The sequence below is a fragment of the Clostridium punense genome (genome assembly GCF_017874425.1).
In the GTDB taxonomy this organism is placed as follows: domain Bacteria; phylum Bacillota; class Clostridia; order Clostridiales; family Clostridiaceae; genus Clostridium_J; species Clostridium_J punense.
In genome coordinates this window covers 1-57671 of record NZ_JAGGLL010000015.1, presented here as the reverse complement: position 1 = coordinate 57671, position 57671 = coordinate 1, and the positions used below count along the sequence as shown (strand labels likewise).

At 31.9% G+C, this 57671-nt stretch carries 47 protein-coding genes and 1 pseudogene (1 of these 48 running past the window's edge); 8 read left to right on the top strand and 40 right to left on the bottom strand.

Annotated features, from left to right (window positions below; genetic code table 11):
• Positions 1-405, top strand: the 3' portion of a protein-coding gene (locus tag J2Z44_RS10660) for a TetR/AcrR family transcriptional regulator (protein ID WP_021283978.1). It extends 288 nt beyond the left edge of the window; the window shows 405 of its 693 coding nt (coding positions 289-693); its start codon lies off the left edge, out of view; the stop codon is at positions 403-405.
• 415 nt (positions 406-820) lie between these two features.
• Here the strand turns inward: J2Z44_RS10660 and hypE are convergent, their stop codons facing one another.
• The 10 genes from hypE to J2Z44_RS10615 form a co-directional block, all read right to left on the bottom strand.
• Complete coding sequence (gene hypE, locus J2Z44_RS10655) at positions 821-1813, bottom strand: hydrogenase expression/formation protein HypE (protein ID WP_209649559.1); 993 nt, start codon at positions 1811-1813, stop codon at positions 821-823.
• Between the two features lie 193 nt (positions 1814-2006).
• On the bottom strand, positions 2007-2138 hold the full coding sequence (locus tag J2Z44_RS21820) for a hypothetical protein (RefSeq protein WP_278245297.1): 132 nt from the start codon (positions 2136-2138) through the stop codon (positions 2007-2009).
• 6 nt (positions 2139-2144) lie between these two features.
• Positions 2145-3233, bottom strand: coding sequence for a hydrogenase formation protein HypD (gene hypD, locus J2Z44_RS10650; RefSeq protein ID WP_021283731.1), 1089 nt, complete (start codon positions 3231-3233; stop codon positions 2145-2147).
• On the bottom strand, positions 3226-3462 hold the full coding sequence (locus J2Z44_RS10645; protein WP_021283730.1) for a HypC/HybG/HupF family hydrogenase formation chaperone: 237 nt from the start codon (positions 3460-3462) through the stop codon (positions 3226-3228). The genes hypD and J2Z44_RS10645 overlap by 8 nt, the downstream gene beginning before the upstream one ends.
• A 4-nt stretch (positions 3463-3466) precedes the next feature.
• Positions 3467-5773, bottom strand: coding sequence for a carbamoyltransferase HypF (gene hypF, locus J2Z44_RS10640; RefSeq protein ID WP_021283729.1), 2307 nt, complete (start codon positions 5771-5773; stop codon positions 3467-3469).
• Positions 5774-6028, bottom strand: coding sequence for a hypothetical protein (locus J2Z44_RS10635; RefSeq protein ID WP_021283728.1), 255 nt, complete (start codon positions 6026-6028; stop codon positions 5774-5776).
• A complete protein-coding gene (locus tag J2Z44_RS10630) occupies positions 6029-6487 on the bottom strand; it encodes a hydrogenase maturation protease (RefSeq protein ID WP_021283727.1) in 459 nt (152 codons plus the stop codon).
• Complete coding sequence (locus J2Z44_RS10625; protein WP_021283726.1) at positions 6487-7893, bottom strand: nickel-dependent hydrogenase large subunit; 1407 nt, start codon at positions 7891-7893, stop codon at positions 6487-6489. The genes J2Z44_RS10630 and J2Z44_RS10625 overlap by 1 nt, the downstream gene beginning before the upstream one ends.
• Before the next feature lie 12 nt (positions 7894-7905).
• Positions 7906-8784, bottom strand: coding sequence for a hydrogenase small subunit (locus tag J2Z44_RS10620; protein ID WP_378109387.1), 879 nt, complete (start codon positions 8782-8784; stop codon positions 7906-7908).
• Positions 8781-9158, bottom strand: coding sequence for a cytochrome b5 domain-containing protein (locus J2Z44_RS10615; protein WP_021283724.1), 378 nt, complete (start codon positions 9156-9158; stop codon positions 8781-8783). The genes J2Z44_RS10620 and J2Z44_RS10615 overlap by 4 nt, the downstream gene beginning before the upstream one ends.
• A 594-nt stretch (positions 9159-9752) precedes the next feature.
• On the opposite strand from J2Z44_RS10615, the gene J2Z44_RS10610 reads away from it, so the two are divergent.
• Positions 9753-10076, top strand: coding sequence for a rhodanese-like domain-containing protein (locus J2Z44_RS10610; protein WP_031271533.1), 324 nt, complete (start codon positions 9753-9755; stop codon positions 10074-10076).
• Between the two features lie 137 nt (positions 10077-10213).
• On the opposite strand, the gene yjeM is transcribed toward J2Z44_RS10610, so the two are convergent.
• Together yjeM and J2Z44_RS10600 are read right to left on the bottom strand one after the other, a co-directional pair.
• Positions 10214-11722 (bottom strand): glutamate/gamma-aminobutyrate family transporter YjeM, encoded by a 1509-nt coding sequence (gene yjeM / locus J2Z44_RS10605; RefSeq protein WP_209649558.1) that lies wholly within the window; start codon positions 11720-11722, stop codon positions 10214-10216.
• A 597-nt stretch (positions 11723-12319) separates the two neighbouring features.
• A complete protein-coding gene (locus tag J2Z44_RS10600) occupies positions 12320-14098 on the bottom strand; it encodes an aminopeptidase P family protein (protein WP_021283721.1) in 1779 nt (592 codons plus the stop codon).
• Positions 14099-14683: 585 nt separating this feature from the next.
• Here J2Z44_RS10600 and J2Z44_RS10595 point away from each other — a divergent pair.
• Positions 14684-15403, top strand: a complete 720-nt coding sequence (locus J2Z44_RS10595) for a DL-endopeptidase inhibitor IseA family protein (RefSeq protein WP_209649557.1) — start codon at positions 14684-14686, stop codon at positions 15401-15403.
• Positions 15404-15559: 156 nt separating this feature from the next.
• On the opposite strand, the gene J2Z44_RS10590 is transcribed toward J2Z44_RS10595, so the two are convergent.
• From J2Z44_RS10590 to dsdA, 4 genes are all read right to left on the bottom strand, one after another.
• The gene (locus J2Z44_RS10590) at positions 15560-16456 is read right to left on the bottom strand and encodes an acetamidase/formamidase family protein (protein ID WP_021283718.1); all 897 of its coding nucleotides are present in this window, start codon (positions 16454-16456) and stop codon (positions 15560-15562) included.
• Between the two features lie 647 nt (positions 16457-17103).
• Positions 17104-18534 (bottom strand): type I glutamate--ammonia ligase, encoded by a 1431-nt coding sequence (gene glnA, locus J2Z44_RS10585; protein ID WP_021283717.1) that lies wholly within the window; start codon positions 18532-18534, stop codon positions 17104-17106.
• Between the two features lie 443 nt (positions 18535-18977).
• Positions 18978-19832: a CPBP family intramembrane glutamic endopeptidase gene (locus J2Z44_RS10580; RefSeq protein ID WP_021283716.1), complete on the bottom strand. Its 855-nt coding sequence runs from the start codon at positions 19830-19832 to the stop codon at positions 18978-18980.
• 499 nt (positions 19833-20331) lie between these two features.
• A complete protein-coding gene (dsdA, locus tag J2Z44_RS10575; protein ID WP_209649556.1) occupies positions 20332-21708 on the bottom strand; it encodes a D-serine ammonia-lyase in 1377 nt (458 codons plus the stop codon).
• 157 nt (positions 21709-21865) lie between these two features.
• On the opposite strand from dsdA, the gene J2Z44_RS10570 reads away from it, so the two are divergent.
• Positions 21866-22279 (top strand): GtrA family protein, encoded by a 414-nt coding sequence (locus J2Z44_RS10570; protein WP_209649555.1) that lies wholly within the window; start codon positions 21866-21868, stop codon positions 22277-22279.
• A gap of 207 nt (positions 22280-22486) precedes the next feature.
• On the opposite strand, the gene J2Z44_RS10565 is transcribed toward J2Z44_RS10570, so the two are convergent.
• The 4 genes from J2Z44_RS10565 to J2Z44_RS10550 all read right to left on the bottom strand — a co-directional run bounded on the left by J2Z44_RS10565 (position 22487) and on the right by J2Z44_RS10550 (position 28537).
• The gene (locus J2Z44_RS10565; protein WP_021283712.1) at positions 22487-25210 is read right to left on the bottom strand and encodes a YfhO family protein; all 2724 of its coding nucleotides are present in this window, start codon (positions 25208-25210) and stop codon (positions 22487-22489) included.
• 26 nt (positions 25211-25236) lie between these two features.
• Complete coding sequence (locus tag J2Z44_RS10560) at positions 25237-26172, bottom strand: glycosyltransferase family 2 protein (RefSeq protein ID WP_021283711.1); 936 nt, start codon at positions 26170-26172, stop codon at positions 25237-25239.
• 289 nt (positions 26173-26461) lie between these two features.
• On the bottom strand, positions 26462-27922 hold the full coding sequence (locus J2Z44_RS10555; RefSeq protein WP_021283710.1) for an MFS transporter: 1461 nt from the start codon (positions 27920-27922) through the stop codon (positions 26462-26464).
• Positions 27923-28105: 183 nt separating this feature from the next.
• The gene (locus J2Z44_RS10550; RefSeq protein ID WP_021283709.1) at positions 28106-28537 is read right to left on the bottom strand and encodes a MarR family winged helix-turn-helix transcriptional regulator; all 432 of its coding nucleotides are present in this window, start codon (positions 28535-28537) and stop codon (positions 28106-28108) included.
• Positions 28538-28978: 441 nt separating this feature from the next.
• Between J2Z44_RS10550 and J2Z44_RS10545 the strand changes: the two genes are divergently transcribed.
• Positions 28979-29170: a hypothetical protein gene (locus J2Z44_RS10545; RefSeq protein WP_021283708.1), complete on the top strand. Its 192-nt coding sequence runs from the start codon at positions 28979-28981 to the stop codon at positions 29168-29170.
• Between the two features lie 172 nt (positions 29171-29342).
• Here the strand turns inward: J2Z44_RS10545 and J2Z44_RS10540 are convergent, their stop codons facing one another.
• From J2Z44_RS10540 to J2Z44_RS10520, 5 genes are all read right to left on the bottom strand, one after another.
• Positions 29343-29864: a DsrE/DsrF/DrsH-like family protein gene (locus J2Z44_RS10540; protein ID WP_021283707.1), complete on the bottom strand. Its 522-nt coding sequence runs from the start codon at positions 29862-29864 to the stop codon at positions 29343-29345.
• A gap of 451 nt (positions 29865-30315) precedes the next feature.
• On the bottom strand, positions 30316-31122 hold the full coding sequence (locus tag J2Z44_RS10535; protein ID WP_021283706.1) for a DUF368 domain-containing protein: 807 nt from the start codon (positions 31120-31122) through the stop codon (positions 30316-30318).
• Between the two features lie 439 nt (positions 31123-31561).
• The gene (locus J2Z44_RS10530) at positions 31562-34696 is read right to left on the bottom strand and encodes an AAA family ATPase (protein WP_209649554.1); all 3135 of its coding nucleotides are present in this window, start codon (positions 34694-34696) and stop codon (positions 31562-31564) included.
• Positions 34696-35877 (bottom strand): exonuclease SbcCD subunit D, encoded by a 1182-nt coding sequence (locus J2Z44_RS10525; RefSeq protein ID WP_021283702.1) that lies wholly within the window; start codon positions 35875-35877, stop codon positions 34696-34698. The genes J2Z44_RS10530 and J2Z44_RS10525 overlap by 1 nt, the downstream gene beginning before the upstream one ends.
• 726 nt (positions 35878-36603) lie before the next feature.
• Positions 36604-36837 carry a TIGR04540 family protein gene (locus J2Z44_RS10520; RefSeq protein WP_021283701.1) on the bottom strand — a complete coding sequence of 78 codons (234 nt, stop codon included), beginning with the start codon at positions 36835-36837 and terminating at the stop codon, positions 36604-36606.
• Between the two features lie 200 nt (positions 36838-37037).
• Here J2Z44_RS10520 and J2Z44_RS10515 point away from each other — a divergent pair, with 200 nt between their 5' ends.
• Complete coding sequence (locus J2Z44_RS10515) at positions 37038-38282, top strand: Y-family DNA polymerase (protein ID WP_342591512.1); 1245 nt, start codon at positions 37038-37040, stop codon at positions 38280-38282.
• Between the two features lie 14 nt (positions 38283-38296).
• Complete coding sequence (locus tag J2Z44_RS10510) at positions 38297-38560, top strand: hypothetical protein (protein WP_021283699.1); 264 nt, start codon at positions 38297-38299, stop codon at positions 38558-38560.
• Positions 38561-38894: 334 nt separating this feature from the next.
• On the opposite strand, the gene J2Z44_RS10505 is transcribed toward J2Z44_RS10510, so the two are convergent.
• The 12 genes and pseudogenes from J2Z44_RS10505 to J2Z44_RS10450 form a co-directional block, all read right to left on the bottom strand.
• Positions 38895-39992: an XdhC/CoxI family protein gene (locus J2Z44_RS10505; protein ID WP_021283698.1), complete on the bottom strand. Its 1098-nt coding sequence runs from the start codon at positions 39990-39992 to the stop codon at positions 38895-38897.
• Between the two features lie 293 nt (positions 39993-40285).
• Positions 40286-40876, bottom strand: a complete 591-nt coding sequence (gene clpP, locus J2Z44_RS10500) for an ATP-dependent Clp endopeptidase proteolytic subunit ClpP (RefSeq protein ID WP_021283697.1) — start codon at positions 40874-40876, stop codon at positions 40286-40288.
• A gap of 27 nt (positions 40877-40903) precedes the next feature.
• Positions 40904-41314 carry a helix-turn-helix transcriptional regulator gene (locus J2Z44_RS10495; protein ID WP_021283696.1) on the bottom strand — a complete coding sequence of 137 codons (411 nt, stop codon included), beginning with the start codon at positions 41312-41314 and terminating at the stop codon, positions 40904-40906.
• A gap of 160 nt (positions 41315-41474) precedes the next feature.
• The gene (locus J2Z44_RS10490; protein ID WP_021283695.1) at positions 41475-41681 is read right to left on the bottom strand and encodes a hypothetical protein; all 207 of its coding nucleotides are present in this window, start codon (positions 41679-41681) and stop codon (positions 41475-41477) included.
• A 395-nt stretch (positions 41682-42076) separates the two neighbouring features.
• Positions 42077-43816: a L,D-transpeptidase family protein gene (locus tag J2Z44_RS10485; RefSeq protein WP_021283694.1), complete on the bottom strand. Its 1740-nt coding sequence runs from the start codon at positions 43814-43816 to the stop codon at positions 42077-42079.
• A gap of 346 nt (positions 43817-44162) precedes the next feature.
• Positions 44163-47705 carry an InlB B-repeat-containing protein gene (locus tag J2Z44_RS10480; RefSeq protein WP_021283693.1) on the bottom strand — a complete coding sequence of 1181 codons (3543 nt, stop codon included), beginning with the start codon at positions 47703-47705 and terminating at the stop codon, positions 44163-44165.
• 27 nt (positions 47706-47732) lie between these two features.
• On the bottom strand, positions 47733-48128 hold the full coding sequence (locus J2Z44_RS10475) for a hypothetical protein (protein ID WP_245353233.1): 396 nt from the start codon (positions 48126-48128) through the stop codon (positions 47733-47735).
• A 105-nt stretch (positions 48129-48233) separates the two neighbouring features.
• Positions 48234-48407: pseudogene (locus J2Z44_RS10470) on the bottom strand (phage tail protein); the annotation flags it as partial.
• 818 nt (positions 48408-49225) lie between these two features.
• Positions 49226-50212 carry a glycosyltransferase family 2 protein gene (locus tag J2Z44_RS10465; RefSeq protein WP_021283689.1) on the bottom strand — a complete coding sequence of 329 codons (987 nt, stop codon included), beginning with the start codon at positions 50210-50212 and terminating at the stop codon, positions 49226-49228.
• 114 nt (positions 50213-50326) lie between these two features.
• A complete protein-coding gene (locus tag J2Z44_RS10460; protein ID WP_031271526.1) occupies positions 50327-50554 on the bottom strand; it encodes a hypothetical protein in 228 nt (75 codons plus the stop codon).
• A gap of 93 nt (positions 50555-50647) precedes the next feature.
• A complete protein-coding gene (locus J2Z44_RS10455) occupies positions 50648-51910 on the bottom strand; it encodes an MFS transporter (protein WP_021283687.1) in 1263 nt (420 codons plus the stop codon).
• 91 nt (positions 51911-52001) lie between these two features.
• Positions 52002-53198 (bottom strand): 4Fe-4S binding protein, encoded by a 1197-nt coding sequence (locus J2Z44_RS10450; protein ID WP_209649553.1) that lies wholly within the window; start codon positions 53196-53198, stop codon positions 52002-52004.
• 335 nt (positions 53199-53533) lie between these two features.
• Here J2Z44_RS10450 and J2Z44_RS10445 point away from each other — a divergent pair, with 335 nt between their 5' ends.
• A complete protein-coding gene (locus J2Z44_RS10445) occupies positions 53534-54880 on the top strand; it encodes a DUF4317 domain-containing protein (protein WP_021283684.1) in 1347 nt (448 codons plus the stop codon).
• A gap of 311 nt (positions 54881-55191) precedes the next feature.
• Here J2Z44_RS10445 and J2Z44_RS10440 read toward each other — a convergent pair whose 3' ends face one another.
• The 3 genes from J2Z44_RS10440 to panC all read right to left on the bottom strand — a co-directional run bounded on the left by J2Z44_RS10440 (position 55192) and on the right by panC (position 57569).
• A complete protein-coding gene (locus J2Z44_RS10440) occupies positions 55192-56037 on the bottom strand; it encodes a class I SAM-dependent methyltransferase (RefSeq protein ID WP_021283683.1) in 846 nt (281 codons plus the stop codon).
• Positions 56038-56327: 290 nt separating this feature from the next.
• Positions 56328-56711 carry an aspartate 1-decarboxylase gene (gene panD, locus J2Z44_RS10435; protein ID WP_021283682.1) on the bottom strand — a complete coding sequence of 128 codons (384 nt, stop codon included), beginning with the start codon at positions 56709-56711 and terminating at the stop codon, positions 56328-56330.
• Between the two features lie 12 nt (positions 56712-56723).
• A complete protein-coding gene (gene panC / locus J2Z44_RS10430) occupies positions 56724-57569 on the bottom strand; it encodes a pantoate--beta-alanine ligase (protein ID WP_021283681.1) in 846 nt (281 codons plus the stop codon).
• Positions 57570-57671: the final 102 nt, after the last annotated feature.

Below are 57671 nucleotides of genomic sequence, written 5' to 3'. Positions count from 1 at the left end.
CATGCCTTTAACAATCCAAAAATATTTAAATCTTTATTTCTTGACCAAAACCCTCATAGTGTACAGGATACAATGAAACAATACTATGAGCTTTATCCTGATGATTTTAGAGAATTGCCACAGGTGCTTCTTCCAATGTTAAGTAAGGATTGTATCGTAGACCGTGATATTGCTATTCTTAAAGTTTGTGTGGACGATGGTTATATAAGAAAAGAGGATTTAGAGATATTAAGTAAATCCATAGTTATTTTCTTTGAAGGTTTATTAATGAAGGTTACAAATAATATTGATGGTTATAATAAAGACCATGCTCTTGAAATTATTCTTACTTATATAAAAAATAACCTGCATTATTATAACTTAAAAGCTAAAAATATGCTTCCTGAGTTTGCAGAATTACAATAAAATTTACTCTTTGTATAATAGTTAATATTTACTTTATAAATAAACTATACCCTGTAATAAGATGTATTTAAAAATACACTTTATCACAGGGTATAGTATTTTATTTCTTCAATCTTTATTTTCTATTTAGGCATCTTCAAAAAATAATTAAGTCAATCTGCTCGTCTATTTTCTGCTATACTGCGTCAACAGAACCCTTTGATAGCCCCACTATCTGCGGAACCTGTTTCCTTGCCTGCACAAGCTTGCTTGTGAACACAAAATAGCCTTCACATCTTCGACTTATTATTTATTTTCAGATGCCTTACATTTTTATTATTGGTTGCTTCATTAATAATCTCTCCTACTTAATTTAGTAAATATGGCTTTAAAGTTCTCAGTGTATTCTTGAAATTTTAAACCTATCTATAAGTTCTTAACATATTCTTGGTAGCATTACTCCTTCTAACTCTCTAAGTACGTGCTTTCCACCATGACTATTTTCTAAAACAACCTTTTTATGCCCTTCTGTAACCTCTCCAATAATAGCAGCATTTTTGTATTTTTCATCCTTATTCAACTGCTGTACTATATCAATAGCCATAGGCCCATCTGCTATCAAAACCATTACTCCTTCTGATGCTAAATAATATGGATCTAATCCAATAATTCCATTTAAAGCTTTTACTTCCTTTCTAATAGGAATTTTATACTCTAAAATATTTAATCCTACACTATACTTTGAGGCAATTTCATTAAAACATTGTGCAACGCCTCCCCTAGTAGGATCCTTTAACAGTCTTATATATTCCCTGTAGTCCCAAAGCACAGAAATTAAGTCATTTAATGGTGCTACATCACTTTTTATATCACCAATAACTTCTAATCCATATCTACTACTTGCAATTGCTGTTCCATGTTCTGCAATATTTGAGGTTATAATTATTTTATCCCCTGATTTAATAATATCCTTCAAACTATGGGCAATGATTCCTATTCCTGAAGTATTAATGAAAACACCATCCACTTTATCCTTTTCTACTACTTTAGTGTCTCCTGTTACAATTGTAACCCCTGCTTCTTCTGAAGTTTTTTTAATTGAAGCAACTATTTCCTTTAAAGCTTTAAATGAAAAACCCTCTTCAATAATTAAACTTAAACTAATATACTTAGGAATTGAAAAGGAAGTGACTAGATCATTTACAGTACCAGAAATACAAAGTCTTCCTATATCTCCCCCGGGAAAAAACAGAGGATTTACTACAAAAGAATCAGTTGTGAAGGCTATACTTTGAGTTTCAAGGCTTAAAACTGCTGCATCCTTATCCTTAAGTAGGTTGTCATTAGAAAACTCCTTATAAAATAGTTCTTTTATCAACTGCTGAGTATGTTTTCCACCTTCACCATGGACTAAACTTATAGTATCCATACTTATCCGTTGCCAAACCCTTATAAAGCTTGTTTAATTCTCTGTTCAATGTATCCGATTTTACTAAAGCCAGCTTTTCATTTGATATAACACTCCGAGAACTTAAATTCCCATACAACGCATGGGACATATATAAGGTTACTATAACGTTGGCAACTTCCCCCCTTCTTATTTGTAAATTCTTATTATATTTTTATAAACTTGTACATTTTTTGTTATCTGCTAAAATCTCCTCATAACTAAATAACAAAACAAATACTGCTGAAAAGCCATTTTTAAAATGTCGTTGATTCCTAACTAAAATTATTGTAGAATTTTTTCTCAAAAACTTCTAACCCCCAAATTTATAAGCGCAATAACAAGCACCCTCCATAGATACCATACAAGGACCAATAGGATTTTCGCTATTACATGCCTTTCTAAAAAGACTGCATCCATAAGGTGTAGTCTTGCCCATGATTACTTCAGAACACTTGCAACCTAAAATATTATTACTATTATCCAAACTATTTTCACTTAATCCAAACTTACCTATAGCATTAAGCTCTCTGTACTTATCTTTTATAACTAATGCTGACGCCGGAATACTTCCCATACCTCTCCATAATCCAGTTTCTAGTTGGAAAGTTTCTTTTAAAGTCTCTTTTGCCCTTTCATTACCTTGAAATGAGACAAAGGACTTGTAAACATTATAAAGATTTATATCTTTCTTTTTTTCCTTATCCATATCTATACATTGCTTAGTAATGTAATATATGGATATTAAAATATCTTCTAGAGTAAAACCAGCTATAACTCCCGGTATTTTTGTATTAGTAAATAAGCCTCTAAACTCACTCTCCCCTAGTATAACTGCCACATTACCCGGAAGAATAAGTCCATTAATAGAAGTTGTTTTTATAAGTTTTTCTATAATTGGAGGCATAACCTTAATAGAAGTATAAAAATAAAGATTTTTTATTCCTTCTTCATAAGCTCGTTTAATTATGGTTGCAATTAAAGGTGCCGTAGTCTCAAAGCCTATGCCTAAGAACACAAATAACTTATGTGTATTTTCCTTGCAAATTTCTATAATGCTACTAACAGAATAAATTAGTTTTAAATCTACTCCATTCTTTCTTTCCTCCCAAAGGGAAGTGCTACTACCTTTAACTTTTGCAATATCTCCAAAGGTTATTATAGTAGCTCCAAGCCTTGTCATAGCTATAGCATTATCTATAAAACTTATGTCTGTAACACATATAGGACACCCCGGTCCTGATAATAACCTTATATTTTTAGGAAGGATTTCTTTTATTCCATTTTCATATATGATATGAGTGTGGGTGCCACAAACCTCCATTATACTTATTTCTTTACTTTCCATTTCTCTGCTTAGATTATTTATCTTATCTATTAAAAAGTTTATGCTATCACGCATTAGGACCTCCCTCAAACTCATAGTATATTTGGTCTATGGTTTCTTGAAGAAAGCTATGATATTCCTCATCAACCTTTTGTATCCCAAAGCCTCCATGTATTAAAATATAATCTCCCTCTTTAGCTTCATCTATTAAGCTTATATCTACTTTCATCTTTATATTTCCTATATCCACCACGGCGCTACTTTCTTTAAGTTCTAATATTTTTCCTGATACTGCTAAACACATAAAATCACCCTTCAAGTATTTCTTTAGCAACTGCTAGTTGCCCCACTGAAATTCCCCCATCATTAATAGGTACTTTTTCATTGAACCAGACCTTAAATCCATCCTCTTCTAAGCCATAACTTACTTTTTGTAGTAAATATCTATTTTCAAAAACTCCTCCACTTAAAACTACAGCGTCAAGTCCTGATTTCTCTCTTATTCTATTCACCATATCTACCGTTATATTAACTAATGTATTGTGAAATTTGGTTGATATCTCAGCTGAGGGAATTTCTCTTTGTATATCTATAATGATGTCTTCAAAAGTTGGTATAATATCTACCTTCCTATACCAATCATCATTAGAAATCTCATACCTATACCCAGCTTCTATTCCTTCAACAACTAGAGCCTCTAGTTCTATAGCACCTTGTCCATCATAACTTATGTCCTGTCTAACACCTAGTAGAGAAGCTACTGCATCAAAAATTCTTCCTACACTAGAGGTTTCATAACAATTAATAGCCTTATCTAGAGCCCTGTAGTGGTTACTTACATAGATTTCTGCTTCCCGCTTACTTAGGATTTTTTCTAAATGCTTTTTTATTTCTTTTACAGCATAATCTCTTATACTCTCATTATTTATTTTAGTTAGGAAGCTCAAAGCTATTTTATATATGTTTTTCGTAGAACTATCTCCGCCTTGAATCTTTATATAACTATATTGGCCAACCCTTTTAAAGCTTTTTCTATCTCCTATTAGAAATTCTCCTCCCCATAGGTTTCCATCTTCTCCATAGCCTACTCCATCATAAATAACTCCAATGACCTTTTGGTTTATGTTATGCTCTACCATAGCACTTACCATATGGGCAAAGTGATGCTGTACTTCTATTTCCTTTAAACAGCTTTCTTTTATATAATCTCTTACAGCAAAGTCTGGATGCTTATCAAGTACTATATAACTAGGTTTATAGTTAAGAAGTTTCTTTAAATGGTCTATATTATGAACATATTCCTTGTAAACTTCTAAATTCTTTAAATCTCCCCCATATTGACTCATTAAAGCTATACCATCAACACTTAGAGCGAAAGTATTTTTCATTTCACTCCCTGTGGCTAAAATATTTCCCTTTGCCGATAAATCTATGTAATAAGGTGCATAACCTCTTCCCATCCTGCTGATGATTAATTTATTGTTTACTACCTTTGTAACTGAGTCATCAATAGGCATATTTATAGCTCTATCATTAATTAGAAAATAGTCCGCCACCTGTCCTAATTTTTTAAAAGCGCTCTCATTGTCATATTCAACAGTTCCTCCACTAAGATTTCCACTAGTCATAACTAAAGCTTGTAACTCTTCTCCAAAGATTAAATGATGTAGTGGTGTATAAGGGAGCATTATTCCTAAATAATTCATCTTCGGTGCAACATTCTCAGCAATAGGCCTTAAACTTTTATTCTCTTTTATTTTCAATAGAACAATAGGAGCAGCAGGAGATTTTAAAACTTCTTCATCTTTAACGCTAACCTGTACATATCTTTTTATGGTTTCCATATCCCTCATCATCAAAGCTAAAGGTTTATCAGGTCTATTCTTTCTTTTTCTTAGGTTATCCACTGCAATAGCATTGAATCCATCACAACATAAGTGAAATCCCCCTATACCCTTTATTGCAATTATATTTCCAGCTTTTATTAGAGCTCTTACATATTCAAGCTCATTATCACACTTTATAACTTCTCCCCTATTATCAATAAGGGTAAGCACAGGTCCACAATGAGGGCATGAGATTGTTTGAGCGTGAAACCTCCTATTCTCAGGACTTTCATACTTATCTCTACACTCCTTGCACATCTCAAAAACATCCATATTTGTAGTTTCTCTATCATAAGGAATATTGTTAATAATTGAGTATCTAGGTCCACAATTGGTACAACTAGTAAAAGGATACTCATACCAAATAGATTTCTTATCCTTTATTTCTTTAATGCAATCCCCACATATTGCAATATCACTTAATAAGTACTTTTTTCCTGTCTCTCCTTTATTACTACTTTTTCTTATAGTGAAATCCCTATAGTTAACTACACTTTCCCTTACACTTGTTATATTTCTTATTCTACTCATTGGTGGAGGATTTTTTGCTACTTCTGTAAGGAAGTTTTTTATATTTCTCCTTTTTCCCTCTACATCGAAAATAAGGGATGAGCCATCGTTACTCACCCATCCCCTTAAGTTATTCTTTATTGCTAGGTTATAAACATAAGGCCTAAAACCAACCCCTTGAACTATTCCATATATTTTTACAACATATCTGAATAACAACTAAGCTTCTTCCCCCTCTATATAGTCTATTTTAGCTGTAAGCTCTGGAACATCTCCGCAAACTACTATAACAGTAGTATCGCTATCTATATACTCTTCACATAATTCTACTAAATGTTCTCTTAAATGAGGCTGAGTTATGTGGCTATTTTCATTAACCATAAATGCTACAGTTTGTATCCTATTAAAATTATTATCCCTACATATGTCTTTAAGAGTTTTTATTATATTTTGCATAAGAAATGAGTCATGCATTTAGCTTACCTCCTCAACCTTCAATTTAATTTCATCTAAAACCTTCATCTTAATCTGCTGAAAGTCCTTACTTAACTCCTCACTTAGCTCTAGTCCAAAATCGATTTCCCCTGCCTCCACAGTAATAAGCGATCCTTTTATATTATCAGTAGGAAAACAGCTTAATATTTTTACTAAGCTCATCTGGTGCATAGAATAACCCTTATGATTAAATTCTTTCAACTTTCCTAAATCAAAGGTACAAACCTCCCCTGGATTTATCCCAAGAAAGCTAGAATCTACAATAATAACATAGTCCCCTGGGTTTATACAATTTAAGGTATATTCTATATCTGTTTCCCCAATAATAACCTGTGTTTTTAAATTATTTAAATCTTCTTGAAGCTCTTCTAAAACCTTTATACCAATAGAATCATCTTTCATAATCCTATTTCCAATGCCAACAACCTTAATATCCATTACACCACCCTTATTTCTACTAAAGAAATTTTATTTGATACTACATGAGTTCCACAGGACACACATGGATCAAAGCTTCTTACTATCCTGCCTATTTCAACAGGATCATTTGGATTATCTATAAAGGTTCCAATTAAAGCTTGCTCAACAGTCCCTTTTACCCCCGCAGAGTCAGTTGGTGATAAATTCCATCCACTTGGAGTTATGATTGTATACTTGTCAATCACCTTATCTCTTATTCCAACAAAGTGGGCTAAAGCACCTCTTGTAGTGTCATGAAGATCGAATCCTAGTGCTTCTCTAGGCATAACAAATCTCTTAAAACTTAAAGGTTCAACCTTCACCCTTCCAAGGAGTTTCCTAATCCCTTCTGCTACTTCTTTTGCTTCAAGAACTCTTGCCACAAGTCTATTCATAGTTGAACTTTTTTGCCTATATAAACCTGAAATATACATTCTAGCTAAAGGCCCTACTTCCATGGGCATTCCATCATATCTTGGTGCCTTAATCCAACTATACCCTGTAGGTTTTTGTGGATTAGCTTGCCAGTTATCATTTTCCACCCCAAACTGTTCTCCTTCAGCTGAGTACCAGCTATTATAAATATTTTGTGTTATTTTACTTGGATCAATTTCCAATTCTTCACCATTATTTAAAATTATTCTTCTTGGTACATACCTTATATCAGCATAACTATCAAAAAGACCATAGGACATAAAATTTCCACTACTTGCTCCAATTTCATAATACTCTTCATAATATTTTCCTATAGTATTAACATCATCAATCATTCTGTTCTCTATAAAATCTATCATATCTGCTACTATGCCTTGTGCTTCTAATACCTTCTCAGCATTTACAGTTGAAGTTACCCCTCCTACAAAAACACCATGGGTATGTGGAGCCTTTCCCCCTAGAATGGCTAGCAGCTGATGAGCCTTTTTACTTACTTCAATAGATAAAAAGTAATCCTCTCTTAGTCTTTGACTTTCCTTTTCTGGAATTCTATAATCCTTATTTTCCACCGTAAATACTGGATCTACTCCTATATTCCCTACATAGTCAGGAAGTACAAATTGATAAAAGTGCCTCAGATGATTTTGAATAAATTCACTGCTATGCATTATATCCCTTAGTATTCTTTCATTTAGCGTTGGGATAACATTTAAAGCATTTTCTAATGCTCTAGCAGATACTAATCCGTGAGCTGTAGAACATATTCCACAGATTCTTTCTGTAAAATAAATTGCATCAGTGGGAACTCTCCCCTTTAGCATTTTTTCAAATCCCCTAAACATCATTCCTTGACTCTTGGCATCTACCACCACATTATTCTCAATTTCCACTTCAATTTGTAAATAACCACTTATTCTAGTAATGGGATTTACTATTACCTTAGTAGCCAAAAACCTCCCTCCTTACTCCATCCTTACAAAAGGTTCCATTAAATCTGGAAAGCCCACTTGTGCACACCCAATGCAAGGTGTATTATCTCCAACGGGCCAATTTACTCTGTCATTCCAACGCCTTGTTGGGCAATCTGTTCTAGTTACAGGCCCACGACAGCCTAATTTAAACATGCACCCTTCTTGACCAACAGATTCTGCAAAAATTCTATTTTCGAAAAAGGATCTTCTCTCACAATAATCATGAATAAGATTTCCATAAAACATCTTAGGTCTATTAAAATCATCTAGTTCTGGCTCCCCATATAAAATTAGATTTGCTATGGTTCCCATAACCCAATCTGGATGACAAGGGCAACCAGGTAAATTTATAACTCTCCTATTTTTTAGGAACTGCTGCACACTCATACATCCTGATGGATTAGGTGCAGCTGCTGATACTCCACCAGATACTGCGCAAGCACCTACAGCCAAAATATATCTAGCATTGGCACCTGCTAAAGCTACTTTATCTGCGGCTGAAATAAGACTTCCATCATAGTAAGCAGAATAGGTATATGCGCCATTATCCTTTGTAGTTACAGCGCCATCTACAATCATTATAAAGTCTTCCTTTATTACTTCTGTAAATTCTTCAAAAGCTTCGGCCCCTTGTGCTAACATTAAACTGTTTGTATATCTAAAATTTACAACCTGGGTTATAAAATAATTAAAGGATGGTGCATCTGCATTTAAAAAAGAAATAATATTTCCAGAGCACCCAGTGGCTTCTATCCATACTAAATTTATCTTATCTTTTCTTTTTTCACTTATTTCTCTTACTGCCTTGTGAACTAATTCTTGTGCTCTAGATCTTATCCTATTATTAATCCTACATTCAGACACAGTTATTCCTCCTGCTTCTGAAGAAGTCCAATCCTCGGAAGCTTATTTACTACATTTGTTGTCCCATGACATGCATAATATTGTGCTGTTCCATCGGTTCCAGCTTTAACTCCAAAATGTGTGCCTCCCCCCCATCTTGCCACTAAAGTTACATCATATACAATTCCATCCACTGCAACGTATGCAGGATTATTATTTGAACCATCATATTGTTTTAACTCCTCTAAGGTAAATATTCTATCACCTTGAGAGTTTTGTGTAGTCCCCTGACCTTCTCTCATCCCTAACTTATCTTTATATTCCCATTGAATTAAAGAGACTTTTTTATTTACTTCTGTAAAATACTTATACATTTCTTTTATGTTTATTTCATAATTCATAAAAGCATCTCCCGAAATTATTATCTTAAATAATAATATGTTTTAAAAAAAATATATATGAACATAACTTTGGGATATTCTTATATAGAGCATAAATTTTAGTTCCTAAAGGACTTTATCAAATTAGTTGCGTCCACTTACAACGTAAATGTTAACTCTTGTCTTTAAAAAGATAAAAGCACAAAATTCTACTTTCTCTTCGCAGGTTTTGTGCTTTTATATTTTATCTAAGCTATTAAAATTTCATCTTTACTTGAGAGACTATTTTAAGTCAGTTCATACCTTCTACTAATATTACTACCATCATGGCCATACCGTATTTCCATCAGAGTTTAGAAGAGAGTTGCAGGAACACGTAGCAAGAGCTGTTATAGAAGGTGCTACATCATTTTTTTGCTAAAGAATCTGCAAATATTAAACTGTAGGTTAAATATGTATTGAATCAGTGATTATGTTCATTATATAGATATGGTATAATAAAAATACATCCATACATTTGAATATAGAGATTCAGTAGGCTTATTTTTGCACTTCAAGTTTTTAATTAATAACTATTATGGTGTTGCTCATTAACGCAAGAGGAGATGTATGATTATGAATAATTCTAAGGTAAAAAATATAACTTCTACAGAAGCTAAAGACTTAATCCATGAAAACTCTGATACAATTATTTTAGATGTAAGAACAAAAGGTGAGTATTTAAGTGGACATATACCAGGTGCAAAGCTTGCTTCTCTTAACCTCCTACCTGATGATATTGATGATTTTGAAGAGTATAAAAACAAACCTATAATTATTTATTGTGCTTCTGGAGTTAGAAGCAAAACAGCAGTAAATATTCTTCTGGAAAATGGATTTTCAGATATCCATCATCTATATAAAGGATTTTCAAGTTGGAATTTTGATATAGAAAAATAATCTTTTATTTTTAAGAAAGTTTGTATTGCTAAAGTTAAAATACAAATCAGGTTGAAAATGTGCTTTACATGCAAATAGAGCTGATATTAATTGCTTAATATCAGCTCTATTTCAAATTATTTTATATTTAACTCAGCTTATGCCGCGTTATTTTTTTTGTTTCTTCCGTATTTTCTATCATAGTTAGCATACATTACAAATGCAATTAATGCAAATATAATTGGTCCTGCTATACTAAATACAGTAGTTTTTACATCACCGTTCATTGCTGGTTCTATTATTGTAAAGAAGTTTGCAAACCCAACAGTAAATGTTACTATTATAGTAGCTATCAAAGAGAAGCTTTCAGATTTGAATGCCACGAATGGCTTTTCAATTTCTTTCTTTCTCTTAAATGAAATGAATGCTATAGATAAGAACATATATGGTATTGTCATCGCAACGTTAGTCATCGCAACTAAAATTTCGAAGAACTTAGCAACTTCATCTCCACCGAAGGAAACTAATGCTATAATAACGATAACTATTATACCTTGAACCCACATAGCGTTTACTGGCATTCCATCTTTTATCTCGCTCATTTTTCCTGGCCAGATTTCCTTTGGAGCACCTTCAATTAACTGCTTTAATGGAGCATAAGATAATGTGAAGAATGCACCAGTTAAAGCTAGTAGCATTGATAATCCAACGAATCTAGCTACCCAGTTACCCATTGAAGTAGCCACTGCTTGTGAAGCACCAAATGCTGTTCCTAATTGGTATCCAAGATTGTTCATTACAACGTAACCAACGTTACCCATGTGAGCCTTATCACCTGAAAGTACTGCTTGCCAGTTTGTAAACACACCAACACAGAAAATACCAATTGCATATCCGATTGCAATTACTATAGCTGCAGAAGTGATACCTTTTGGGAAATCTCTCTCTGGATTTTCCGCTTGGTCAACAAGACCTCCAACAACCTCTATTCCACCATAAGCAAATATGGCGAAAACTAAGAAAGAGAAAGTTGCAATCATACTACCAACATATTTAGGATTTGGTGAAGTTGTGAATGACATTGGTTGTTGTAATTGTCCACCATTTCCGATAAATACAAGGATTGCTCCAACGATTAAAACGATGTTTAGTGCTGCAACTGCAGTACCACCAACTGCAGTAATCTTTTTAATCTTATCCATTCCTTTAGAAGATGTATATGTTACAAATAATATCCAAAGAATTGCTAGTATACCTAGCGTTTGTGATGGTGCTAATCCGAACAGTGACCAAGTTTTACTTTTGTCTACTCCAAATATAGCATTTGAGAATGGAACCCAGATACCTGAAGATACGTTAACCATCCATATGATGTTTGAAGAATACCACATGAATGTTGCCATAAATGCATATCTTGGTCCAACTGATTTTTCCATCCAAGAGAATATTCCACCCTTTTCATTTTTAAAAGCTGCACCATACTCAGCCATCATAAATGCAAATGGAATAAAGAAAGTGATTGCTGATAAAATATACCAAGGAATCGCTGCATATCCCATTAAGTAGAATGATCTTGGCATGTTGTTAAATCCATAAACTGATGTAAAAATCATTAGTATTAATGATACCAGTGTTAACTTTTGAGTGTTATTATTGTTCGATGCCATTTTTTGTCCTCCCTTTTAAATATAATTTAATAAATTAATTTAACTTACTTGCAAGTATCATTATACACACAGCGACAAAAAAAGCAATATTTCTTAAAAAGTTTAAATTTTTGCTCTTTTTCGCCAAATTAGAATATTAACTTTAACTCATGTTATTATTTCATAAAAACTTGTTTACAACGTGTATAATGTATTAAAAGTGAATGTTGGTATTGTTTAATATTTAGTTATTACAAGTATTGTAGTATAAAAAATAAGAAAATAATTCTGAACATTAGTGTAAAACCTTTACAGTTCTGAATATTTCACTAATACTAACTAAATATTTCAAATCAATACATCCTCTATGAATATTGTTTCTCAAAATACATTTTTTATGTACATAGTTTTGGCACTAGCATAAAAGGCACTGAGTTTGCCTCAATGCCCTTTTATCTTTGAATAATATATTGTATAACTTTTTTGTTATGCTGATTCTCCCCATTTAAAAGTGAGGAATTAAGTTATTTAATAATTACTTTTTTTAGAATAAATTAATTACTCTCAATATTTCACTTTAAAACTATCACTATAAAACAAGTTTTAAATTTACTTTAATTATATAGCTCTAGTAGCTTCCTTTAACCAAGCTCTTTCTTCTTCATTTAAATATGCTTCCAATTTATTGTAAACTAGCTCATGATAGTTATTTAACCACTGTTTTTCTTCACAAGATAATAATTCAACTTTTATTGCCTCTAGTTCAAATGGACAATAAGTTAAAACATCAAATCTCATAAACTTGCCAAATTCAGTTTCTACATCTTTAGCAACAGCTATTATATTTTCTAATCTAATACCATGTTTGCCTTCTCTATAAATTCCTGGCTCATTTGATATTAACATGCCTTCCTCTAAGGTAACATTTGATATTTCTTTTCTAATTCCTTGTGGTCCTTCATGTACATTTAATAAATATCCTATTCCGTGACCTGTTCCATGTTTGTAGTCTATTCCTCTATCCCACATTGGCTTTCTTGCAAGAATATCTAAGTTACATCCAGCAATTCCATATAGGAATTTAGCCATAGATAATGCCATGTTTCCTTTTAAAACTAGAGTGTAATCTACTTTTTCTTCCTCTGTTAACTCACCTAGTGCTAGAGTTCTAGTAATATCCGTAGTACCATCTAAATATTGTGCACCTGAGTCAATTAAGTATAAGCTCTTTGGCTCTAACTTAGAATGATTTTCTTCAGTTGCATGGTAGTGAATTATTGCTCCATTTGGACCATATCCAGATATTGTAGAGAAGCTGATATCTACAAAGCCTTCTCTTTCACTTCTAAACTGTGTAAGTTTATCAGCTGCAGTGATTTCTGTTATTTCTGTGTTTCCTATGTTTTTCTTTAACCAATTAAAGAATTTTACCATAGCAACACCATCTTTTGTCATAGCATTTTCTACATTCTTAAGCTCAACTTCATTCTTTCTTGCTTTTAAGTCAGTAGTAATATTTCTTCTCTCAACTACTTTTACGTTACTTTTTAAAGCATCTTTTATCCAAACATTTGTCTTTGTTGGATCATAAGTAACTACTGATTTTTCATTTAACTGAGCTACATCACTAGCTACATCTTCGTAAGCTTTTACACTTACACCATTTTCTTCTAAATACTTAGAAATTTCCGCATTTACTTTTTCCTTATCTAAGTATAAAGTGCAGTTATTCTCATCCATTAATAAATAGCTTAAAAATACAGGGTTACATGGTACATCTGCCCCTCTTAAATTTAAAAGCCAAGCTATATCATCTAAAGAAGCTAATACAAAGTCAGAAATTCCTTCTTTCTTCATTTCTTCTCTTACCATAGTTAGTTTTTCACTTAAAGATTTGCCTGTATACTTTAATTCATGAATAAACATTTTTCCCTTTGGCATACTTGGTCTATCAGTCCATATTTTTTCAAATAAATCCTCTTCTGCCTTTATATTTATGTTCTTGCTTTCAAGTGGTGCTTTTAAGCTATTTAGTGCTGCAACTGTGAATACTTTTCCATTGAATGCCACTGTTGAACCTGACTCAAGATTATCTCTTAACCACTCTACATGATTTTTAACTCCAGGCTCCCCAAGTTTCTCCAATACATAACTTGTGCCTTCTAGTTCTTTGGCACCTTGCAGGAAGTACCTTCCATCTGTCCAAAGATGAGCTTCCTCTAAAGTTATTACCACAGTACCAGCTGACCCTGTAAACCCACTTATCCATTGTCTTGCTCTAAAATACTCACTTACATACTCACTTCCGTGGTTGTCATCACTTGGAATTATGAAAGCATCTATTCCTCTTTCTCTCATCAAGTTTCTTAAGCTACTAACTCTTTCATCAACATTCATGATTATGCCTCCTATCTAATATGTAACATTTTGTTAACTTAAAATTATTTATAGGGAATTAATGTGAAACTTTACTTAGTAACGTTTCTCTTTATTCCCTTAGAACTGTTTAATGCAGACGAAGCAATCTTCATCTTATAGTCCTATACATGTTATGTAATGCTTAAATTTGTATACTTTAGCAAAGTAAACTAAATTATACAGCTATTATATTATATTGTTCTTAAAAGTACAAATATTTTAAACAAATTTACTGTTCAAAATTTGCGCTCTCCTCTCCACATCTAATAATTTATACCTTTTTCTATAATAATATTCTAATTTCAATACATGTAAAAATTCTATTTAAGTCAGTATAAAATCTTACTTATGTACCCTTTATAAAACTCTATATGAAATACAAATACTTAAAACTATTAGCTTAAGATATCATCTAAGTATTTTTTATAAGGAGTAAGTTTACAAATTATTATTATATTTTTAGTGCTCTTTTTGGTTTACTGTCAATAATATATAGTGTGTATTAATGATTTTTAAGCTTTTTATAAACTTTTAAATTTAATAAATTTACTTTTGGAGGGGAAAATGAAATCAATTTTAAAAAAAGACTTTACTTGTGGCCTTAAGTGCTTAGCTCTTACTATTGTATTTATATCAATTATAACTTTACCATTAACAGGCTGTTCAACAAAAAGCGCCACTAATAAAGAACCAATTATAACTAATAGCAATAATAGCACTAGCAGCACACCTGCTAATAACACTACTAACAGCACTTCTGTTAGCTCTACTCCCAATGCTACACCTAATTTGGATATTAATGATGAAGAAATTGTCACTTTACTAACTAATGGAAATGATAGTGTTAGAAAACTTCAAAAACTTTTTGATACAAGCAAAATCCTAGAGGCTACTGAAGAAGGAAAACCCTTTGGCTCCTATGCGCCTTTAAAAGGTTCTACTTTTAAAGATATGGACGCCTTACAAAGTTATCTTTCTAAGGAATTAGGTCTAAATAAATACTTTTCCATAGATTTTAATAAGAAATTTGTAAATTACCTATCTAAAAATATTAACAATGAATATTATGTGGCTGTTGGTGATTTTGGTCCAGGATTAAACGTAAAAGAAAGTAAAATAATTTCTAAAACGCCAGATAAAACTAAATTAGTTGTCACTTTTTCTTCTCCATCTTTTTTTGAAGATAGCTCTCGTGTAACCAGAGAAGCGACCATAATCCATGATGGAGAAAAATGGGTAATTGATAAGATGGACACTTGGGGTATGCCAACCTTAGGTAAGTAATAAGCATACTCATCTATTTTATGCTATATTGCGTCAACAGGTTCCGTAGACAGTTTTACTTTCTACGGAACCTGTTTCCTCATTTAACTGAAAATATACCTTCACATCTTTAACTTATAATTATTTTCAGATATCTTATTAACTTCCTATCATAGGTTAAAACTTAAAATCATAGGTATCTAGAACCCACTTTGGCATAACAAAACGCGCTGTTTTTAAAGGATCCACTACTTGACATATTTCAGTGTGTCCTACTGCACTCATAAGCATTGCTATCTTATGGAGTCCCATAGACATTCTTTCTTTTAAAATTTCTGCCATGTCAATTGTAGCCTGATTTACTGCCTCCTCTAAGTTTATCTCTGATGCAATAGTTGTAAAGCTTTCTATATTTTCTAAAACTGGGTTATTAAGCTTTAAGCCCTTTACAACCTCCAGCTTAACTTTTACACTACCGGCAATTTCTATTCCTGTTACACCAATTTCCCCATCCCCCATTGCTGCATGTAAGTCTCCTAATGCAAATAAGGCTCCATCGGTAAACACTGGAAAATAAATAGTGGCTCCTGTAGTAATCATTAAGTTGTCCATATTGCCACCATGATGTCCTGGGGTTCCTGAACTAATTTCTTCCTTTGAAGGTGCTACCCCAATAACACCAATCATTGGATTTAAAGGAATAGATAACTGCTCATCAAAAATCCCCTGGTTATCCTTAATTGGTATTATTTTAGATTCCGTTCCTTTTAACATATGTCCTAAAACTCCAGAGCCCTCACCTGCTACCATAACTCCTTGATTATTTAACTTTATTTCCTCTATGATAACTTTTAGAACATCACCCTCCTTGGCTTCTTCAATATAAATTGGCCCAGTAGCTGGGTTTATTCTTTCCCAATCCATAGCTTCTAAAGCATCCTCTGGAGTTTGTAGTTGATTAGAAAAACAATCATAGGTATGTATCTCTACTACATCTCCTGAGTTTATCTTAAGTGCTGGAGTATTTTTACTAGAAAATTTAAATATACTATTACTACACAACTGAAAATCCATGACTTCTCCTCCTAAAACTGAAATTAACCCTATATATTTTTATAATACTTAATATTATTTTACACGTTAAAACCAATAATTTCTATAATTTTCCCACTTTTCTTAAAAGACTACTGTATCTCTCCCATAACTCCTTTAGTTAGTTTAATAACCATCGCTGGCTCTTATGAAGTTACATTACCATACTTTATTTAGGCTTTAATTGGGTTATTCCAACAATAATAGGTGGTGGTGTTGGTTCCTTTATTAAAACTAAAAATCATCATAGTATTTTTATAAAAAGTGATAACTATCATAAAAACCCAACCTATTGACTTTCCTAGGTTGGGTTTTCATAATTATCTTCTCACACTTGAAAATATACTTATCACACTACATAGTGCCCTTGATTGTAAATTTATCTTGCTCAATATTAATTTTATATTCAAAACAAATTAAGGGAACCAAGGTAGGAGTAGTGTATAAACTAAGTCCTGACTTTGGTTCCCTATATTAGGCATTTTCAAAAAATAAACAAGTCAGTATGTTTGTCTATTTTGAGTTATACTGCGTCAACAGAACCTGTTTCCTTGTCTAACTCAAAATATCCTTCACATCTTTGACTTGTTATTTATTTTCAAATGCCTTAATAAAACTTCTATTTAAAATTATAGATCGTAGTAAAGTTCAAACTCTATTGGAGATGGAACCTTAGCTATTTTCATTACTTCTTTGTCATATTTGAACTTAATCCAGTTATTGATAAAGTGCTCATCAAACACTCCATCTTTAAGTAAGAAGTCATGGTCTTTCTTTAACTCTTCAAGAGCTTCTTCTAAAGAAGTTGGAAGAGCTTCTATTTTGTTTCTTTCTTCTTCTGGCATATCAAATACATTTATATCAAATGGTCCAAAACCTGCTTCTGTTGGATCTATTTTATTTAGAATTCCATCAATTCCAGCCATTAAAAGAGCTGAGTACGCTAGATAAGGATTAGCTGTTGCGTCAGATGGTCTAAATTCAAATCTACGTTTTTCTGGATTTTTTACATATCCAGGTATTCTTATAACTGAACTTCTATTTCCTGTAGCAAAGCATATTGATACAGGTGCTTCAAAACCTGGAACTAATCTCTTGTATGAGTTAGTAGATGGGTTGGTGAAGGCCAATAGTGCTTTAGAGTGTCTTAAAATACCACCTATGAAGTATAGTGCTTCTTGGCTTAATTTTGAGTAACCTTTCTCATCATAGAATAAGTTGCCTCCATTTTTCTTAAGAAGCATATGAACGTGCATTCCACTTCCTGCTTCACCATAAAGAGGTTTTGGCATAAAAGTAGCTGTTTTTCCATGTCTTACTGCTTCATTTTTAATTACATACTTAGCTATCATTGTAGCATCAGCCATTCTTCTCATTTCGCCTAATTCTACTTCTAGCTCTAGCTGACCTGCTGCTCCTACTTCATGGTGATGATATTTTACATCTACTCCCATGCTTTCAAGTTTTAAAGTCATTTCGCTTCTTAAATCATTATTTAAATCATATGGTAGATCTCTATGGTATCCTCTTTGGAAAGGAACTTTGTATCCATAGTTCTCTTCTTTTTCGTTAGTATTCCAATAAGCTTGCTTAGAGTCTATTGTTACTTCTTGGTGGTTATTCTTAGCTTCAAAGCTAATATGATCGAATAGGTAGAACTCAAACTCTGGTCCTATTACAAATTCATCAGCTATACCAGTTTTCTTCAAGAACTCTTCAGCTTTTTCCGCAACAAATCTAGGGTCTCCACTAAATCTGCCTTCTTCTTTACCTACAGTATAGATATTTGCAATCATGCTCACAGTTGGCACCTTGCAATATGTATCAACAAAAGCAGTGGTTAAGTCTGGTATAAAACACATATCTGAGTTTTCTATGCTTGAATATCCATAACTTGAACCGTCAAAACCTATGCCTTCTTCAAAAATCTTCTCATTTAATCTTTCCACAGGAATTGAAAGGTGGTTCCATCTTCCTGGTAATGTAACTACTTTAAAATCAATTATTTTAATCCCATTTTCTTCAACAAATTTTTTCAGTTCGTTAAAATTCTTAAACATATATTTTTCCTTCTTTCTTGAAATATTTCGAATTTTCCCTATTGTTAGTATAGTATAAAAATAATTTATATACAAATTAATTTTTTATAACAAAATCCTATTTAACCACATTTATGCAAATTATCTTTCTCTATATACTGCTTATGAAGTTTTTCTTTCATTTATAAAATTATTTCTCTTCTTCCTTTAAAAGCTTAAATTACTTTACCTTGTTAAACTTTTGGTCTTTCCATCGCTATTAAATCAATCTCTTATATTGATTAAGCTTTCTCTAAAATAACCATAATAACTAAAATTTCGTTACTTACGTTTCAATGAGTTCAGCTGATTCTTTTCTTATTATTCCATTTTATTTATAATTAATTACTAGGCCTTACTTTCTTATTTTTATATTTTATCTTCACTATAGCTATCTTTCTTTAAGATACTAGCAAAATATAGTTTTAAAGCACATTCAAAACTACATGAAAAATAGCGCAAGTAGTAATTGATGAGGTTTTTAAATAAATCTTTCCTAATAAATATCCAGTTAATATGTGGAATGAAATTCCCATGCAACCCCAAAAACCTTGATTAGTAAAATAGCTTAAATGTATAATTCCAAAAGCAATAGCCTGAATTATATTTGCATCTTCATTATTCACGTGAAACCCCTTTAGTCCTGAAATCAACAAACCTCTAAATAAAAATTCTTCAACTAAAGCAGGGTATATAAATCCAAAAACTAGATTTAGTAAAAGGGCTATCACATTTCCAACAAGTATAGTACTCTCCTTATGATATACGCTTATAAGCCTTAATAAATCCTTTCCACCAAATGCTCCTTTGAATATAGTTACTACAATGAAACATTTAATAACTATTAATATGTCTTGTTTAGAAACTTTAAAATTAAACTTTTTTATATTTATAAAAAAATGAGCAATTCCAAAAACCATAATTAGAATTAATATTGGTACTAAAAGTATTAAGCTTGAGAAGAAATCTGATATACTTATTGATGTGCTACTAGTGTCTTCATGTAAACTTGACACCATATAAACTATATGTGTTAAGTAGAATATCATGAATGGTAATAAAGCCTTTCTATCTGATATTATTGTTCTATTAGCTTTTTTAGTATCTTCTCTCCCACATATATTTATTACATAAATACTAATCCAAATACTAGGAGTGTACGCTAAGAACTTTGATAATGGCTTGAGTTCGGAGTCTCTAAAGTAAAAGCAATAAATAAAATAAGTTGTAGATAGAATCACTAAAAATAGTAATTCTTTCTTTTTCATATTATTATCCATAAAATAGTCCATCCCCCAAAAATAACATTGTGTAATTAAATGAAACACATTTTATAAATATGTAGTTTCCAAGGTGAATTGTACCATATTTTCCCTAAAACCTCAATTATAGGGTTCAAATTAATACATTGTACATTTCTTAAAGCAAAATTGAGCTTATTTATCTACTCTGGACATAGAAGTGATTATATATCCTTATAAATAATAAGACAGCTATAGGAGGAATATTTTTTCCCTTATAGCTGTTCTTATTGATTTAATATAAGTTTAAATATTTAACATTGTATTATTTATAGGCATTTTTAATCAAATGCTATTTTAAATATATACATATATTTGTTAGTCATATTCAGAATAAACATTATTCATATTACTAAGAAATCTATTTTCCCTTAGATTAACTCTTTTAAAGCTAAGAAGAACTTTTTAGTTTAAACACCCTCTTAGGGCACATTTCCTTTAAAAACAGTGAGTCAAATTACACTAAAGCAAACATCTTTTACTGTACATTTTCCTGACTTAATATGTCTTTTCCTATTCCATAATACTTCATCATTTCATCTTTAGGTACCATGCTTCCTCCAGTAGCCCAAACTATGTGAGTAGAATTGTTCATCTTGTTTTTCAAGTTACTGTTCTCCATATAAGTTCTTCCTTCTACAGTTTTAAATAGCTTAGATATACCTACCATACCAGCAAGGGCTGAAGGCTCAAGATAAATATTTTCTGTATCTACAAGAGTGGTTAACAATTTATAAAGCTCATTATCCTCTACTGTATAAACTCCACTTAAAAGTTCTTCCATGACTTTACCTATAAACCCTGAAGCTCTTCCTACAGCAAGTCCATCTGCAATAGTTAAATTATCTATACCAAAATCTTGCACTGAAACCTTATTATGCTGCTCTGTAGCCATTCCAACTAACATACATGGTGAGTGAGTAGGCTCTGCAAAAAAACAGTGAACATTATCTTTAAATATTAACTTGAGTCCAAAAGCTACACCGCCTGGTCCTCCCCCAACTCCACAAGGAAGATACACAAATAAAGGATGGTTTTCATCTACTAATACCTTCATTTCCTCCAATTGATTTTTAAGCCTTAAGGCTGCCACTGCATAACCTAAAAATAAGTCTACAGAGTTTTCATCATCTATAAAGTAGCTATTGGAGTCCTTTTCTGATAGCTTTCTTCCCTCTTCAACTGCTTTGCTATAATCAGACTTATACTCTACTACAGTTACGCCCTTACTTCTTAAAAGATCCTTCTTCCACTGTTTTGCATCTGCAGACATATGAACTGTAACCTTAAAGCCTAATTTCGCACTAATAATTCCAATACTAAGGCCTAAATTCCCTGTGGAACCTACAGCCACTGAATACTTAGAAAAGAACTCTCTAAATATATCACTGTCTATTATTGAGTAATCATCTGTCTCCTTTAATATTCCTTCTTTTAAGGCTAGGTCCTCAGCATGCTTTAAAACCTCATAGATTCCTCCCCTAGCTTTAATAGAACCTGAGATAGGAAGATGGCTATCACATTTTAACAATAAATTACCTAACAACTCACCATCATAGTAACTTTCCATGTTAGCCTTCATATTATTAATTTTAAACAGTGCCGATTCAATAATCCCCTTTGTTATTTCTGTTTCAGGAAATACCTTAGCAATAAAGGGTGCAAACCTCTTAAGCCTCTGTTCAGCATCTTTTACATCTAATTCACTTATACTAATGTTTTTCATAGCCTCATGAAAATTCTTACGTTTAGGATTTATCCAAAGTACTTCTCTAATGTCCATAATATCTTTTAATACTGGGTATTCCTGTATCCATTGTAGTTTTGATTTTCCCAAAATAAACTCCTTATCCATGGACCTATCCCCCTTAATTTACTTTATTTAATTATATTACATATAATCAAAAATATCAGTATCTAAGAATTCTATTGTTGTAAAGTATTCATCCATATAACTCATTTTAGTTTGAAAACCTTTTATGTTTAATGTATTATTATGTAGGGTGAAATTTATGAAAGAATATCTTAAGAATCTATTTAATAAGCATAAAGAAATTATTCTTTACTGCATTTTCGGTGCATTAACTACTATAGTGAATATAATTACCTACTACGCTTTTTCACATGTATTTGATATAAACTATATGATAAGTAATATAATTGCTTGGATTATTTCAGTATTATTTGCTTATGTAACAAATAAAATCTATGTGTTCAAAAGTTATAATATAAAGGTGAGGTACTTAATAAAAGAATTCTCTACTTTTGTAAGTTGTAGATTACTTTCTGGTATTTTAGATATTGGAATTATGTATATTTTTGTAGATGTGTTAAACTTAAATGATTTTGTTGTTAAAATCGTTGCAAATATTATAGTTATAATAATAAATTATATTTTGAGTAAAGTTATGATCTTTAAAAAATAGTTTTTAGGAATTATATATACTATCAATGAATTCCAATCTTGTTACAAAGTAGTAGGAATAGAATATCAATCTAAAATATAAAAGACTTAATAGAACAAATATTAAATTGTCCATAATACTTTATTTTTAATTTTAGTATGATAAAAAACCACCACCCTAAACTAGACTTCTTCTTAGCTTATGGTGGTGGTTTATGTTTATATAACACTACTTTTTCTTATACTTAAAAACCAAATTACTCTTATTTTTATAACCTAAGACTACTACTAAAAAGATTATTAAACCAATCAGTGATGACAAAGCTCCTAATTTAAGTCCTGGTGTTGTATAACTCAATGATACTTCATGATGCCCATTAACTAAAGGAATCCCCATGAACATATTATTAGCTTTTAATATTTCTACATCTTTACCATCAACTTTTGCTTTCCATCCAGAATTCCATGGAATACTGATACAAAGAATTTTATTTGATGACAAATCAACAGTACCTTCAATAGTATTGCCGAGCACCTTAATATTCTCTAAGGGCTCACTTTTTAATAACTCTGCGTTAATAGGGTAATTATCCATAGGTTGACAATAGATTTCTATGTCCTCTAAGTTAATAGTTTTACGCTTAGGAAAAGTAACTATAATAGATTCTAAGGGATTAGTTCTATACCCTAAGTTAATAGAATAATTCTTTTGCCCAAAATACCATGGTGATTGCTTTTCAAGGGCTTTAAAGTTTTTCCCTCCATCTTGAAAGTTTATGCTGGCATAAAAAGGTGAGTCATCAGCTTCAAGATTCTTGAACCTAATATATGTTTCACTATTCTCAATTCCTTTAAATTTAATATTCATTTGAGCATTATCTTGAGATACAACTAACTTTCCATCTTCTAATCGAACACCTTTAGAAGCTTCAATTTCATACTCTAGTTTTTTTAATGTAATGTTTGGTTCTTTTTCAGTAAATCCTTCAATTCTTTTAGGTAGAGCTACAGACTGCATCATAGAATCTTGTTTTTCTAACCCGTTTAGCTGAGAATACTTATCCATACTTGTAAAAGATGAGTAAGTGTAACCTAAAGGTAGTGCATACCTATTTTCATACACAACATCTGTCTTTTTTCCTCTTTGCTTAGAATAAGATTCTACAAATCCAAAAGGTATATTATCATTTCGACCAGTTTCCAAAGAAAAATACCTTACTGATGATAATGTTTCAATAGCACTTCTTGCGTCTACTCCTGAAATATTAAATAGAGGTTGTGCTCTCCAGTTTTCTAACTCATAATGCATATCTGCAAGAGATGAGTTAACTAAACTATAATAAATTGATATTCCTGGATATTCTCGAATAGCTGGAATATTATTAACAATATTAGTGGATGAATCTATTCTATAAAACTCTCCCTTTGGTATTGGCAACGCTGAAGATGCTGGTGTATCGAAGATCTTACCTAATACCTGCTTTTGATTCTCAAACTGTGAAATATAATTGCTTATTGTTGGTGAAAATAAAAAATTACAATTTGCAATTAAGTTTATACCAATAAAAAGAGCAATAGCACTATATCCATATCTAAAGCTCTTCTTGTTATCTTCATGCTGGAGCAATAAGATAACTACAAAACATAAAGCTAGCATAGCTAAGGAGAATAAGTTTGATACATTTCTTGTAGCTTTATCTGTAATACATATTGTGCCATACAAACATACAACAAAAAATAAAACGCCCTTTTCTTTTAAGGTTATTTGGAAAATATATGGTAAATATTCAACAACGATAAAAGAAATCAATAGTGCAAATCCAAAAGTCCACCTTCCAGATACATATCCAAATCCATTCATCATATATGAAAAGAAAGGTACAATTGAAAATATAGATAATATTAAAAATAGAACTCTTATAGTTCTATATTTGTGATTTCTTCTTGTGAACATGATGACAATGCAAAATAATACTATTGCTGCCATTCCTAGGTACTCCCAGTTAAAGGGAGGTCCAAGAAACTTTATAAAAATATTTTTATATCCCTCTACATCATAACTAAATAGATTAATTATAGGGCTATCTTTTGAACGCCCACTATTTAAAAATCCAATTACTACAGGTATAAAAATTATGCCTGCCATTAGCACACCCGCAATATAGAAAATCACACATCTAAAAAAAGCAGCACATAATTCTTTTACTCTATTTTCCTTGACTAAATCAAAAAACCGTACAATAGCATAAATAAATATAAATACAGTAATCATATAAAAAAAGTAAAAGCTACTTATGGCTGAAATAAATATCATGGTTATAAATAAGTGTGGTTTTTCTTTCTTTAACACCTTATCTAGACCTATTATAATTAGTGGTAGATAAATCATGGGATTTATAAAATAAGGATGCCTGATTCCAGAGAATACAGCGAACCCAGAAAACACATATATCAGTGCTCCTGAAACTGATGGCATTTGCTCCTTTTTGAAATAAAAACACATGGATAAAAAGGTTATTCCTGATAAGTAAGTTCTTAAAATTATAAACCCATTATAAAGATAGACAGAATACTTTACAGGCACTACTGCTGATAAAAGCATTAGTGGATCACCCAAACCATAATAATGAAAGGTCTGAATTATATCTGAGCCCATTCCTAAATTAAAATCGAACATTGGCACAACAAAATTTCCTGCTAAAAAACCTCTAATTATTTTCCTAAAGTACTTTCCTAAATATATTAGAGCAGGATAATGCTGAGTAGTTCCATCAATTTGTGCCCAAACAAAGGATTTTCCATTTTGCCAAAACCCAATATAACTAAATAAAAATATAATGCAAAATAAAACTGTGTATATACCAAAGGTTAATAGTTTTGTATCTTTCCCTTTATTATATAAGTCGTGCATTATTTTCGAAGATTTGTCTTTCATATTATCTAATACCTTCATATATCTCTCCCTTATATAACTACTACTTAATCGAGACTTCTTTCCTTTGCAATGTAAATTGGTCTTTGCTTAGTTTCTAGGTAAGTTTTAGATAGGTATTGACCTAATATTCCAATACAGAACAGCTGGATTCCTCCTATAAAGGTAATTGCACAAATCAAAGAAGGATATCCTGCTACAGGATCACCAAAAATAAGAGTTTTAGCAACAACAAAACAAATTATAACAAATGCTGCTAGACAAAAGATCATACCAAAAACTGATGCCATTGCTAAGGGCACAGTTGAAAATGCTATAATCCCTTCTAAGGAATAAATAAATAACTTCCAAAAGGACCACTTTGTTTCCCCAGCAACACGCTCTACATTTTCATATTCAAGCCACTTAGTCTTATATCCAACCCAACTAAATATCCCCTTAGAAAATCTATTGTATTCTTTTAACTCTAATATGGAATCCACCATTTGTTTAGTCATTAATCTATAATCTCTAGCCCCATCAACAATTTCTGTCTTAGAAATTTTATTTATTAATGAATAAAAACGTCTTGCAAAAAATGAACGAATTGGAGGTTCCCCCTTGCGAGATACTCTTCTAGTTGCAATGCAATCGTATTCTTCATTGACAATTCCCCTATACATATCCACTAGTAACTTAGGTGGATCTTGCAAGTCAACATCCATAATAGCAATATAATCACCTTTTGCTTGTTCAAGTCCAGCATATATAGCCGATTCTTTCCCAAAGTTTCTTGAAAAAGAAATATATTTAATTCTTTTATCCTTGTCATTTAGTTCCCTAGCTACTAATAAAGTATTATCTCTTGAGCCATCATCAACAAATATCACTTCAAAATCAACGCACTCTTTCATTGTATCTGCTACTTTAACTATCTCATTATAAAATATAGGCATTGCTTCTTGCTCATTAAAGCACGGTACAATCACCGATAGTAACTTCATTTGTCATAACCTCTCTCCCAATACTCATATCTTTTATATTCCTTTTGATAGGATAATTTTATAATACATTTTATATAAAAGCAAATTTCACAAATTACATTTCCCCTACTGCTAATACCTTCATATTCAATGCTTAAACCCCAATTTCAATTATATAGTTCACAATTTATTTACTCATAGTAATTGTCTCCTCATTTAACATCAAATTCCTTAAACTTATAAAACAAAAAACCTTGCTAAACTCTACAATTTAGTAAGGTTTTTTCCTATATATTTATTAAATGATCTTCTAACTTGCTATATCTTCTTCCAAACTTTTATCTGCCAACTTTTTTCTCTTACTTCCATATAGTCTTACTGCAGTTAAAAAGGCTCCTATGACGCATATGCTAGCTGCTGTAATATAAACATAACTCATTCCAAAAACAAAAACATCTTCACGTCCTGCAACATAGCTAAAAACAGGGTATCCTATCTTATAGCTCATACGGTTATACAAAATACTTGTAGATAAAGAAACTCCGATAACCATGCCTAAATTTCTAATTAGAGCATTAACACTTCCCGCAATTCCAAGCTTATGTTTAGGCACCGTAGACATTACTAGTGAATTGTTTGGAGATTGGAATAGTCCATTTCCTATGGACATAATAGCCACAAAGCACACCATAACCCAAGGACTTGAATACTGATTTAAGGTAGCCATTAAGAATAGCCCTGTGCTTGTAAAAATAAGTCCTAAGAATGTCAATACTTCTGAACCTATTTTATCTGACAAATAACCACTAACTGGAGCCACTACAGATAAAATTAGTGGATAAACCATCATAAATAATCCTGTTATTTCTGGAGGTAGCTTCAATACATTTTGCAAATAAAAAGGTTGCATTATATTTGATGAACCAATAGATATAAAGGATGTAAAAGCACAGAAAATACTTAGTGAAAATAAAGGATTATGAAATATATTAAGGTCAAGTAAAGGTACTTGAAGCTTTCTCTCAACAACAATAAATAAAATAAAAGCTAAAATTGATATACTAAATCCTGATAAAATAATAAGACTTGTATAACCTAAATGTTGACCAAAGGTTAAAGATGAAATTAATGCTACTATGAAAATACTAAATAGTATTGCTCCTTTAAAATCAAAGTCCTCTTTTTTTGACAAGCCATCCTTTGGAAAGTTTTTCATTGCCCAAAAGAAAGTAAATATCCCTATAGGGAGATTTATAAGAAAAATATATTTCCAACTTACTAAGGATATAATAAATCCTCCAAGTGGTGGTCCAACCATTGTTCCTAAGGCTACAAAGGTTCCTGAAACCCCTAGTGCCCTGCCTCTTTCATTAGCAGGAAACACATGGGTTATAATTCCTTGACTAGTTGCCATGGTTGCCGCAGCACCAATAGCTTGTACAATTCTAGCTATAATTAATACTCCTAAAGAGTTTGTGATTCCGCATAGTAAAGAACCTATAGTAAATAAAATAATACCAAACTTAAAAACTGTAGTTTTTCCTTTAATATCCCCAAGTCTTCCGAATATTAAAATTGTAGAAGAAATTACTATTAAATAACTTGTAACTACCCATTCTATGGATGCCATAGTTACTCCAAGCTTGTTTGCCATTACAGGTAAGGCTACATTTACAATACTACTGTCTAAGCAAGACATAAAAGTCATTAAAACTACATTGAATAAAATAATCCATCTATTTTTATACAAAACTTCATTCTTATTTGTCATAAATTAATCTCCTTCTTCAACTTTTTCCTTATGTTTTTTGTCTTAGGCATCTTCAAAAAATAAATAAGTCAGTATGTTAGCCTATTTTGTGTTATACTGCGTCAACAGAGCCTTTAGATAGCTCTACTATCTGCAGAACCTGCTTCCTTGTCTAACCCAAAATATCCTTCACATCTTTGACCATTATTTATTTTCAGATGCCTTACCCAAAACTCTGCTTAAAAGTTCTTCAAGCAATTCCTCCTCATCCTTTGACAAGTCTTTGGTTATTATTTTAATCCATTGCTGAATTTCTTTTTTTATCTCTGGAACTATAGCTCTTCCCTTTTCAGTAAGATAGAGTTTGTAAGCTCTTGAATCTTTTTCATCTTCTTCCTTTTCTATATACTGAAGGTCTATCAACTTTTTTATGGATCTTGCTGACATAGCTTTATCCACATTTAGTTCTCTACTAATTTCATTTTGGTTTATGCCTTCTTTTCTATAAAGTACAAGCAAAAATGGATAAGTTCCACTTGTTAAGTTAAGTTTTGCCATAGCTTCATCAGTGTAACTTTGTGTAATCCTAGAAATGGTATTGACATATTTTATTAAAGCACTATTTTCCTCTTGCATATTTCCTCCTTGAAAACTAAATGTAAATTTTCCCCTTATACTCCTAAAAATTCTTAAGAACATTTTATTTCACTTAAAATTTTAGTTAATTACACCATAAGTATTAATCATTACCCATAGTAAGATATTAGTTATGATTTTAAATTTTTAAGCTTCAGATATTAGCCTTTTATTATAACTTTAAATGCTGTAACTTAGATATCTACACATTTTTAAGATGAACTTATATTTAGATTTTAAAAGAAGAGTGTAGAAGTAATATATAAATTAGGTAATAACTTTAATTCTCTATATAATAAAATACAACAATATAGTTGATTAGTCAACTATATTCATACATAGTTTAAATTTAAACAGGAGAAAATAATTAAGCATTATTGGATTAGCTTATCCTATGCTAATGACCAAATATAAAATAAACTTGTGGAAGGAGTGTTATTCATGGATAGCAAGAATAATAAAGATTATGTTAAGTTTAATGAAACTAAAAGTGACCCTCAATTTCCCTTAGAAATAAGTTCAAAAATGAATTGGGGAAAGGATAAAAATCCTCTAAATACATCTAAATCTAATACAGATGTAGAAGAAGAAATAGATTTATCCTATAAAAATGGTAGTGGCTTAGAAACTTAGAATTTTCCCCTAAAAAAATCACTATACTCTATTAATTTTTACAGTATAGTGATTTTATTTTTAAATAATAAATAGGTCTATTTAGCTCAATAACTTTGAAAGCAAATTTGGACCGCCACTTAAAGTAGGTGCTACACTTGAGGCTTCCAAAATTTTATTAAAATCTCACAAGTTATATAAATAATTGCATATCAGAATTTAAAGCATCCTTTAAATACTCTTTAGCATCTACAATTTGTAGCTCTGGAATCATTTCCTCTTCTTTAAAGCCCATTACGTCTACAGACATTTTACATCCGTAAAACTTTACCCCTTTTTTTCTTGCTCCATTTAAAAAATCTATTAAATGTGGCGCCTCATCACTATCCATCATTTTTAAAAGCATTTCCTTTCCCAAGCCAGCAAAGTTCATTTTAGATAAAGGTAACTCCTCTGGTCCCTTTGGAGTCATCATAGAAAACATCTTTTCATATAAGGTTTTATCTTCTGAAGATAGCTTTTCTGGATCTCTTAAAAGCATTAAACCCCAAAAGGCGAAGAACATTGTTACCTCTGCACCTAATTCTCTAGCTGAGTTTGCCATTATAAGTGCTGCTAGAGCTTTATCATACTCTCCACTAAAAAGAACCATGTTAACCCTTTTATTTGAAAAGTCATTCTCCCTGTTAGGGTTATCATTATTTGTATTAATCATTGTCACAACTCCTTTACATAATAGTAAATTGTGTAATAACTTCAAGTTTAAAACTAAACCCAAAGGTAGCTAAATATTGTTTCACATACAGGGTTATTGTAAGCATTTTAGCTACTTTTAATACCAATAAAGTCCTATCTAGATTCTACAATATTTATCACCTAACCATAAATAATCCTAGGCTTTATACTAGCTATGTACTGTGAGATTCTCCATCTACTCCTTGCACCAAGAAAATATACTCTTTATGGAATAAATGAATCCATTCATAGTCCCATAAAAAACAGCAACTTTTTTATAATTTTTATGCAATTTAAAAGCTTCTAATCACAAGGCATTAGTGAGTCATTTTTAATAAAACCTCAATTCCCTATATAATAAAAAATGATGTATTATTGTGAAACCAATAATACATCATCTTACTCTCTTACTTTTTATAATGTTTTTAAGATTATCCTAACTCTTTTTTACTTATCCACCTAATTAACGAAAAGCCAACTATCAATGCTAAAATTGCTGGAACTACACTAAATCCTGCTGGTATTTCTAGAAATACCGGAATTAGTGATCCAAGTACAAAACCTAATATCAGCATATAAGTTTTTCTTGGGTGTTTTTTTAGTAAATTCTCTATGGTTCTGGCAGTTCCTAGAGTTCCTAAAACTATTCCTAGCCCCATTGGAATTAAAAAAGCTATATTCCTATCATTAACAGCACCTAAGAAAACACCATATAGTCCCAAAGCTAGCATCATAAAAGATGCACTTATTCCTGGAAGAATCAATGCAATAGCTATAATTATACCTATAACAAAAAGGAATATAATGCTCATAAATCCTTTTTGTGTAGCTAAGGCCGTTGTCTGGGTAGGTTCCTTAGACATAATAAGTACAATTACAAATCCAACTATTAAAAATAATATATCCTTAATATCTTTTTTGCCCTCTGTAGACTTTTTGTATAACACTGGAATTCCACCAAAAATAACTCCAATAAAAAAGAATCCCATTATTGCTGGATATTTATTTAAAGCATTTTCTAATAGTTTACTGAATAACACTATTCCCAATAGTCCGCCTAGACCAACTTGAATTAAGAATAAAGCATTTCCCTTCCAATCCTCGAAAAAGGAACTTATAGAATGTATTAAATCATCGTAAATTCCTAGGATTACAGCCATGGTTCCTCCACTTACGCCTGGAACTAAGGTAGCAATTCCTACAACTATCCCTTTAAAAAAGTTAACGAATTTCTCCATTATATCCTCCTATTTTATCTATTTAGGTATCTAAAAACAAATAACAAGCCAAAAATGTGAGTGATATTTTATGTTCACAAGCAAGCTTATGTTCACAAGCAGGCTTGTGCCGACAGGGAAACAGGTTTCTTAGATAATAGCGCTATCTATGCGTTTTGTTGACTCATTATAACTTAAAATAAGTAGTCATACTGGCTTATTTATTTTTTCAACATACCTTATAGCCATAAGTTAAATTATAACTCCTAAATATAGCTTTGTAAAATAAGTTTTTCTTAAGATTTTATTACTAAGGCATCTGAAAACAAATAACAAGTCAAAGATGTGAAAGCTGTTTTGTGTCCACAAACAAGCTTGTGAACACAAGGAAACAGGTGCCGTTGACGCAGTATAACTCAAAATAGGCAAACATACTGACTTATTTATTTTTTGAAGATGCCTAAACTCTAAATTCTGCCTTACTTCCTCTGTTAGTAGCACTTACTTCTAGCCGTGCACCTATTCTCTCTTTAAGCTCTGCCACGTGAGAAATAACCCCTACTAACCGTCCATCATTTTGGAGTTCCATTAAGCATTCCACAGCATTATCCAAAGATTCTGGGTCTAAGGTTCCAAAGCCCTCGTCTATAAACATAGTATCTAGTTGAATTCCTCCTGCATAGCTTTGAACCACATCTGCAAGTCCAAGTGCCATTGATAAGGAAGCCTTAAAGCTTTCTCCTCCTGATAATGTTTTGATATCTCTAGCTTTTCCCGTATAATTATCAAAAACCTCTAAGTCTAAACCTTGTCCCTTTCTCTTATCTCCTATATCCTGCTTTCTTAAAAGCTCAAACCTGCTTGAAGTCATCTTTATAAATCTAAGGTTTGCAGCATTTATAATATCCTCAAAGTAGGATGCTAGAACATATCTTTCAAAACTTATTTTTTTGGGGTTATCTCCGTTGATAATATTAGCTAGTTTTCCTACAATCTTATACTCCTGCTCATCTTTTTCAATTGCCTTATTATAAGTTATGCAACTATTTAATACATCTTCGTTATTTTTTATTCTAGAGAACACTTCCTTAACTTGAGTTTCTATAATTACTTTAATTTCATTTTCCTTTTTCAAGCTTTCTTTAACTTCCGTTAAATCTACTTTGGAAAGTCCTTCTGTCTCCTTTAAGGCCTTTTCATATATAGCTTTTCCAGTCTGAAGTTTAGAATTAAATTCATTTATTTCCTTTTCTAAATCTAGTAATTGTCTTTCTTCTAATCTGCTATTTATATAATCCTTGTAGCCCTCAAAACCTAAAGCAAGAACCTTTTCTTTAAATATCTCTACAGCTTTGTTTTTCTCTTCATCAATCTTAACTATTATATCCTTTGTGGTATTTAGCTTTCCTTCTTCCTTATCAAGGTCACTTTTTACTTCATTAAAATTCTTTTCAGCTACTTCATAGGCCATCTTTAAAAGCTGAAGGTTTTTATTTAAGCCTCTTTCATTCTCCTCTAATTCCTTCAAGGACTTAACTTGTCCCTTAAACTCCTTTAGTATAGTATCTAGTGCTTCCCTAGCTCCACTTAAAAGTCCTTCGCCTTCCACCAATTCCGTATTTCTTTGTTCAAGTTCTTTTCTTAAAGTTAAAACCTTATTTTCTAAATCATTCTTTTTCTTTTGATTTTCTGTTTCCTCATTTATTTTTCCCATGAGAACTTTTAATCTTATCTTAAATTCTTGTAAAGTACCTTCATTTTCTTTTAATAAGAATTGTACTACATCCTTTAAACTTAAAATATCCTCTGAAGGCTCTTCTTTTAAAATCTCCTTAATCAGTGGATTTATAGTATTTTCTCTTAAGGAGCTTAAGGTAGAATTAATATGAGTGAGTTCATTTAACTTTTTATCCCTTTCAGCTCTAATAATCTCTAAGTTTTCTTTACTTTGTTTCAATCCTTCTTCAGTAACTTCACTTTCTTTTAGTTCTGCTACCTTTGGATGACTAGTAGAACCACACACAGGACAAGGTTCTCCCTGTTTTAATTTTTTTGCAAGAATTCCAGCCTGACTTTTTCTTAAAGTATCCTCTAGGTACTCATAATTTCCCTTTGCTACTTTAAAATTTTCCTCTAATTTATTAAAGGTTTCTGCTTCTTTATTATGGTTAACCTTTTCTTTAGTCCATTGATTTATTCCACTTTGTAATCTTAATAACTTTTCTGCTTTTGTAGTACACTCCATAATCTTTATATCTACTGTAGCCTTTTCTTCTTTAGCCTTTCCTATGTCCTCTAGCATCTTATTAATAGTTTTAACACCATTATCATTTGCATTAATCTCTAAATCTATTTCACTTATTCTATTTCTTACAACCTTCACTTTGTTTTCTATGGCTTCTAGTTTTTTCTTATTATTTTCATATTCTGAAACCTTAACCTTAAGTCTTTGAACTTCATCTAGTTGCTTAAGTAAAGAGTTTTTTTCTTCCTCTCTCCCCTGCTGCTTTAAGAATTCTGCAGTTACCTTTTCCAAGGTTTCCTTATACTTCTTCACATTTTCTTCTAGCGTTTTTAAGGTTATCTCTAATCTTTTTAATTCTATCTTCTTTTCCTCATATTTATCCTCATAAACCTTTGCTGTAATAGCCTTTCTTCCTCTATCTAATTGGAGTTTTCTCTCCTTAAAATCATCTATCTGTCCGTTTAATTTTTCTAACTCTATTTTGCAGCTATCTAAATCCTGAAACTTCTTATTTATGCCTTCTCCAACAGCTATATTCTCAGTAATTTTTGTTATATTTTTTTCGATTATACCTAAGTTTTCTTCAAGAGCTTTCTCTTCATTTTTATCCTCTTCTATAAAATCATAAAATCTCATGATAAGTAGTTCAATGTTAGGATTTTCCCCATTAATAAGCCTATATAGTTCCTCATCCTTGTCTTTACAATTAAAGGCTTTAATCCTGTTTAATCTATCTCTTTGTATTTGCTCTACTCTACGTTTTAGACCATTTGCTTCTTCTTTAATATCCTTTTGAACTCTTTCAAAAATCTCTGTGCCAAAGATTTTTCTAAATATATCTTCTTTTTCCTCACTTTTTGCATTTAATAGCTTTTTAAATTCCCCTTGTGGTATCATAACTAACTGTTTAAATTGCTCTGTAGTGATGCCTAAAATATTTTCTATTTCCTTCGTTACTTCCTTAGCACCAGTGATGGTCTTTTCTTTAGATAGCTTAAGCTCTGCTGTAGCTTTGCTTTCTGTAAAGCCCTCACCTCTTTGCTTAGGTTTTAAATAAGTAGGTGTTCTTTTTATATAATAATCTTTATCTCTTATTGAAAACCAAAGCTCTACTTCTGTAGGGGACTCTGGATCTGCAAAGTCACTTCTCAGGGATCTTCCATCTCTATCGCTGCCACTAGGCTCCCCATACAGTGCAAAGTTTATAGCATCAAATATGGTAGTCTTACCTGCCCCTGTATTTCCTGTGATAACAAACATATTCTTTCCCTTAAGGTTTTCCTCAAAATCCAGCTCTTGTTTTATGGCATAGGGTCCAAAACCATTAATTATAAGTTTTTTTAGTTTCATTACTCCACACCTGCCTTCTCAGCTTTTTCAATGATTCTTTTCATTACCTCAATACTTTCTAAACAGCATTTCTCCTCTGTTATATCTTCATAGAAGCTTTCAAAAAGGCTGAGTTTAGACTTTTCTTTTATGTTTGTAGCTGCTACCTTCAAGTTAGTGGAAGCTTTTACCCTCTCTTCTCTAACTAACTCCATCACATTAGGGTAAATACTCCTTAACTTTGCCATTGGGTCTAAAAGTTCCCCCTTATCCTTTAGTATAACCTTTATGTAATCTTCCTTATTGCCTAAATTAACTACTTCTAAGTTCATTAGCTTTTCAAGTTCCCCAGTGATTATCCTAAAATCTCTTCTTGGTTTAAACTCACGAAAATTTATGTTTACGTCTCCCTTGCCATCTATTTCTACAATGGTTATTCCCTTTCTTTGCTTAACCTCTGAAAATGAATACTTTAAAAGGGACCCTGCATACCTTATCCTGTCACTTCCTACCTTTTGTGGACCATGTAAATGTCCAAGAGCTGTGTAGTTAAAAGCTTTAAAGCATTCTGCATTAATAATGGCTGTTCCTCCTATGCTTAAGGGCTTTTCTGACTCACTTTCCTCTAGAGTAACTGCAACCTCATCCTCATTTTTCATATATGTAACATAACCATGGGCAATAGCTACATTTCTTTCTTCCTTATTCATTGAAGCATTAATGAAGCCTACTATTTTTTTCATGGCATCATCATGATTTTTTATGCTATTATCCTCAAATAAATCTCTAACTACTGCTGGATCGGCATAAGGAATAGAGTAAAAGTTTATAGCTCCATGATCATCGTGAAGTGTAACTTTATTTATGTCCTTCTTTAAATTACCTGTAATATATAACCCACTTTCCTTCAAAAGTTCACTAGCGAAATCTATTCTTTCATTGCTATCATGATTTCCCGCCAAAGCTATCACAGGGGTTTTTAAATCTCTTACAATTTTACCCAAAACTTTATTAAGCAGTTCTATAGCCTGAACCGGAGGTACGGACCTATCATAAAGGTCGCCTGCTATTAATACCACCTGCGGCTTTTCTTCTTCAATGGCTTCATAAAGCTGATTCATTATAAACTCTTGGTCTTCTGTCATGTAAAACCCATTTACTAGCTTACCAATATGCCAATCTCCTGTATGAAAAATTTTCATAAACTCTTCCCCCTTGAATAAATCTATACTACCTAAAACCTTGTCCAATAAATATATTATATACTTAGGCAAATTTAATTTAAATATACAGAGTTAAAGTTAAGATTTACCTTATATGGAACTTATCCTAACCTAATATTTTTTACACTGCTTTTCATTGATAATAAGCAATCTGAAAATAAATAACAAATCAAAGATGTGAAGACTATTTTGTGTTCACAAGCTTGCTTGTGCAGACAAGGAAACAGGTTTCGCAGATAGTGGAGCTATCAAAGGGTTCTGTTGACGCAGTATATCACAAAATAGACGAGCAGATTGACTTACTTATTTTTTGAAGATGCCTAAGCAACTTAATTTTTATCCTAATAACCTATAGCCAACAAACCCATGTAGTTGAGTTATTTGTCAGTGATATGAAAATACCCCAGCCTTTTGGCTAGGGTATTTCTATAATTAAGGCATCTGAGAATAAATAACAAGTCAAAGATGTAAAGGATGTTTTGAGTTCACAAGCAAGCTTGTGCTGACAAGGAAACAGGTTCCACAGATAGTAGCGCTCTCTAAGGGTTCTGTTGACGCAGTATAACACAAAATAGCCGAGCATACTGACTTATTTATTTTTTGAAGATGCCTAAATTCATAAGTCAGCTTAAAATTAATTACTTTAAAAATTCCAACACGAAAATTCAATATTTTCAAAGCTATATTTAGTAACAATAAGTATATTTACTCTTGCTCTTTTATTATTCTATTTACTATATTTACTCTTTCTTTTCCTAATACATTAGCTATTTTTGATGACATTATGTCATCTTTATAAACTCTTTCCATATTAGAAGCTACAAGTTTTTTTAATCTTTCTTCAAGAACTTCGTATTCCATTACATCATCTAAGTAGGAATCTACTAAATCCTTTACTGCCGTTGCTAATTCTCTTGGGTTTTTATAGGTTAATCTCATGATAAACTCCTTTGTTTTTGTATTTTAGTTTTTCAACATTATAATACATTATATCTACTTTGTCCTTAAATTTCTATAAATTTTTTTGTAGGAAATTTTTTCTTTACATAAGAACATAAGTTCGGTAAAATACTATTAGTAGTATTTTATAGGAAGGACTGAGGATAACATGAAGGAATTTAACCATAAACTTATAATGCATCTCGATTGTAACTCCGCCTATCTTTAGCTGGGAGGCTGTATATAGGCTTCATAATGGAGCTAAGATAGACTTAAGGCAGGTTTGTTCCGCTGTTGGTGGTGATGAAGCCTCTCGTCATGGAATTATTTTAGCTAAAAGTCAACTGGCGAAAAAGGCTGGAGTTCAAACTGGGGAACCTTTATTCATGGCAAGGCAAAAATGTGCTAATGTTGGAGAAAAGTTAATTCTTGTACCTCCTCGCTATGACTTATACCTTCAGTGTTCAAATGCTATGATAGAACTTTTAAAGGAATATACCCCTTTTATTCAAAGGTACTCTGTGGATGAATGCTTTTTAGACTTTACTAATGCTGTAGATTCTTATTCAGAAGCTTTAGCCTTAGGACATAGGATTAAAGATAGGATAAAAAAAGAATTAGGGTTTTGTGTAAGTGTTGGCATATCCTCAAATAAACTTTTAGCTAAAACCTGTAGTGAATTTGGAAAAGATTCTGTTCATACCCTATATCCTTTTGAAATAGAAGAAAAAATGTGGCCCCTTCCCATTGAAGATTTATTTATGGTAGGCAGAAAAACTAAAGCAAAGCTCATAAATAACTTTGGCATAAATACCATAGGTGATTTAGCCAATTTTAATGTGGACCTTTTAAAATATAAGCTTAAAAGTCATGGAGAGCTTATTTGGCAATATGCCAATGGCATTGAAGCCTCAGAGGTTCGAAAGTCAAACTTTATAGAAATGAAAGGTATGGGTAATTCCACTACTTCTTCTTGGAATATTGAAGATGAAAAAGAAGCTCGGCTATTTATTTTATCCCTCTCTGAAACCCTTGGCATGAGACTAAGAAATTCACATAATCTATGTAGTTTAGTAGCTATTTCTATAAGATATTCTGACTTTAGAGGGTGTAGTAAGCAAAGGAAATTAGCTTCAACTACAAATGTAACCTCTACTATAGCCGAAACAGCTTTTACCCTTTTTAAAGAGCTTTGGGATGGAATGCCTATCCGCCATATAGGTGTATCTATATCTCATCTTTCTAAGGATGAATACACTCAGCTAACTCTCTTTGATGAAAAAAATATAGAAAAGAAAAAAAACTTAGATAAAGCTTTAGATGAAATTAGGTATAAGTTTGGAAATAAAGCAATAGTAAGATCTTGCTTTTTAGAAAGTGGCATAAGGCCAATGACAGGTGGCATTGGTGATGATGATTACCCTGTTATGAGTAGTATTTTGTAATGGAGTGGTAGATTATGAAAATTGTTTCAAAACCTATAGAAGTGGTTTGTTGGTTTGAAGAAAATGGCTCTCCTCATCCTGTTAGATTTAGAATAAAAAATGATGATGATACAAGAGCTACTATAAAAATTAATAAAATAATATTTACAGATAAAGAAAAGTTTGCAGGCAATCCAGTATTAGTATTTAATTGCCTTTCTCTTATTAATGATTCAGAAAGGTTTTTAGAATTAAAATATGAAATTAATACTTGCAAGTGGTATCTTTATAAAATTTAACCTGAATTATTGCGCTAAATTATATTTTTTATTAGTAGGATTACTATTCCATATTATATGGACATAGTAATCCCTAAAATTAAAAGTGTTACTTTTAGGTGATTATTACCAATGAACATTTGACATGTAGCGCAATAACAGGATTGTTTTATAAATAATAAAATTCCTAACCAAATACGTAAGCCATGGAAAAACATATAATTATTTCCTCTATTTATCCATGGCTTATTCAGATAAATTTAACCTATATTATTTTTTCATAATCCTATTTATAAAGTTTTATAGATAGGATAGTGCCAAAGCTTGCACCAATCTATCTATATAACTAAAAAACCTATAACTTCTCAATTAAAACCTCCATTATGCCTCCGCAAACCATACCTTCCTCCTCAGCTACAGCTCCTGTCATATCAACCTGCTGAATTTCATAGCCACCATTTCTTATAATATGTCTAGCTGTATTTATTACTTCTCCCTCAGCACAGCCCCCTCCAATGCTACCTGTGGTTCTTCCATCTGAGTACACAATCATTTTAGCCCCTGCTTTTCTTGGAACTGACCCTTTAGTCCCAATTATTGTAACTAGAGCCCTTGGTTCACTGCAATTTTTAATTAATTCCTCAATTATATCCCCATTAAATTCTACTATATTAGGCTTATTGGCTTTAGAAAATCCACTTACTGCCTTGCTCCTTCTTCTATAGCTAATAAGCTGTGCTAATATAGAAATTGCTATTTCTTCAGGAGTAACCGCATCAATATCTAAACCTATAGGAGCATTTAATTTATCTAACCTATCTTTTGAATACCCATCACTTAATAGTTCCTCTCTTACAATTTTAATACGCCTTTTTGAACCTATCATTCCTAAATAAGCGGTATCATAATTAAGGGCTTTCTTGAGGCACTCCATATCATGTCTATGTCCCCTAGTTACAATAACCATAAAGGAGGATGAATTTAAATTCAAAGCATTAAAACACCTATCAAAGCCTTCACATATTACTTTATCTGCCTCTGGAAATCGAGAATTATTAGCAAAAAACGGCCTATCATCTACTACTGTCACTGAAAAGCCAACCTTTGAAGCAAACTCTACTAGTGGCTTTGAGATATGTCCTCCACCCAAAATAATTAACTTTGGCTCTGGAAAGTACGATTCAATTAAAGTAATCCCTGCTTCCTCTTCATCTATAAATTGAAGCTCTCCAGTTAAAATTACCTTCTTAACTCTTTCTAGTAATTCTTCCGAAAAACTTAACTCATCCTTAATATTCATATCTAAAGCTTCTTCTGTAAGAAGTGTTTGCTCCCTTTTATAATCACTAATTTTATTACCATAAATCCATTTTGTAACCATAACAGCTTTTTTTCCATGATTCAGTAGTTGAAGCAATCTTTCGTGATCATCAGTATTTAAACTTGTCCCCATAATGTTCTCCCCCTTTTCATCCACTTTATACCTTTTTAATTAATTGTATCACTTTCGACTGTTGTAATATACTTCCATATTATGATTTTATAGCATACTTTATTACAGCTTGCCCTCTGCTAAAATATATGAAAACACTAAAGGTTTAGTTAATGTAAAACTCTATAAATAATCCAATTAAAATCTTTGTAAACAAAAATAAAGGGAATGACCATAATGAATCCATTATGACACATTCCCTTATTTTATTAAGTATTTTTACTAACCATAATAATCTATAATATAGTTATTTATTACTTCTCTCTTAACAGTATACCATCGATAAGTCCATATTCCTTAGCTTCCATTGAAGTCATAAAATTATCTCTTTCCATATCCTGCTGTAGCTTCTCTTGTGATTGCCCTGTTTTTTCACTATATATTTCAATAAGTCTTTGCTTTGTTTTAAGCATTCTCTCAGCATATATTTTTATATCCGTTGCCTGACCGCTTAAGCCCCCTGCAATAGATGGCTGATGAATCATAATTTCACTGTTAGGTAGTGCAAATCTCTTTCCTTTTGTTCCACCAGCTAGCAAGAAAGATCCCATGCTGGCAGCCATACCTAAGCATATAGTAGATACATCTGGTTTTACATATTGCATAGTATCATAAATTGCCAATCCTGCTGTTATTACCCCACCTGGACTATTAATATAAAAGATTATATCCTTATCTGGATCCTCAGCTTCTAAAAATAACATTTGAGCAATAATAATGCTAGCTGTAGCATCATTAACCTGATCGCTTAAAACTATAATTCTATCCTTTAAAAGCCTTGAATAGATATCATAAACTCTTTCTCCTCTGCCTGTCTGCTCTATTACTGTAGGTACATAGCTCATTGTAATCTCTCCTTTAATAACCATAAACTATGCAGCTTTACACATAGGTGCTACTGTTGGTGAGTTAATAGTAGGTACCTGATATACCTGCCTCTTGCTATAGAGTAACACTTTAACTTGAGCTTTTCTAAATTCTCTTGGTGAAACTTTAAACATTCTTTTAAAGGCTCTTGAAAAGGCTTCTTGAGAGCTAAATTGATATTTTAGTGCTATATCAACTATCTTGCTATTGCTTTCAGCCAATTCTTCCGCGGCCTCAGTAAGTCTTCTTTTTCGAATGTACTCCATAACTGTTTCACCTACTAATTGATGAAAAACTCTATGAAAGTAATACTTTGAAAGATAACTTCTTCTAGCTAAATCTTCAAGAGATATCTTTTCTTTTAAATTTTCTTCAATATAATCTATAGATTGCTGAATAACCTTGCTATACTCCATAGTAAAACCTCCATTTTATCAAGCTGCATAATTTAATTATAAGCATATTAAGAGAGATTTTCCTGACATTTTTTGCTCTTTTTATCTATATAAAAAAGAAATTAAAACTTGAATACCAAGCTAATCTACCTCGTTTATCTATAAATATAGTAAAAACCACCTACGAAACCTTAGATTGCCTTATGGTATCACTTTTAAATTTCTTTAGTATTAAAATCTTAATAATTCTACCTATAAGATTTGCTAGGCCTTTTTCCTGTAGCATTACGGCCTCATCAATATTATTTCCAACAGCTAAAAATACTAAATTTTTAAGAGGTGAATACACTAATATAACTAAAAACATAAATATCATAATAATATTCATAGTTAATTTTCCTTTCCAATAAAGTTATAAATAACTTTGTACTCTTTAATTTAAACTCATTACTTATTAGACGAAAATTAACCCTTATTTGTTTCACATTTTTATAAAGAATTAAAAAATATTTTTCTCCATATTTTTACACATATCCTTAATTTGTAGTATACTCACCTTTCCATTTACTCCTATAATTTTACTTTATCTCATGTTAGTTAAAACTTCTTTATGGCAAATAAAATATATCTTCGTCTTTAAAATTTAACATAAAGAACCAAAGCCAAGAATTAACTTATAGATAAAGCTCACCTTAGTTCTTTTAAGACTTCTTATCTACGAATAAAATGAAATTCCTTACTTTAGACCTATAAATCTATAAACTTATAAAACCTAGCCTAATTCTAATAATAACAAAGCACTGGGTCTCCTGCTTGAATATTATTGAATATAATCTGTGCCACGTCATAAGGTGTATTTATACAACCATGGGAGCCATCATTTTTATATATAGTTCCTCCAAATGTTGATCTCCAAGTAGCGTCATGAATGCCTATATCTCCATTAAAAGGCATCCAAAAATCTACTGGTGCTGCATATCCAGGACCCCTTAAAATTGCTTTTTTTTGCTTATAAGTTAATCTATAAAGGCCTGGTGGTGTGGAATGTTTACCATCATCATTTCCTGTAACTACATCCCCATGTGTCATTAGCTTTCCGTTTTTATAGAACCACATATGCTGATTTGTAAGGTCTATTTCTACATAGGTACCTCCAATTCCATTGCCATTGTCCTCTTCTTCATCTTGATTATATATAGGTTTCTTGCTTATTGATTTACCTTCCTTTATAACTCTAATCAAATCTTGCGTTTCTTTAGCTCTATTAATAGATATTCCGTAATATCCTCCACTAACCTTTACTATTCTTCCAGAGGTCGTTTTAAAATCCCTTGGCCTTCCTACGGTGTCGTAGGTATTACCTAGCTTATCCACATAGCTCTCAACCTTATCTTCATCAATGCTAACATTAAAATTCTCATCAACTTTGAGCCAACCGTTTATCACATCTCCACTTAAAGTTTCTTTACCTTCTTTAAAAGTATAGGTAATTGTTATAGCTGAATATTTTTCTAATGTATCCATTGCCTCCACAATTTCCTTGGATTCTGAAGTATACTTTGGTTTTTCATAACAATCTATACTCTCTAAATCTAAAGTAGATTTCTCACTTAAAATTGACTCTACTATTTGACCATATAGAGTATCCTTATTAACTTTGTTGCCATTGACTTCCTTCACTATTTCATAGCCCTTTTCTGTAGATTTTAAGGCCGCACTTTTAGGTTCAATTATTTTAGCTGCATCAAAAAAAGCTAGTTTGTCTACAGCTTCTCTTAATGATGGCTCATCATAAGAAAATATATTATTCAATTCAAAGCTTGAATTATTAAAAATTCCTGTAATCCATTTAAAGGAACTTTGATTATGCTTAATATCTTGAACTTTGTCTTGAGAGATAAACTTAAGGCCCATTTCTGCTGCTGAAATCTCTTCCTTAACTCCATCTCTTCCTTCTAGAGTTAAGTTATACTTTTCCACATCTGCTGCTAACTTTTCATTTACAGCTTCCACAGTCATTCCTGAAACAGGAATACTATTTATTGAAGTTCCAAAATAAAAACGTTTTGAAAAATAAGCTGAAAAACCAAGGTATATAAGTACTAGTGCAGAAACCGAAATAATACTCCATTTTATAATTTTCTTTTTTCTAAGCTGCTTTTCTTCTTCATCATTCTCTTCTTCTATTTCATCAACTACGTGAACCTCATTACCTTCTTCTTCACTATTAATACCTACATCATCAATACTACTGAAGTAATTTAAGTATTTATCTTCAACTTTAAATTCTGCTTCAATATTATAAACTTCTTTTTCTTCTATATTTTTATATTCAACTTCATCATTATTTTCTATATCTTTATCCTTATAATTACTATCAATCTCTTCAACATAATCACTTTGTTGCCTTAATACATCTATAAACTCTTCTTCCACTTTTTTAAATTCCTGATTATTCTCTTCCCCCTGCTGTTTATCTATAAAATTCCCCAGTTCCTCATCAAAATTTACTTGTTTATTCATAAATTAAGCCCCCCTGAATTATTATTCAAAACATAAATTAAATCCCATATAATATGTAAAGGTTCTTATGCTGCTTATAAAATATATTAAACAATAGGGGAAATAATTCCTTAAAATCACATAATGCTTTCAATGTCTATATGGAGCTTATGTACTAAGATAATAACGATAACAAAAACTATTCTTAAAATGTATGGTTGATAGTTGAACTTCTAAGCAAACTATCTAGCTTTTTTATTAAAGCCAAAAGTAATCTTATTTCTTCTGCAAATTAAAAATTCAATAGGCTAATAAACCTATTGAACTTTTAATCTCTGTATTTTATTTAAATGGAGTTTTTACTTTGCTAACTTCTTGATTTTTTCGTTATCAAAATAATTCCTAATAAGGTTATTGTAAAACCTAAGCTAACTATTGCATAAAAATTAAACAAGGAACCGGCTTGAGGCAGTATATCTGTCTTTGAAGTTTTTTCTGTAACTGCAAACACTGAAAAATGAGATGTATAGAATGTAAACTCCTGAGTGGTAGACTCAAAATTTCCACCTAGCTCTTCCCAAACTTCGGTTACTTCATTGTAGGTATATATTGAAATTGTGTTTATATCTAAATTTTTTATATCCTTGCTAGTAAGCTTAATAGTTGTTTTAACCTTTTCATTGTTTTCAAAGTTGTGAATATCTCTCACTAAAGCACCACTTTTATCAAATAATTGTATAGTAAGGTTTATAGGATTTCCAACTATTCTTAATCCAGCTGGTAAATCTTTAAGTGACATCAAATCCTTTTCATCGGTAATAACTTTAAGCGTTACTTTTATATATCCCTTTCCAGAAACTCCACTTAAATCAATAGCACTTGCTGGTATTGATAAACTTGCTATATTATTGTTTATTACCAATATATTATCTCTACTTTCAAAATACTCAATGGGTATTTGAGTTTCCCATGTATTATCTGAAGTTTCTGCTGCAGGGAAGGTATAAGTACTTCCACTTTCATAAATTGCTGTAATAGCCATACTTTCTGTAATATGATTAAAGGATTTATCCCAGCCTTTAAAAACATAACCAATTCTTATTGGATCTGCTGGTGCAACAGCTTTATTTCCATGGTTCACAACTTGCGGTATTCCAATGATTTTCCCATCATAATCTTTGAAGGTTACTATATAACTATTAATTTCAAAGTTTGCAATTACACTGATATTGCCTGCTACGTTACTATCTGTTCTACTTGCAGTTGTAACACCATCACTCCAACTCACAAAGTGATATCCTGGGTTTGGCACTGCTGTTACTTGTGTTCCCCTTGCCCCATGAGCTACAGTCTGTGATGTATTTCCTGTAATGCTTCCATTTGCTCCTGCTGTATAGTTTAACATATATTCATTAATAGCAAAGTTTGCAGTTACGCTGATATTTCCTACTACATTAATGTCTGTTCTACTTGCAGTTGTCGCCCCATCACTCCATCCTATAAAATGATATCCGAGGTTTGGCACTGCCCTTACCTCAGTTCCACTTCCTCCGTGATTTACTGTTTGGAGCGCTGTTCCTGTAATACTTCCATTTTCTCCTGCTGAGTACTTTAGTGTATATTCATTAACAGCAAAGATTGCAGTTACACTTATATCTCCCATTACATTGCTATCTACTCTACTTGGAGTTGTAACTCCATCACTCCAACTCACAAAGTAATATCCTGGATTTGACACTGCTGTTACTTCAGTTCCACTCGCACCATGAGCTACAGTCTGTGATGTGTTTCCTGTAATACTTCCATTTGGACCTGCTGTGTAATTTAGTGTGTATACTATATGCCCATTAATAGCAAAATTTGCAGTTACGCTTATATCGCCCATTACATTGCTATCTGTTCTACTTGCAGTTCTTACTCCATCACTCCACCCTACAAAGTGGTATCCTGGATTTGGTACTGCTGTTACTTCAGTTCCACTTCCTCCGTGATTTACTGTTTGGAGCGCTGCTCCTTTAATACTTCCATTTGCTCCCGTTGTATATTTTAACGTATATCCATTAATATCAAACTGTGCAGTTACACTTATGTTTCCCACTACATTGATGTCTGTTCTACTTGGAGTTGTCACTCCATCACTCCAACTCACAAAGTGGTATCCTGGGTTTGGCACTGCCCTTACCTCAGTTCCATTTTCTCCGTGATTTACTGTTTGGAGCGCTATTCCTGTAATACTTCCATTTGCTCCTGCTGCATAATTTAATGTGTATACTATATGCCCATTAATAGCAAAGTTTGCAGTTACACTTATATCTCCCATTACATTGCTATCTACTCTACTTGCAGTAGTTACTCCATCACTCCACCCTATAAAATGATATCCTGTATTTGGTACTGCTGTTACTTCAGTTCCACTCGCACCATGAGCTACAGTCTGTGATGTATTTCCTGTAATACTTCCGTTTGCTCCTGCTGTATATTTTAACGTGTATTCATTAATAGCAAAGTTTGCAGTTATGCTGATATCGCCCATTATATTGCTATCTGTTCTACTTGGAGTTGTTATTCCATCACTCCATCCTATAAAATGATATCCTGGGTTTGGCACTGCCTTTACCTCAGTTCCACTTCCTCCGTGATTCACTGTTTGGAGCGCTGCTCCTGTAATACTTCCATTTGCTCCTGCTGTATATTTTAACGTGTATTCATTAATAGCAAAGTTTGCAATTACATTTATATCTCCCACTACATTGCTGTCTGTTCTACTTGGAGTTGTCACTCCATCACTCCAACTCACAAAGTGGTATCCTGGGTTTGGTACTGCTGTTACTTCTGTTCCACTTAAACTATGAGTTACAGTCTGCGACGTATTTCCTATAATAGTTCCATTTGGTCCTGCTGCATAATTTAACATGAATTCATCGTCTTCTATTGTAAGTATTGCTACATTTTGACTTCCAAGAACCATGTCTCCTGAAGGATTACTTAAAGTTATATTTAAAAATCTATCTCCATCATATGTTAAGTTATCTTTTACTGGTATGCTTATAGTTTTACTAGTCTGGCCACTTGCAAAAGTCAAAGTGCCAGAAACTGAAGTATAGTCACGACCTGCTACAGCTGTCCCATCACTTGTTGCATAATCTACCGTTGCTAATCCATTGCTACTTCCAGTCCTCTTTACTGTTAAAGTTGCACTTCCACCTTTTTCTCCTATGCTATAGCTTGTGGGATTAAACTCAAACTTTGGAATAATAGGATCATCTAACACAAAATCGTTGACTACAATCCCCTCAAAGCCTGGATAGCCTCCATTGTATAACCCTTCTGTTTTTTGACGCATTCTAATCTCATCTACATATCCAAATTCACTATCCATAGTTATAGTTTTTGTTGGCAAAGAGTATTTCTCAAATGTAACTATCTGAGAAGCAACTTGAACTCCATTGCGAAACCCTATAACCTCCATGGTATCTGCTGTATTGCCGTATTCACCAACATTAAATGATTGAAATGAAAACTTCTTACTTCTATCCTTTGTTCCAAGAACAAACCAAATGCCAGTTTTATAACTTGAGCTATCCGCACTAAGCATCAACCCATGCCAACTACTATCTCCTGTATAATATCCAGCATAAGCCATTCCTTGTCCAGCCATCCACGAAAGTGACTCAAATGGTTTTACAAGAGAATCGTCTGTTCCCTTAAAGGTTATTTGTCCAAAATCTGCTGTGATTACGTCATAGGGTTGAGTCTGAAAATTTGAACCAAAGGGATCCGAATTAAAACTAATTGTATTTGGAGTTATTGCTGAGGCAGTTTTGCTTGGTGCTATAGCAGTAAAAATAACATTTGCTAACATAGTTAGAATTAAAATTTTGGGTATTATACCCTTTCTAAATTTTTTCATAAAATTCTCCTTAATTAGAACAATCTTTTACCTTCTAGGTGGAAATAGTCCCTCCATGCATATTATATAGTTTAAACAAAGTGATGCCGGCTGAACATCAACAGCTTCACCAGAACCAACATCTTCACAAGTTGAATCAACAATTATAGCAGGTGTAGGTATATTTATATCTTTTTTTACGGTAAAAGGCTTTAATGTGGCATTTGCGGTAGGTTCATTTGTCGTGTAGGTGTTAACTATAGTATTTTGTGGTGCTATTGTCCTTGCTGCAGCAAGAGTACAATTGTTATCCTTAGGTATGTTTGTAGGAGCAGTATTTGGATTGTCTGTATTAACAGGTATCCCAATATCTAAGCTCATCGACAAGGTTTCATCTTTTGAACTTGATACTGTATTGTTGATTTTATGCATATGTTTAGGCATATTCTTTATTCCAAAGGTTGCTTGCATGTTGTTATCGCAAAATTTTCCAGATTGCCAGTTTTTCTTTGTAGCTTGGTTTACTCCTGCACCAATAGGAAATCTGCCTCTTAAGTCTGGTAATTTAAAACTTGTACTACCATTCCCTCCATATTACATCCCAATAACTGCGAATAAAGCTTGGTTCTCACTAATTTTTAGTTCTTGTCCCCAGCAGAATTCCCAGCCTTCTGGTGCATAAGTTCCTGCCCACAGTAAAATAGTTCCAATAAACGCTTCCATTTTTAATTCCTCCTTATTTTTATATTTAATAGAGTCTTAGCTATATAGAAAAACCCTATCATAAACAAATTAAGTAAAAGTTATTACACTTTCAATCAACTAACCATAATAAACTATTTGCTTTTCCATGTCTGTTCTTTTCTTTTAAACTCGAATCACGTTTACTTTCATATAAAATAAATCTCAATTTTTTCCTCTTAATAACATATTATTACAATTCCATCGATTTAATAACTAAATTCAACTAAGATATTTCACAAAAATAATTAATTAATGTAAACCAGTTATCCTACTACACAAAATGTAATTAAATTATTCAAGCGTAGGAAATATTATATCTCAATTGATGGAAACACTAGTACTTATTAATACCCATATGCTTAAATATTAAATTAACTTCCTTATATCTTTGCCTCTTTACTCTATAGGTACTAATAGTTTATTAGTCTTACTTACATTTACGCTTATGTAAGTATAATTCATATATCAATCCTTGGTATGAAAATGTAAAGTTTATTATAAAAGCCCTATTTCATAAAAAATAGGGCTTCTATTAAGTAGAGATTCACAATTAATTATGAACTGTTAGTTCATTCATTTGTTCCTATATTAACCCTGTCTTTTTGCATAATAATAAACCTCATGGCATTATTGTCATGAGGTTTATTAAAGTAACTATATAAAAATTTACTAGCTGTAGCTTATAAATCGCTTTAATATTTTAGAGTCCTGTGTTATTCCTCTTAAATTCAATTACTCTTGACTTTTATTTTAGCTTAAACTTATTTTTAGAAGTTACTGATTTTCATAACCAACTCCTATTTTTCATTCCTTTCTAATATTTTAACAACTTTTTTATAATCATATGAATTCGCTAAAAACGCCTCTTTTAAAACATCGTATTTTGCTTGTTCGACAAAAAACATATTCTCACCATAGTTTGGAATATATTGCTTAATCTCTCTATCTATTGTCTGTAAAGAATTCATATCAATCTTTGAGCTTTTGGTTACATATGTCTTGAACATATCAAACCATATTCCTATAACTACATAGTCAATAACAGGTTTTAATATGTCGTAATTTTTTTCTTTTCTCATGTTATCTATGTATTTTCGAGAAAATGTGTTATTTATATCAAAGTAACTCAGCTTATTCCCTTTGTTGGTGAATGAATCTGGATTATCACGATAATAATATAATGCTTTATCAACTATGCCAACTTTTTCTATTCTACAGTATAACCTACTTAGGAAATCAACGTCTTCAAATTGAATTCTATCAATAAAATTAATCTGAGAGTCAATAATAATATTTCTTTTATATAATTTAGACACTATGAATCCACATGACATAAGCATTTTAACTCTGTTATCAAAGGATACTTTTCCCTCCATAGTTTTATCCCAAAGCATCATATCTCTATCTCTGCGTTCACTAAAATATCCACATTCTACAATATCATAATCATCTTCCATTGCTTTTTTATACAGAATCTCATACATTTCTGGCTTAACATAATCATCACTATCAGCAAATGCTATGTATTCTCCTGATGCATATTGCAACCCAACATTTCTTGCTCCTCCCGGCCCCTGATTTTCATTGAGTTGAATAATAATTACCTTATCTGTGTGTCTTTGTTCGAAGTCATATAAAATTTCCAAACTTCTATCAGTAGAGCAATCATCAACAAAAATGAACTCTATTTCTTTTAGAGTTTGCTTTTCTAATGAAGCTAACATTTCACTTAAATATTTCATTGTATTATAAACCGGAACAATAACTGACACCTTACTCTTCATATTTTCGCCTCCCATGCAACCTTCTTTAATCATATGTTGAATTTTATTTTCTTCTGTTTAACCCAATAAATTTGCTTATTACCTTAATACTAGATTACATATCCTGTAAATATCTTACTGTAATAGTTCAGGATATAATGGCAATGTAAGAACTCTTTCAGCTATATACTTTGCTACAGGGATTTCAGTTTCATTAAGTATACCTTTATAACATTTAAATTTATTTGACATTTGATAAAAGTATTTTCTTGCTATTTCCGTGGTACTATCTGTAGAGTCCGTTGCAACATCATTATAATGCTTAATTGAGCTTATATCACCTTTAAATTTAATTTCCATCATACTATTATCGATTATACAATGAAAATCTTAATATTTGTTCAGCAATTAATTGACTGCTAGTTCCAAAAATAACCATCATTCATTATCTTATGTTTACTTATTTACAAATCCCTTTATTTTCACTTCTGTTTTTACTCCTGCATCTTCCTTTATTACTGCTACCTTTGCCACAGCAAGGTTAACTAAGGATGCAGCTGCTGCAAAGAAGAATATATACTGTGGCCCAAAGGAAGTCCAGATGATTCCTCCTATGTATGCACATATTATTGAAACAATATGATCCATACTCATACCAAAGGACAAGGTGGAAGTAATTTCAGATTGATCTACTGCTATAGATCGAAGATAAATCGTTTTAATCATACTCATCTGCATGGACATACGGTCAAGTATAATTAGTACAAAAGTTAAAATAACAGGTATTCCTACCTTGCTAAGGATTCCTGTTGAAAATCCTGATGCTAAAAAACCATAGGCAATGTATACCACTATAAATGATATGGCATCAACATAAAGCATTTTTCTTATACCGTATCTATCAAGCCATCTACCTAATGCTGGAATGAAGAATATACCTATAAAAGATCCTATTATCCCTAAAATTGCAATAGTATCAGCCTTCTTACTTAAAAGATCAATAAGTACCCAAGGGCCATAGACTGCCATGATTTGCTTTTGTACCCCAGTCATTATTGCAAGAATATAATAATACTTATATTCTTTACGGAATATAAACTTTAGTTTTCTTTCTTCCTTGATTGGCACTTTTACAATGCTGTTCATATAAATAAGCAGTACAAATACCACTGCAAAAATTACCGCTGCAATAAGAAATATGATCTTTACAGGTGCAGTTAAACTAAAAAAACCGGTCCTAAATCCAATGAATACAGCAACACTAGCTAACATACTAAAAGCTGTGCTAACCCCCTTGTAACGACCCATTTTCTTTCCCACTTCTTCATCCTTTATAAGAGACATTCCTATACCATCAGATAAAGGGAAAAATAGGTGCATTCCCATAGAGTTGATAAAAAGAAATATGCACATCACCGCAAAAGGTGGAGTTAAAAATCCCAAAAACAAAAGTCCTATAGCACTTAAAAGCTGTGCAATTATTGCAATGCGTATATCTCCTAAAAATGTAAGCAGCGAAATTACAATAATTGAAATAATTCCAGGTAATTCTCTTGGAAACTCAATTAGCCCTCTTTGAAAGGCATTTACATTGTAGGCTTCCTTAAAATAATTTGAAAAAACCCCATCACTAAGTCCAAGGCCAAGAGCTGTCAATGCCAGTATTAAAAAATAAACCCTGACTTCCTTTTTCCCCTTCTTAATCAGTCCCATTTTCATTATACATTCCCCCAAAACAAGTTTTGTTCACTTATATCGCTCCTATAATAATATAACTAAAGTAATGGTGAATGCAATGGTAGCTTATATATTATCTTCTTTTTCCGTGTTGACCTTTACCCTCTTTAGGTAGGTCATTAACTATAGCCTTAACACTTTTACCTCCTGCATTTATTAGTGCATTAGCTACTCCCTCTTTTATGCCCATAGATGAATAAGTTGCTCCAGATACTACCTCCACATCCGCACTTTGATTTTTTATAATATTAGAAGTTATAATACTGTAAGCCCTATTAAACCATTTAGCATCATCTGTAGTTTTGGTTACCTCTATCTGAGTAATTTGCTGACTTTTCACTGTTACTTCAACTGTCATCTGACCTCTAAACCCTGTTCCAGTTCCCTCATATACTCCATCTGCTATGCCGACAGCATCTCCATAGCCAGCCGCAGCTTCACCAGTTATGGTAGTTGAAACTGGAGCGGACACAGGAATTGTGTTATTTCTCTCTAAGATTTCAAATAAAGAACTTGAATTTAATCCAGTATATACTATAAATAAGAAAGCTATAGTAGAAAGTGACAATACTACTTTTTTATTTACTTTTTTAATAGGTACCACATTCACCTTCAAAGTATTTTTCTCAGGACAGGCTGCTACACATTCCATACAGTTTATGCACTGCAGGGAACGAACCTGACCATGAGAAGCCACATTAATATTCATGGGGCAAACACGGTTACATTTACTACAACCAATGCAACTTTCTTCATTTCTTATAATAGTTATAGGTCTTAGAGTTCCTAATACTCCTAACTTTGCTCCTTCAATACAAAGGTAATTGCAAAATGGTCTTTCAAATACCATGGAACTTAAAATAAATATAGAAATCACACTCCAACCTATTAGGGTAAGTGTCTTTCCACCAAGAAAAGTTGTAAAGTTTGCGCGAGGGTCTAAGCTCATAATAGTAAAAATATAATCAGCACTAATTGATATTGTGGTGATTAGTAATATATATCTTAAAGGTGCCAAGACCTTTTTTAACTTTGCTGGCATTTTATATTTTTTTATTCCTAGTATCTGTCCAAGGGTTGAAAATATATCCTGCAAGGTGCCAAAAGGACAAATCCATCCACAAAACACAGGTCCTAAGATTAAAGTTATCCCCAATAAAACTGAATTTGCTATAGGATAGTTAATAAATAAACCCATAATAGTTACTAAAATTCCTAAAGCTTGTATAGCATAACGTATATATCTAAGTTTTTGTTCCTTCTTCTTCATAATATTTACCTCCATCTTCTTCTAAGTCATTTGAAAATTCCTTACATAAATCACTTACTATAGGTATAATTATATTGGCTGATTCTTAAATGAAACTTAAATCTCAAGATGAATTTTATTTTCTCACAGAATTTATTTAATCTCTTGCAGAGGTTTTTATTGCACTTTATACTATATTAGGTAGTCTATCTTTTGCTATAAAGCATGGACTCACAGACTAGAAAAAATAACTTTTGATAATATTTATACTTTAGGGGAACCAACTTCTTGTAATAGTTTCTTTGTTATTAGAGTTCTTTCTTCCTAGTAAAACTAATGAATTTTAAGGGGGATTTATGAAAAAGAAAGATGTACTAGAATTAAAAAGACGTTTTAAAAAAGGTGAATGTACCTTTACCAAAATGTGTGGCTGTTATGTAGATGGGGATAAAAATATTGTATTAAAAATTAGGGAAACTTTTTTAAATCTAAAAGAGGAAGAATTCTTTAAGTACTTAGAAATTGCTAAAAAAACCTTATCTGGTACTGTGGGGAATAACCTTCTAGAACTTAATTTTCCTCTTGATGAGGAAAATGTAAATAATAGACAACTCTGCTTATTTGAGCTTAAAAATAGCAGATTAAAAAATGACTCACTTCTTGACGATTTTTATAATTTAATCATAGATAGTTATGATTACGCAGGTAATTTTCTAATACTTGTTTTTCATGATGCTTATGATGTTATTACACGAACTACAGATAATTCAAAATTAGATGAATCAGAAGAGGTATATGAATATCTATTATGTGCAATATGCCCAGTATCCCTTACTGAGCCAGGCCTTGGATACTTTGAAGATGACAACCGAATTGGCGCACGTATTAGAGATTGGGTAGTTGGTCAACCTGAAGTAGGATTTATCTTCCCAGCTTTTACAGACCGTAGTACTGATGTGAATTCTATTATGTACTATACTAAAAATCCAAAAGCGCCTCACCCTGAGTTAATGGAAAAAGCTTTAGGCTGCAGTTCAAAACAAACTGCCACGGAGCAAAAAGAAGTGTTTACTACCATTATTCGTGAAGCCCTTGGGGATGATGAGAAAAAATCTGAGCACTTATTTATGGAGATTCAAGAAACTCTTAGTAATATAGTAGAAGAGCATGTTGCCATTAATGGAAAGGATGCTGAACCTATAATTTTAACTAACGATAACATTCAAGATATTTTAATTGAAAGCGGTATCTCTGAAGAAATCACTGCCAAAATTGAAAAATCTTACACAGAAGAATTTGGTGATGCTCCTCCTGTAGTAGAGCATTTAATAGATAAAAAAGTCCTTGTAGCCAATGAGCAAAGGAAAAAGGAAGAAAAACTTCAAAAGAAAATACAAATACTTGAAGAGATTCTTGAGGAAACTAAACAAGAAAATGCAAAGGACTCAGAAGGGGAAGCAGCTTTAGACGCAGAAACTGATATAGTTTCTGACGCAAGTCCTGACGATAATCTAGATACAAGCTCTCCTTCTGAAGTAGAAAATACTACTAATACTGCTGAAGACTATGATATTGTACTTAAGGTAAAACCTGAAAAAGTACCACAAATAAAAGCACAATTAATAGACGGTAAGAAGTTCATTATTATTCCCGTGGAGGATAATGAACAAGCTAATGTAAATGGTGTTACTGCTGAGCTTTAAGTCATTATGAGATCCCTTTTACTAAGGAATAATTTTATTGCAACTTTTATCAATATGCAATCTTATTTTATTTATATATGTTTTAATTAAGTTTATACATTCATGATTAGGATTTTCTTAGTCCATCCTATATTAAGATGAATTATCATTAATGAATCATATATATGATAAGAGGAATCTAGGGTAATTAAGGTTAGTACTTAAATAAAATTAAATCTTCAATTAGTTCTTCATAAAAAATAACTTAAAAACCCAGAAAAATCTTAAGGTTAGATTTTTCTGGGTTTTATAGCTCTGTAAGTCAAAGTCTATTAATCATTAATACTTTTATTTATAATAGAGTTTTCAAAAGATAGGGTTTCTCCCACTTCTCTTTTATCTTCTTTCTTTATCAAAATATCTAAGGTGTGAGCACTAGCCCCTAATAAATCTGGTCTTTCGCAAGTAGAAAAATGATACTCAAGAAAAAGTTTAAAGGTTTCTTCATCCATATCATTTATGATAGGACGCATATAATTAGCTGGTCCATCAGCTGCAATTATTTTTAACCTTTCTATTTTTGCTGCCTCATTGATTTTATTAATATCTTCAAGCCTTACATAATCATATAAGTCTTCTGGCTCTGATATAACATGAAAATCCTTGCTCAGCTTTCCTTTTTCAATAGAGGTACGGATATTATTTTCCTTAAATCCATAAGTTAACACGCTGTATTCATTCATGCAATAAGCCACTAAGATAATCCCGCCAACCTTTGTTACTCTTTTAGCCTCTTGTAAAGCCTTAATCTTGTCCTCAAATTTGTACAAATGATACATGGGCCCAAACACTAATGTCATATCAAAGGTGTTTTCCTCAAATCTTGATAAATCTAAGGCAGTTCCTTGCATTGCTTTTACTGTACTTCCCTTTGATTTTAAAATTCCTAAATTATGCTTCACAAGTTCAATGGCTGTAACATCATAGCCTTCATTTGCTAATTGTACAGAATACCTTCCTGTACCTGCCCCAACATCTAAGACTTTTGGATTCTCATAATTTTCTAGATACTGATGAATATATTTCATGGAAGTTAAGAACTCTACTTGTGCATATTTTCTTGTTAATCTTTTATCTTCACAAAACTTATTATAATATTTCTCTAATTCTATTGTCATATATTTATATACCTCACCCAATTGTTATAGTATAAATTAATTAATTAATTAAAAGCTTGTCCTTAAATATTATACTATAGATTTAGGTTATGATAAACCGTATCTTATACATGTAATTATTGCCTTAAGCATTTAGAAATAAATAACAAATCAAAGATGTGAAGGCTATTTTGTGTTCATAAGCAAGCTTTTGCCGACAAGGAACCTGCTGGCGTAGTATAACTCAAAATAGTCTAACATACTGACTTATTCATTTTTGAAAATGTCTTATCATTCGGTTATAGCTTTTTCTATAAAATCTCACCGTGTTTTTCGTAACTACCAACCTTTGTTATTGCATTATGTTCATCAACAAACACAACCTTAGGTTTATGAGTTTGTGCTTCCTCATTACGAAGCCCACAGTAACACATTATAATAATCTTATCTCCCTTTTGAACACATCTTGCTGCTGCCCCATTTAAACAAATAACCCCACTTCCAGCTTCCCCTGCAATAACATAAGTCTCAAATCTCTCACCATTATCTATGTCTGCAATTGCAACCTGCTCATATTCTAAGATTGCTGCTGCATCCATGAGATTCTTATCTATGGTTATACTTCCTACATAATTTAATTCTGCCTGAGTAACTGTAGCTCTATGAATTTTTGATTTTAACATATTAATTATCATGATATATCTCCCTTACACTTCAAAGATAAAATTATCAATTAATCTAGTTTTACCAATAAATACAGCTATAGCTATTAACACACTCTTATCAATTGTTACTACTTCCGTAAGAGATAAACTATCAACTACATTAACATAATCAATTCTTGCTAAAGGCTCCTCAGTAAGGATTTCACTAATCATTGATTTTATATTTTCAGCACTTCTTTCTCCTTGTAGTAAAGCTTCCTTAGCACTATTTAAGCTTCTACTTAATACAAGAGCTGCCTTTCTTTCTTCTTTATTTAAATATGTGTTTCTTGAGCTCATGGCAAGACCATCACTTTCCCTAACTATAGGACATGGCACTATTTCCACAGGTATATCTAAATCTCTTACCATTCTCTTTATTACAGCCAGTTGCTGTGCATCCTTTTCACCAAAGTAAGCCTTATCAGGTAATACAATATTAAACAACTTTGTTACAACAGTGCAAACTCCTCTAAAGTGCCCTGGCCTTTTAGCTCCACACAGTCCTTCAGTTATTCCATTCATATCTACATAGGTTGAAAAATCCCCTAAATACATTTCTTCATTAGAAGGATTAAAAATTAAATCCCCACCAGCAGCTTCAACGATTTTTCCATCTCTTTCTAAGTCTCTTGGATAACTTGAAAAGTCTTCTTTAGGACCAAACTGAATAGGATTTACAAATATACTTACTACTACCCTATCATTTTCTTTACTTGCCATTTCTACTAAAGAGCCATGACCTTCATGTAAATACCCCATAGTAGGAACAAATCCTACGGAAAGCCCTTGTTTTTTCCACCCTTTAACTATATCTCTAACCTCTTTTATGGTATGAACTATCTTCATGTTTTTATCCCCCTACCTCAATAATTTTAATTTATCTTTTATTTACTTCTATTTTCATAGAATTTTATTATTTATAAACAAGTAGTTTAAGATGAATATGTG

What these genes read in the sequence shown, in the direction of transcription:
- J2Z44_RS10480 (WP_021283693.1), bottom strand. Translation starts at nt 47,705, where the DNA reads ATGAAAAAATTTAGAAAGGGTATAATACCCAAAATTTTAATTCTAACT.
- J2Z44_RS10565 (WP_021283712.1), bottom strand. Translation starts at nt 25,210, where the DNA reads ATGAAGGTATTAGATAATATGAAAGACAAATCTTCGAAAATAATGCAC.
- J2Z44_RS10460 (WP_031271526.1), bottom strand. Translation starts at nt 50,554, where the DNA reads ATGATGGAAATTAAATTTAAAGGTGATATAAGCTCAATTAAGCATTAT.
- J2Z44_RS10550 (WP_021283709.1), bottom strand. Translation starts at nt 28,537, where the DNA reads ATGCAAGAGGAAAATAGTGCTTTAATAAAATATGTCAATACCATTTCT.
- J2Z44_RS10645 (WP_021283730.1), bottom strand. Translation starts at nt 3,462, where the DNA reads ATGTGTTTAGCAGTATCAGGAAAAATATTAGAACTTAAAGAAAGTAGC.
- yjeM (WP_209649558.1), bottom strand. Translation starts at nt 11,722, where the DNA reads ATGGCATCGAACAATAATAACACTCAAAAGTTAACACTGGTATCATTA.
- J2Z44_RS10455 (WP_021283687.1), bottom strand. Translation starts at nt 51,910, where the DNA reads ATGAAAATGGGACTGATTAAGAAGGGGAAAAAGGAAGTCAGGGTTTAT.
- J2Z44_RS10510 (WP_021283699.1), top strand. Translation starts at nt 38,297, where the DNA reads ATGAAAATTGTTTCAAAACCTATAGAAGTGGTTTGTTGGTTTGAAGAA.
- J2Z44_RS10465 (WP_021283689.1), bottom strand. Translation starts at nt 50,212, where the DNA reads ATGAAGAGTAAGGTGTCAGTTATTGTTCCGGTTTATAATACAATGAAA.
- clpP (WP_021283697.1), bottom strand. Translation starts at nt 40,876, where the DNA reads ATGAGCTATGTACCTACAGTAATAGAGCAGACAGGCAGAGGAGAAAGA.
- J2Z44_RS10485 (WP_021283694.1), bottom strand. Translation starts at nt 43,816, where the DNA reads ATGAATAAACAAGTAAATTTTGATGAGGAACTGGGGAATTTTATAGAT.
- panC (WP_021283681.1), bottom strand. Translation starts at nt 57,569, where the DNA reads ATGAAGATAGTTCATACCATAAAAGAGGTTAGAGATATAGTTAAAGGG.
- J2Z44_RS10590 (WP_021283718.1), bottom strand. Translation starts at nt 16,456, where the DNA reads ATGGATTTTCAGTTGTGTAGTAATAGTATATTTAAATTTTCTAGTAAA.
- J2Z44_RS10545 (WP_021283708.1), top strand. Translation starts at nt 28,979, where the DNA reads ATGGATAGCAAGAATAATAAAGATTATGTTAAGTTTAATGAAACTAAA.
- hypD (WP_021283731.1), bottom strand. Translation starts at nt 3,233, where the DNA reads ATGCGTGATAGCATAAACTTTTTAATAGATAAGATAAATAATCTAAGC.
- J2Z44_RS10440 (WP_021283683.1), bottom strand. Translation starts at nt 56,037, where the DNA reads ATGACAATAGAATTAGAGAAATATTATAATAAGTTTTGTGAAGATAAA.
- J2Z44_RS10495 (WP_021283696.1), bottom strand. Translation starts at nt 41,314, where the DNA reads ATGGAGTATAGCAAGGTTATTCAGCAATCTATAGATTATATTGAAGAA.
- J2Z44_RS10540 (WP_021283707.1), bottom strand. Translation starts at nt 29,864, where the DNA reads ATGATTAATACAAATAATGATAACCCTAACAGGGAGAATGACTTTTCA.
- J2Z44_RS10595 (WP_209649557.1), top strand. Translation starts at nt 14,684, where the DNA reads ATGAAATCAATTTTAAAAAAAGACTTTACTTGTGGCCTTAAGTGCTTA.
- J2Z44_RS10610 (WP_031271533.1), top strand. Translation starts at nt 9,753, where the DNA reads ATGAATAATTCTAAGGTAAAAAATATAACTTCTACAGAAGCTAAAGAC.
- J2Z44_RS10525 (WP_021283702.1), bottom strand. Translation starts at nt 35,877, where the DNA reads ATGAAAATTTTTCATACAGGAGATTGGCATATTGGTAAGCTAGTAAAT.
- J2Z44_RS10635 (WP_021283728.1), bottom strand. Translation starts at nt 6,028, where the DNA reads ATGCATGACTCATTTCTTATGCAAAATATAATAAAAACTCTTAAAGAC.
- panD (WP_021283682.1), bottom strand. Translation starts at nt 56,711, where the DNA reads ATGATAATTAATATGTTAAAATCAAAAATTCATAGAGCTACAGTTACT.
- J2Z44_RS10490 (WP_021283695.1), bottom strand. Translation starts at nt 41,681, where the DNA reads ATGAATATTATTATGATATTTATGTTTTTAGTTATATTAGTGTATTCA.
- J2Z44_RS10505 (WP_021283698.1), bottom strand. Translation starts at nt 39,992, where the DNA reads ATGGGGACAAGTTTAAATACTGATGATCACGAAAGATTGCTTCAACTA.
- J2Z44_RS10630 (WP_021283727.1), bottom strand. Translation starts at nt 6,487, where the DNA reads ATGGATATTAAGGTTGTTGGCATTGGAAATAGGATTATGAAAGATGAT.
- J2Z44_RS10535 (WP_021283706.1), bottom strand. Translation starts at nt 31,122, where the DNA reads ATGGAGAAATTCGTTAACTTTTTTAAAGGGATAGTTGTAGGAATTGCT.
- J2Z44_RS10555 (WP_021283710.1), bottom strand. Translation starts at nt 27,922, where the DNA reads ATGACAAATAAGAATGAAGTTTTGTATAAAAATAGATGGATTATTTTA.
- J2Z44_RS10475 (WP_245353233.1), bottom strand. Translation starts at nt 48,128, where the DNA reads ATGCCTAAACATATGCATAAAATCAACAATACAGTATCAAGTTCAAAA.
- J2Z44_RS10450 (WP_209649553.1), bottom strand. Translation starts at nt 53,198, where the DNA reads ATGAAGAAGAAGGAACAAAAACTTAGATATATACGTTATGCTATACAA.
- J2Z44_RS10570 (WP_209649555.1), top strand. Translation starts at nt 21,866, where the DNA reads ATGAAAGAATATCTTAAGAATCTATTTAATAAGCATAAAGAAATTATT.
- J2Z44_RS10580 (WP_021283716.1), bottom strand. Translation starts at nt 19,832, where the DNA reads ATGGATAATAATATGAAAAAGAAAGAATTACTATTTTTAGTGATTCTA.
- J2Z44_RS10615 (WP_021283724.1), bottom strand. Translation starts at nt 9,158, where the DNA reads ATGAATTATGAAATAAACATAAAAGAAATGTATAAGTATTTTACAGAA.
- J2Z44_RS10445 (WP_021283684.1), top strand. Translation starts at nt 53,534, where the DNA reads ATGAAAAAGAAAGATGTACTAGAATTAAAAAGACGTTTTAAAAAAGGT.
- hypE (WP_209649559.1), bottom strand. Translation starts at nt 1,813, where the DNA reads ATGGATACTATAAGTTTAGTCCATGGTGAAGGTGGAAAACATACTCAG.
- J2Z44_RS10560 (WP_021283711.1), bottom strand. Translation starts at nt 26,172, where the DNA reads ATGAAGTTACTATCGGTGATTGTACCGTGCTTTAATGAGCAAGAAGCA.
- J2Z44_RS10600 (WP_021283721.1), bottom strand. Translation starts at nt 14,098, where the DNA reads ATGAATGTTGATGAAAGAGTTAGTAGCTTAAGAAACTTGATGAGAGAA.
- J2Z44_RS10520 (WP_021283701.1), bottom strand. Translation starts at nt 36,837, where the DNA reads ATGAGATTAACCTATAAAAACCCAAGAGAATTAGCAACGGCAGTAAAG.
- J2Z44_RS10530 (WP_209649554.1), bottom strand. Translation starts at nt 34,696, where the DNA reads ATGAAACTAAAAAAACTTATAATTAATGGTTTTGGACCCTATGCCATA.
- glnA (WP_021283717.1), bottom strand. Translation starts at nt 18,534, where the DNA reads ATGTTTAAGAATTTTAACGAACTGAAAAAATTTGTTGAAGAAAATGGG.
- dsdA (WP_209649556.1), bottom strand. Translation starts at nt 21,708, where the DNA reads ATGGATAAGGAGTTTATTTTGGGAAAATCAAAACTACAATGGATACAG.